The sequence below is a fragment of the Streptomyces sp. NPDC030799 genome, assembly GCF_055572255.1.
This window is the reverse complement of the sequence record NZ_JBVIDS010000021.1, coordinates 23,458-78,143: the sequence shown is the minus strand read 5'-3', so window position 1 is coordinate 78,143 and position 54,686 is coordinate 23,458. Positions and strand designations below refer to the sequence as shown.

55 protein-coding genes (1 of these 55 running past the window's edge) are annotated in these 54,686 nt (G+C 71.9%); 25 read left to right on the top strand and 30 right to left on the bottom strand.

Features of this window, described 5'->3' with window-relative positions; all coding sequences use genetic code 11:
• From ACZ41I_RS39355 to ACZ41I_RS39340, 4 genes are all read right to left on the bottom strand, one after another.
• A protein-coding gene (locus ACZ41I_RS39355) for a serine/threonine-protein kinase (protein WP_399775691.1) crosses the window boundary here: on the bottom strand, window positions 1–1,580 show its 5' portion. Its footprint begins 46 nt before the window's first position; only the first 1,580 of its 1,626 coding nucleotides appear in the window; its start codon is at window positions 1,578–1,580; the stop codon falls past the left edge of the window.
• 39 nt (window positions 1,581–1,619) lie between these two features.
• A complete protein-coding gene (locus ACZ41I_RS39350) occupies window positions 1,620–3,152 on the bottom strand; it encodes a HoxN/HupN/NixA family nickel/cobalt transporter (protein WP_468516431.1) in 1,533 nt (510 codons plus the stop codon).
• Window positions 3,153–3,166: 14 nt separating this feature from the next.
• Complete coding sequence (locus tag ACZ41I_RS39345) at window positions 3,167–4,684, bottom strand: tetratricopeptide repeat protein (RefSeq protein WP_468516394.1); 1,518 nt, start codon at window positions 4,682–4,684, stop codon at window positions 3,167–3,169.
• 97 nt (window positions 4,685–4,781) lie between these two features.
• The gene (locus ACZ41I_RS39340) at window positions 4,782–6,326 is read right to left on the bottom strand and encodes a DUF4331 domain-containing protein (RefSeq protein ID WP_399775695.1); all 1,545 of its coding nucleotides are present in this window, start codon (window positions 6,324–6,326) and stop codon (window positions 4,782–4,784) included.
• 210 nt (window positions 6,327–6,536) lie between these two features.
• Here ACZ41I_RS39340 and ACZ41I_RS39335 point away from each other — a divergent pair, with 210 nt between their 5' ends.
• The 3 genes from ACZ41I_RS39335 to ACZ41I_RS39325 all read left to right on the top strand — a co-directional run bounded on the left by ACZ41I_RS39335 (window position 6,537) and on the right by ACZ41I_RS39325 (window position 8,290).
• Window positions 6,537–7,079 (top strand): sigma-70 family RNA polymerase sigma factor, encoded by a 543-nt coding sequence (locus ACZ41I_RS39335; protein ID WP_363215002.1) that lies wholly within the window; start codon window positions 6,537–6,539, stop codon window positions 7,077–7,079.
• Window positions 7,076–7,894: an anti-sigma factor gene (locus tag ACZ41I_RS39330; protein WP_468325705.1), complete on the top strand. Its 819-nt coding sequence runs from the start codon at window positions 7,076–7,078 to the stop codon at window positions 7,892–7,894. The genes ACZ41I_RS39335 and ACZ41I_RS39330 overlap by 4 nt, the downstream gene beginning before the upstream one ends.
• Before the next feature lie 126 nt (window positions 7,895–8,020).
• Window positions 8,021–8,290 carry a hypothetical protein gene (locus ACZ41I_RS39325; protein ID WP_363215000.1) on the top strand — a complete coding sequence of 90 codons (270 nt, stop codon included), beginning with the start codon at window positions 8,021–8,023 and terminating at the stop codon, window positions 8,288–8,290.
• 46 nt (window positions 8,291–8,336) lie between these two features.
• On the opposite strand, the gene ACZ41I_RS39320 is transcribed toward ACZ41I_RS39325, so the two are convergent.
• The 3 genes from ACZ41I_RS39320 to ACZ41I_RS39310 form a co-directional block, all read right to left on the bottom strand.
• The gene (locus ACZ41I_RS39320; protein ID WP_468516393.1) at window positions 8,337–9,557 is read right to left on the bottom strand and encodes a CaiB/BaiF CoA transferase family protein; all 1,221 of its coding nucleotides are present in this window, start codon (window positions 9,555–9,557) and stop codon (window positions 8,337–8,339) included.
• Window positions 9,558–9,618: 61 nt separating this feature from the next.
• The gene (locus ACZ41I_RS39315; RefSeq protein WP_363214998.1) at window positions 9,619–10,401 is read right to left on the bottom strand and encodes an ABC transporter permease; all 783 of its coding nucleotides are present in this window, start codon (window positions 10,399–10,401) and stop codon (window positions 9,619–9,621) included.
• A complete protein-coding gene (locus tag ACZ41I_RS39310; RefSeq protein WP_468516392.1) occupies window positions 10,398–11,366 on the bottom strand; it encodes an ATP-binding cassette domain-containing protein in 969 nt (322 codons plus the stop codon). The genes ACZ41I_RS39315 and ACZ41I_RS39310 overlap by 4 nt, the downstream gene beginning before the upstream one ends.
• Window positions 11,367–11,429: 63 nt before the next feature.
• On the opposite strand from ACZ41I_RS39310, the gene ACZ41I_RS39305 reads away from it, so the two are divergent.
• The gene (locus tag ACZ41I_RS39305) at window positions 11,430–12,140 is read left to right on the top strand and encodes a TetR/AcrR family transcriptional regulator (protein ID WP_399775702.1); all 711 of its coding nucleotides are present in this window, start codon (window positions 11,430–11,432) and stop codon (window positions 12,138–12,140) included.
• Window positions 12,141–12,202: 62 nt separating this feature from the next.
• On the opposite strand, the gene ACZ41I_RS39300 is transcribed toward ACZ41I_RS39305, so the two are convergent.
• From ACZ41I_RS39300 to hmgA, 3 genes are read right to left on the bottom strand one after another with little or no spacing between them, the layout of a single operon-like run.
• On the bottom strand, window positions 12,203–13,357 hold the full coding sequence (locus tag ACZ41I_RS39300; RefSeq protein WP_468516391.1) for a type ISP restriction/modification enzyme: 1,155 nt from the start codon (window positions 13,355–13,357) through the stop codon (window positions 12,203–12,205).
• Between the two features lie 25 nt (window positions 13,358–13,382).
• Window positions 13,383–14,132 carry a GntR family transcriptional regulator gene (locus ACZ41I_RS39295; protein WP_468516390.1) on the bottom strand — a complete coding sequence of 250 codons (750 nt, stop codon included), beginning with the start codon at window positions 14,130–14,132 and terminating at the stop codon, window positions 13,383–13,385.
• A gap of 48 nt (window positions 14,133–14,180) precedes the next feature.
• The gene (gene hmgA, locus ACZ41I_RS39290; protein WP_468516389.1) at window positions 14,181–15,515 is read right to left on the bottom strand and encodes a homogentisate 1,2-dioxygenase; all 1,335 of its coding nucleotides are present in this window, start codon (window positions 15,513–15,515) and stop codon (window positions 14,181–14,183) included.
• Between the two features lie 162 nt (window positions 15,516–15,677).
• Here hmgA and ACZ41I_RS39285 point away from each other — a divergent pair, with 162 nt between their 5' ends.
• The 8 genes from ACZ41I_RS39285 to ACZ41I_RS39250 all read left to right on the top strand — a co-directional run bounded on the left by ACZ41I_RS39285 (window position 15,678) and on the right by ACZ41I_RS39250 (window position 23,578).
• A complete protein-coding gene (locus ACZ41I_RS39285) occupies window positions 15,678–16,223 on the top strand; it encodes a hypothetical protein (protein WP_363214992.1) in 546 nt (181 codons plus the stop codon).
• Window positions 16,224–16,287: 64 nt separating this feature from the next.
• The gene (locus tag ACZ41I_RS39280) at window positions 16,288–16,905 is read left to right on the top strand and encodes a TetR/AcrR family transcriptional regulator (RefSeq protein ID WP_363214991.1); all 618 of its coding nucleotides are present in this window, start codon (window positions 16,288–16,290) and stop codon (window positions 16,903–16,905) included.
• A 114-nt stretch (window positions 16,906–17,019) separates the two neighbouring features.
• Complete coding sequence (locus tag ACZ41I_RS39275; protein WP_468516388.1) at window positions 17,020–19,251, top strand: molybdopterin oxidoreductase family protein; 2,232 nt, start codon at window positions 17,020–17,022, stop codon at window positions 19,249–19,251.
• A gap of 7 nt (window positions 19,252–19,258) precedes the next feature.
• Window positions 19,259–19,546: a hypothetical protein gene (locus ACZ41I_RS39270; RefSeq protein WP_468516387.1), complete on the top strand. Its 288-nt coding sequence runs from the start codon at window positions 19,259–19,261 to the stop codon at window positions 19,544–19,546.
• Window positions 19,547–19,564: 18 nt separating this feature from the next.
• Window positions 19,565–20,263, top strand: a complete 699-nt coding sequence (locus ACZ41I_RS39265; RefSeq protein WP_468325721.1) for a hypothetical protein — start codon at window positions 19,565–19,567, stop codon at window positions 20,261–20,263.
• Window positions 20,250–20,936 carry a class F sortase gene (locus ACZ41I_RS39260; protein WP_399775715.1) on the top strand — a complete coding sequence of 229 codons (687 nt, stop codon included), beginning with the start codon at window positions 20,250–20,252 and terminating at the stop codon, window positions 20,934–20,936. Before ACZ41I_RS39265 ends, ACZ41I_RS39260 begins: the two co-directional genes overlap by 14 nt.
• Window positions 20,937–21,091: 155 nt before the next feature.
• A complete protein-coding gene (locus ACZ41I_RS39255) occupies window positions 21,092–22,480 on the top strand; it encodes an aldehyde dehydrogenase family protein (RefSeq protein WP_468516386.1) in 1,389 nt (462 codons plus the stop codon).
• Window positions 22,481–22,495: 15 nt separating this feature from the next.
• Entirely contained in the window at window positions 22,496–23,578 is a 1,083-nt protein-coding gene (locus ACZ41I_RS39250) for a Zn-dependent alcohol dehydrogenase (protein WP_363214985.1), read from the top strand.
• Between the two features lie 57 nt (window positions 23,579–23,635).
• Here ACZ41I_RS39250 and ACZ41I_RS39245 read toward each other — a convergent pair whose 3' ends face one another.
• On the bottom strand, window positions 23,636–24,343 hold the full coding sequence (locus ACZ41I_RS39245) for an ArsR/SmtB family transcription factor (protein WP_363214984.1): 708 nt from the start codon (window positions 24,341–24,343) through the stop codon (window positions 23,636–23,638).
• A 46-nt stretch (window positions 24,344–24,389) separates the two neighbouring features.
• Complete coding sequence (locus ACZ41I_RS39240; RefSeq protein ID WP_363214983.1) at window positions 24,390–25,031, bottom strand: TetR/AcrR family transcriptional regulator; 642 nt, start codon at window positions 25,029–25,031, stop codon at window positions 24,390–24,392.
• Window positions 25,032–25,133: 102 nt separating this feature from the next.
• Between ACZ41I_RS39240 and ACZ41I_RS39235 the strand changes: the two genes are divergently transcribed.
• Window positions 25,134–26,285, top strand: coding sequence for an acyl-CoA dehydrogenase family protein (locus tag ACZ41I_RS39235; protein ID WP_468516430.1), 1,152 nt, complete (start codon window positions 25,134–25,136; stop codon window positions 26,283–26,285).
• Window positions 26,286–26,370: 85 nt separating this feature from the next.
• The gene (locus ACZ41I_RS39230) at window positions 26,371–26,994 is read left to right on the top strand and encodes a TetR/AcrR family transcriptional regulator (protein ID WP_363214982.1); all 624 of its coding nucleotides are present in this window, start codon (window positions 26,371–26,373) and stop codon (window positions 26,992–26,994) included.
• Between the two features lie 12 nt (window positions 26,995–27,006).
• Here ACZ41I_RS39230 and ACZ41I_RS39225 read toward each other — a convergent pair whose 3' ends face one another.
• Window positions 27,007–27,468, bottom strand: coding sequence for a MaoC family dehydratase (locus ACZ41I_RS39225; protein ID WP_468516385.1), 462 nt, complete (start codon window positions 27,466–27,468; stop codon window positions 27,007–27,009).
• Window positions 27,469–27,606: 138 nt separating this feature from the next.
• Here ACZ41I_RS39225 and soxR point away from each other — a divergent pair, with 138 nt between their 5' ends.
• Window positions 27,607–28,065 carry a redox-sensitive transcriptional activator SoxR gene (gene soxR / locus ACZ41I_RS39220; RefSeq protein WP_363214980.1) on the top strand — a complete coding sequence of 153 codons (459 nt, stop codon included), beginning with the start codon at window positions 27,607–27,609 and terminating at the stop codon, window positions 28,063–28,065.
• 38 nt (window positions 28,066–28,103) lie between these two features.
• Here the strand turns inward: soxR and ACZ41I_RS39215 are convergent, their stop codons facing one another.
• The 3 genes from ACZ41I_RS39215 to ACZ41I_RS39205 form a co-directional block, all read right to left on the bottom strand.
• A complete protein-coding gene (locus tag ACZ41I_RS39215) occupies window positions 28,104–29,171 on the bottom strand; it encodes an RNA ligase (ATP) (protein WP_399775800.1) in 1,068 nt (355 codons plus the stop codon).
• Window positions 29,172–29,271: 100 nt separating this feature from the next.
• A complete protein-coding gene (locus tag ACZ41I_RS39210; protein WP_399775725.1) occupies window positions 29,272–30,000 on the bottom strand; it encodes a 3-keto-5-aminohexanoate cleavage protein in 729 nt (242 codons plus the stop codon).
• 105 nt (window positions 30,001–30,105) lie between these two features.
• Window positions 30,106–30,708, bottom strand: a complete 603-nt coding sequence (locus ACZ41I_RS39205) for a hypothetical protein (protein ID WP_363214978.1) — start codon at window positions 30,706–30,708, stop codon at window positions 30,106–30,108.
• Between the two features lie 208 nt (window positions 30,709–30,916).
• Between ACZ41I_RS39205 and ACZ41I_RS39200 the strand changes: the two genes are divergently transcribed.
• Window positions 30,917–33,694, top strand: a complete 2,778-nt coding sequence (locus ACZ41I_RS39200) for a penicillin acylase family protein (RefSeq protein WP_468516384.1) — start codon at window positions 30,917–30,919, stop codon at window positions 33,692–33,694.
• 39 nt (window positions 33,695–33,733) lie between these two features.
• Here the strand turns inward: ACZ41I_RS39200 and ACZ41I_RS39195 are convergent, their stop codons facing one another.
• Window positions 33,734–35,032 (bottom strand): alpha/beta hydrolase family protein, encoded by a 1,299-nt coding sequence (locus tag ACZ41I_RS39195; protein WP_468516383.1) that lies wholly within the window; start codon window positions 35,030–35,032, stop codon window positions 33,734–33,736.
• 83 nt (window positions 35,033–35,115) lie between these two features.
• A complete protein-coding gene (locus ACZ41I_RS39190; RefSeq protein ID WP_399775732.1) occupies window positions 35,116–36,336 on the bottom strand; it encodes an exo-beta-N-acetylmuramidase NamZ family protein in 1,221 nt (406 codons plus the stop codon).
• Between the two features lie 105 nt (window positions 36,337–36,441).
• Between ACZ41I_RS39190 and ACZ41I_RS39185 the strand changes: the two genes are divergently transcribed.
• Genes ACZ41I_RS39185 through ACZ41I_RS39175 form a run of 3 tightly spaced genes read left to right on the top strand, consistent with a single transcriptional unit; the run spans window position 36,442 to window position 39,511 of the window.
• Window positions 36,442–37,215, top strand: coding sequence for an SDR family oxidoreductase (locus tag ACZ41I_RS39185; protein ID WP_399775734.1), 774 nt, complete (start codon window positions 36,442–36,444; stop codon window positions 37,213–37,215).
• Window positions 37,212–38,891 (top strand): class I adenylate-forming enzyme family protein, encoded by a 1,680-nt coding sequence (locus tag ACZ41I_RS39180; protein WP_399775736.1) that lies wholly within the window; start codon window positions 37,212–37,214, stop codon window positions 38,889–38,891. Before ACZ41I_RS39185 ends, ACZ41I_RS39180 begins: the two co-directional genes overlap by 4 nt.
• A 26-nt stretch (window positions 38,892–38,917) precedes the next feature.
• Complete coding sequence (locus ACZ41I_RS39175; RefSeq protein ID WP_363215033.1) at window positions 38,918–39,511, top strand: TetR/AcrR family transcriptional regulator; 594 nt, start codon at window positions 38,918–38,920, stop codon at window positions 39,509–39,511.
• A 54-nt stretch (window positions 39,512–39,565) separates the two neighbouring features.
• Here the strand turns inward: ACZ41I_RS39175 and ACZ41I_RS39170 are convergent, their stop codons facing one another.
• From ACZ41I_RS39170 to ACZ41I_RS39160, 3 genes are all read right to left on the bottom strand, one after another.
• Window positions 39,566–40,780: an acyl-CoA dehydrogenase family protein gene (locus ACZ41I_RS39170; RefSeq protein WP_399775738.1), complete on the bottom strand. Its 1,215-nt coding sequence runs from the start codon at window positions 40,778–40,780 to the stop codon at window positions 39,566–39,568.
• A gap of 6 nt (window positions 40,781–40,786) precedes the next feature.
• Window positions 40,787–41,809 (bottom strand): phosphotransferase family protein, encoded by a 1,023-nt coding sequence (locus ACZ41I_RS39165; RefSeq protein WP_363214971.1) that lies wholly within the window; start codon window positions 41,807–41,809, stop codon window positions 40,787–40,789.
• A gap of 170 nt (window positions 41,810–41,979) precedes the next feature.
• Window positions 41,980–42,279 (bottom strand): hypothetical protein, encoded by a 300-nt coding sequence (locus tag ACZ41I_RS39160; protein ID WP_399775740.1) that lies wholly within the window; start codon window positions 42,277–42,279, stop codon window positions 41,980–41,982.
• A gap of 135 nt (window positions 42,280–42,414) precedes the next feature.
• On the opposite strand from ACZ41I_RS39160, the gene ACZ41I_RS39155 reads away from it, so the two are divergent.
• Window positions 42,415–43,368, top strand: a complete 954-nt coding sequence (locus ACZ41I_RS39155) for an NADP-dependent oxidoreductase (RefSeq protein ID WP_468516382.1) — start codon at window positions 42,415–42,417, stop codon at window positions 43,366–43,368.
• A gap of 95 nt (window positions 43,369–43,463) precedes the next feature.
• On the opposite strand, the gene ACZ41I_RS39150 is transcribed toward ACZ41I_RS39155, so the two are convergent.
• From ACZ41I_RS39150 to ACZ41I_RS39135, 4 genes are read right to left on the bottom strand one after another with little or no spacing between them, the layout of a single operon-like run.
• Window positions 43,464–43,793, bottom strand: a complete 330-nt coding sequence (locus tag ACZ41I_RS39150) for a DUF202 domain-containing protein (protein ID WP_468516381.1) — start codon at window positions 43,791–43,793, stop codon at window positions 43,464–43,466.
• Window positions 43,781–44,173 (bottom strand): YidH family protein, encoded by a 393-nt coding sequence (locus tag ACZ41I_RS39145; protein ID WP_363214967.1) that lies wholly within the window; start codon window positions 44,171–44,173, stop codon window positions 43,781–43,783. The genes ACZ41I_RS39150 and ACZ41I_RS39145 overlap by 13 nt, the downstream gene beginning before the upstream one ends.
• Window positions 44,174–44,194: 21 nt before the next feature.
• Window positions 44,195–44,710: an NUDIX hydrolase gene (locus tag ACZ41I_RS39140; protein ID WP_363214966.1), complete on the bottom strand. Its 516-nt coding sequence runs from the start codon at window positions 44,708–44,710 to the stop codon at window positions 44,195–44,197.
• Between the two features lie 23 nt (window positions 44,711–44,733).
• Complete coding sequence (locus ACZ41I_RS39135; protein ID WP_468516380.1) at window positions 44,734–45,630, bottom strand: DMT family transporter; 897 nt, start codon at window positions 45,628–45,630, stop codon at window positions 44,734–44,736.
• 328 nt (window positions 45,631–45,958) lie between these two features.
• Between ACZ41I_RS39135 and ACZ41I_RS39130 the strand changes: the two genes are divergently transcribed.
• The 3 genes from ACZ41I_RS39130 to ACZ41I_RS39120 all read left to right on the top strand — a co-directional run bounded on the left by ACZ41I_RS39130 (window position 45,959) and on the right by ACZ41I_RS39120 (window position 48,392).
• A complete protein-coding gene (locus tag ACZ41I_RS39130; protein ID WP_399775750.1) occupies window positions 45,959–46,936 on the top strand; it encodes a hypothetical protein in 978 nt (325 codons plus the stop codon).
• 117 nt (window positions 46,937–47,053) lie between these two features.
• Window positions 47,054–47,782, top strand: coding sequence for a molybdopterin-dependent oxidoreductase (locus ACZ41I_RS39125; protein WP_399775752.1), 729 nt, complete (start codon window positions 47,054–47,056; stop codon window positions 47,780–47,782).
• Window positions 47,766–48,392: a cytochrome b/b6 domain-containing protein gene (locus ACZ41I_RS39120; RefSeq protein ID WP_468516379.1), complete on the top strand. Its 627-nt coding sequence runs from the start codon at window positions 47,766–47,768 to the stop codon at window positions 48,390–48,392. Before ACZ41I_RS39125 ends, ACZ41I_RS39120 begins: the two co-directional genes overlap by 17 nt.
• A gap of 52 nt (window positions 48,393–48,444) precedes the next feature.
• Here the strand turns inward: ACZ41I_RS39120 and ACZ41I_RS39115 are convergent, their stop codons facing one another.
• Window positions 48,445–49,842 carry a GntP family permease gene (locus ACZ41I_RS39115; RefSeq protein ID WP_468516378.1) on the bottom strand — a complete coding sequence of 466 codons (1,398 nt, stop codon included), beginning with the start codon at window positions 49,840–49,842 and terminating at the stop codon, window positions 48,445–48,447.
• A 39-nt stretch (window positions 49,843–49,881) separates the two neighbouring features.
• Entirely contained in the window at window positions 49,882–50,400 is a 519-nt protein-coding gene (locus ACZ41I_RS39110; protein ID WP_363214960.1) for a gluconokinase, read from the bottom strand.
• Window positions 50,401–50,540: 140 nt separating this feature from the next.
• On the opposite strand from ACZ41I_RS39110, the gene ACZ41I_RS39105 reads away from it, so the two are divergent.
• Window positions 50,541–51,242 carry a FadR/GntR family transcriptional regulator gene (locus tag ACZ41I_RS39105; RefSeq protein ID WP_363214959.1) on the top strand — a complete coding sequence of 234 codons (702 nt, stop codon included), beginning with the start codon at window positions 50,541–50,543 and terminating at the stop codon, window positions 51,240–51,242.
• Window positions 51,243–51,276: 34 nt separating this feature from the next.
• On the opposite strand, the gene ACZ41I_RS39100 is transcribed toward ACZ41I_RS39105, so the two are convergent.
• A complete protein-coding gene (locus tag ACZ41I_RS39100) occupies window positions 51,277–51,651 on the bottom strand; it encodes a YchJ family protein (protein WP_468516377.1) in 375 nt (124 codons plus the stop codon).
• An 85-nt stretch (window positions 51,652–51,736) separates the two neighbouring features.
• Here ACZ41I_RS39100 and ACZ41I_RS39095 point away from each other — a divergent pair, with 85 nt between their 5' ends.
• Window positions 51,737–52,051, top strand: a complete 315-nt coding sequence (locus tag ACZ41I_RS39095) for a dsRBD fold-containing protein (protein WP_363214957.1) — start codon at window positions 51,737–51,739, stop codon at window positions 52,049–52,051.
• A gap of 6 nt (window positions 52,052–52,057) precedes the next feature.
• On the opposite strand, the gene polX is transcribed toward ACZ41I_RS39095, so the two are convergent.
• Window positions 52,058–53,779, bottom strand: coding sequence for a DNA polymerase/3'-5' exonuclease PolX (gene polX / locus ACZ41I_RS39090; protein WP_468516376.1), 1,722 nt, complete (start codon window positions 53,777–53,779; stop codon window positions 52,058–52,060).
• Window positions 53,780–53,863: 84 nt separating this feature from the next.
• On the bottom strand, window positions 53,864–54,505 hold the full coding sequence (locus ACZ41I_RS39085) for a TetR/AcrR family transcriptional regulator (protein WP_468327302.1): 642 nt from the start codon (window positions 54,503–54,505) through the stop codon (window positions 53,864–53,866).
• Between the last annotated feature and the right edge of the window lie 181 nt (window positions 54,506–54,686).

Genomic DNA, 54,686 nt, shown 5'->3' with positions numbered 1-54,686 from the left:
CCCGACGGGGTCTCCGTCGCCGTAGCCGTCGTACAGGTCACCGAGAACGGGACGGCGTTCGACGTGGTCTGCACGGGAGCGCGCACCTTCACACCGACCTGGTCCGCGGTCGTGCCCGCGCCGGAGTACACCGTCAGGGTCACCCGCACCTGCCGGCTCTTCCCGCCGCCGTCCGCGAACGACAGCGTCCGCCACCCGGGATCCGACACCGACCCGCGCGTCGTCACCCACCGGTACTCCACCTGCGCGGGCACCCGTCCCACCGTGAACGTCGCCGTGAACGAGGGCGTCTGCCCGGCCGGCGGCGGACAGCTCCCGGAGTACGCCGTGTGCGCGCCGGTCACGGTGACGCGCACGGACTGCGCCGGCGGGGTGCTCGACGACGTGCTGCCGCTCGGGGCCGGCGACGCCCTGGTGTGCGAGTCGGTGCTGCTGTGTGCGGTCGGCGCGTGCGCGCTGCTGCTCGCCCGCGCGCCGCTCTCCTTCCCGTGACCGTCGCCGTTGTCGCGGTTCAGCAGTGCGTACGTCAGTCCCGCCAGCGCGAGCACGACCGCGAGGACCCCCGCCACCAGCACCGGACCGGTCCGCCGGGAGCGGACCGGCTCCCCGGACGTCGTGCTGGCCGGCAGGGGCGTCGGCGGAGCGGGGGAGGGCTCGGCGGACGGCTCCTCGTACCGGTCCGCGGCCGTCGGCGCGGTGAACGGCGGCACCGGCATCGGGGCCCTCCAGGGCGTTCCTCCCCCGGAGGGGGCACCCCCAGCCGCGACGAGCCGCAGCTCGTCCTCCGCTCGCTCGGCGGCCGTGCGCTCGGCGGGGTCCTTGCGCAGCAGCCCCTCGATGACTGCGGCGAGCGGCCCGGCCCTGCGCGGCTGCGGCAAGTCGTCCTCCACCACGGCACGCAGGGTGCTCAGCGGGGTGTCGTACCGGAACGGCGAGACACCCTCCACGGCCGCGTACAGCAGCACTCCCAGCGACCACAGATCCGACTCCGGTCCCGGCGTGCGCCCCAGGGCCCGCTCGGGGGCGAGGAATTCGGGCGAGCCGATCACCTCGCCGGTCATGGTCAGCGCGGAGCTGCCCTCGACCGACGCGATCCCGAAGTCGGTCAGCACCACCCGGCCGTCGTTGGCGAGCAGCACGTTGGCCGGTTTCACGTCCCGGTGCAGCACCCCGGCGGCGTGCGCGGCGCGCAGCGCGGCCAGTACCTCCGCGCCGATGTGCGCGGCCCGCTGCGGCGACAGCGGGCCCTCAGCCTCCAGCTGGTCGGCGAGCGACAGCCCGCGCACCAGCTCCATCACGATCCACGGCCGGCCGGCCTCCAGCGCCACGTCGTACACCGTGACCACATTGCGGTGGGCGACCCGTGCCGCCGCCCATGCCTCGCGCTCCAGGCGTGCGTACATCCGCTCCACGTCGGAGGCCGGCAGCCCGGCCGGGGCCCGCACCTCCTTGACGGCCACCTCGCGGTGCAGCACCTCGTCCCGGGCGCGCCACACCGTGCCCATGCCGCCCTCGCCCAGCGGGGACAGCAGACGGTAGCGGCCCGCGATCACACGGTCGCGGCCCGGCTCTTCGGACACGGGCGCCCCCCAAGTCGCGTGATGTGTCACCAAAGTAGCTCAGCCGAGTGCGGATGCGGCCCCCCTCACCACCAATCCCGCGCCCAGGGCCAGGACGACCAGCGCGGACGCGAGCGGCACGGACCGGCGCACCAGGGTGGCCAGCGGATGGGCGGTCCAGCGCGGGCGCCGCTCCAGCACCCGGGTCATCCCCGAGCCCAGCCGGACCACGGCGAACCCGGCGGCCGTGAGTGTCAGCGCGAGCCCGGCACCGTAGGCCACCACGAGCAGCAGCCCGAACCAGGCCTTCCCGAGCGCGGCGGCGCCGACGAGGACGACCACGGCGGACGGACTGGGCACCAGCCCACCGGCGAAGCCGAGCAGGATCGTGCCCCGGAGGGTGGGGGCGGTGGGGTGGGAGTGGGTATGGCCACCGTGCGTGTGGGTGTGCACCCCGTGGGCGTGTTCCCCATGGGTGTGCTCACCATGGTGAGAGTGGTGATGGTGGTGGTCGGAACCGTGGTGTGCGTGCACATGCCCATGGTCGGAACCGTGGTGTGCGTGCGCATGCGCGGGGGCCCGGTTGCGCCACGCCCGCCGTACGAGGTTGGCGCCGGCCGCCAGTACCAGGGCGCCGCTCGCCAGACCCAGCCAGGCGATCACCGAGGGGGTGGCGGCCGAGCCGGCCGTGACGAGCAGGCCCAGGGCGACCACGCCGAGGGTGTGGGTCACCGTGACCGAGGCGGCCAGCGGCAGCACGTCACGCGGGCGGGCCCGGCCACCGCGCGCCGCCGCCGTCGCGGCCATCAGGGTCTTTCCGTGGCCGGGCGCGAGCGCGTGCATCGCGCCGAGGACGACCGCGACGAGCAGCGCGAGCGCGGCGAAACCGACGGTGAGGTCGTGCCGGGCCACGAGGTCGTCCAGCGCGCGGGTCCAGCGGTCGGCACCCCGTGGCAGGACGGCGGCGCCCGGCGCCTGCTGCCGCTCCTCGGCGAGCGCCGGGCCGCCGGGGCGCAGCCGCACGGAGGCGGCGGTGGTGTCGGCCGGGGAGGACAGCAGGTCCTTCGGATACGTGGTCAGTTCGTGTGAGACAGATGTCTTCGGAACGTCCGTCGCGGTGAGCGTCATGCGGTCGCCGCGCGCGGTGATCTCCCGCCAGCCGGGGCCGGACCAGTTCGTCGCGCTGCGGAAGCCGAGGGCGACCGAACCGGTCCGGGGAAGCGACGCGGTCCAACGGCACTCGACCCGCAGCGTGTTCAGACCGGCCTGCCCGGGGCGCAGGCCGGCCCTGCTCTCCCGCACCGTGAGGGGGACCCGGTGCCCGCCCGCCGTCACCTCGCTGCCCCGAGCGGCCTGCGCGCAGCGCTGCCGGGCCCACTGCGTCATGCCCAGCCGCTCGATGTCCGGCTTGGCCTGCGTCGCCGGGATCTCGGCGAGATCCTCCACATGGTCCACGCGCAGCTGCCCGGGGGCGGCAACCAGACCGTCGTAGCGGTTGACGGTGAAGTTCCCGAGCGGGTGTGCGCTCGCCGGGGCGGCCGGCAGCAGCGCGAGTGCGCTCATGGCGAGGAGCAGGAAGGGGAGGCGCAACATCGGGGGACGCAGCTTCACTTCGCGGCCTCCAGCGCCTTGCGGGCCTCGGCCGCGCCGAGCGGGGAGAAACCGGGATTCAGGCGCAGGGCCGAGGTGAGGGAGGCGCGGCCGGCCGTGCGGTGTCCCGTGGCCAGTTCGATCATGCCGCGGTGGTACAGGAAGGCGGCGTTGCGATACCCGGTGGCGGTGGCCCGGCGCGCGTACGGCAGGGCCTCGGCGTCGTGGCCGTTCACATGCAGCGCCCAGGCCAGGGCGTCCGCGGTGTGCACGGTGTGCCGGCGGGCCCACTCGGCGCGGGCCGCGCGCAGGGCGGCCGTCTTGTCGCCGTGGTCGGCGGCGGCCAGCGCGGTGTCGAGATCGGCGTTGACGCCGTTGGCGCGGGCCAGCGCGATCCAGGCGTCCACCAGGGCGTACTGCCGCCGCGCCCGGGCCCGGTCACCGGCGGCACCCCGCGCCTCGTACAGCTCGCCCAGTACGACGAGCGGTCCCGGCAGGGGATAGCGGGACACCACCGTCTCCATCCCCTTGATCGCCGCCGCACGGTCGCCGTCGGCCGCCTGCGCCCTTGCCCGGCCCTCCAGCGCGGGGAGATAGGTGTCATCGGCGGCGAGGGCACGGGCGTAGCAGGTGAGCGCGGTCTTGTAGTCGCCCTGGTTCCAGGCGAGCTGGCCGAGCTGGGCGGCCACGTACGCGACGTCGCCCGCCGACGTCGCTCCGGCCAGTGCCTGCCGGAGGACGCGGCGTGCCGTCGTCACATCGCCGCGCAGCTCGTGCACATACGCGTACCGCGTGAAGACCGGCACGCCCGGCTTGCGGGCGTCGGCCGTCCCGGCCGCCTTCGAGGCCTCGGCGTACCGACCGAGTTCGACCAGGGCGTCGATACGGGAGGACAGCGCGCGTTCGCTGTACGGGTTCTGCCGCAGCGCCTCCTCCGCATAGGCCAGGGCGTGCTTGAAGTCGTGCCGGGCGGCGGCGAGGGCCGCACGGCCGGCCAGCGCCTGGTCGTTGTCCGGCGCGAGTGCGAGGGAGCGCTGCAGCGCCCGCTCCGCCTGCGGGTACCGGGAGGGGTCGCCCTTGGTCCGCGCCTGCTCGACGTAGGCCAGGCCCAGGGTGGCCCAACTGCTGGAGTCCTTGGGCTGGGTGCGCAGATGACTTTGCAGCGCGGAGATGCTCGCGTCGAGGTCACCGCCGCCCAGGACACCGGGGTCCACAGCCGTGGAGGCGGCCGGCACGGTGGTGGGCGTCCCGTCCGCCCCCACGGCGATCGCCCCGCCGGTCAGCGCGATCGCCAACAGGGCGGCACAGCCGACGAGTTGCACGCCGCGCCAGCGCCGCCCGGCGGCCGCGAACCGCCGGAGGGCGACCACACGCCCGTCGGCGCCGGGGGCCGAGGACTCCTCGGAGCCGGGCCTGCCTCCTTCGGTGCCCGTCCCGGAGGCGGCGGAGGCTGCGGCGGGACGTGGCGCTGTCTTGCCCACCTCCGTGTTCACCTGCCGCTCGCCGGCCTCGTCGTCGTTCGTACGCGGAGACATGCCCTCTCCTCGGTCGCCTGCTGCTGGTCGGAACGGGAAGGCGCGGCCCGCGCTGGGGGGAGGGGGATACGGGCCGCGCCGGTCGGGGTGGGTGGGGTCAGTAGGGGCGCCGGATGCGCCGGCGCCACCACCCCACGGCGGTGCCGATCAGCAGGATTCCGGCCGCACCCGAGGCCGCCGAAGCGGCGATCAGCACCGTGTTGCCGGAACCGGAGCCGCCGGAGGACCCGGCGGGCTGGAGGGCGTCGCCCAGCTGGCTGCGCACGTCCGTGCCCGCGGTCGTCCCCTTGGCCAGCGGGCCGCGCGAACCGGAGGTGGGCTCGGCGACGTACGGGAAGTACTTCTCGAAGCCCTTGTCGTTCTTGTCCACCGCGTCACCCAAGTCGTTCTTCGAACCGACCAGTTCACCCTCGACGACCTGCAACGCCTCGTCGATCACGTCGTCGGTGAGCCGCCGCCCGTTCGGGAAGCCCGCGTTGTCGCCGTCCAGGACACCCAGCCGCTTGGGATGCATGCTCGGCTTGATGGAGGTGTTCAGACGCAGCTCCTCCGCAGGGCGTACCTTGGGGGGCTGGTTGAGGCCCTTCACGCCCTTCAGGAACACATCGACCAGGTCGTTGCGGGGCTCGGCCGGCGCCTTGATCTTGTAGATCGACTCGATCAGCTTCGGCAGCTCCGGGTTGGTGACGTTCTTCAGGAACTGGGCGTCGTACGCGGGCTCGGAGGCGTTGAACCTGTCCTTGTCCTTCTGCGGGTTGACCACCTCGTTGACCAGCGGGTTGCCGAGGCGCGAGACCTGGGTGTAGTAGCCCTGCGCGTTGCGGCGCTGGGTGGTGGACCAGATTCCGACGACCGGCTGCCCGGCGGACTCCCGGATCAGGTCGTTCGGCACCTGCAGGGCGATGGTGTTGACGTTGTAGCCCTTCAGGGTGTCCCGGCCGACCTCGCTGAGGTTGCCGCCGTACAGCAGGTCGAAGACGCGCAGATCCGCGAAGAACGGGTCGTCCGCCTGCCCGGCGAAGGTCGTGGTGCCGCCCGCCGCCTTGTAGATGGCCTGGTCGCGCAGCTTGCCGTAGTACGGCATGGAGGCCTTGCCGACGTTCGACGGCGCCACCGGCACATCGTCCGCGACCTTCGTCTTCGACACCGCGTGCCCGTGCTTGAGCCGGAGCAGCTCGATGTCGTACGTCTGCGTGATGTTGAGGTCGGGATCCGCCAGGTTGGTGACCGGCCCCGTGTTGTACAGGAACGTGTTCTTGTTCTTCGTGTGGGTCGTGAAGGTGTAGCGGAACACCAGGTCGTCCTGCGCGTCACCGTTGTTGTCGACGTGCAGGTCGTACTGGGCGTCGTCGGCGAACGTGTAGAAGTTCGGGCCGCCCGCCGGCTCCTCGAACGGGATCCAGTTGGCCACGATCGTCGTGGTGTCGGGCTTGTCCGGGCTGACGAACGCGTACAGGTCGGTGTTGTCGTACTGCGGGGTCCCCGAGATCAGCGGGGCCTCCCGGTGCGAGGAGGCGGAGGCCGCCCCGGGTGCCAGCGCGGCGGCGCCGGCGGCGGTGAGCCCTCCGGCGGCCAACGCACCGCAGATGAGCGTGACCAGCCCGGTGCGTCCCGTGCCGCTCCTGGAGAAGAGAGGTGTCATGCCGTCCGTCCTCAGTGCCGACTTGCCTTTGACGGAGGGGTATACGGAGCCGGAGCGCGGATCGGATGGGTCGGCCGGAGAAAATTTTTTGGGTCCTTCCCGACCCGCGTTTTCCGCCCGGCGATCCGTATCACCCGCCGGAGGTGTGCGTTCGTGCGGATGCGTGGAGTGCGCGGAAGGGCCGGCTGCGGCCACGGAGAGGGGACCCGCATGCAGGCCGACGAGTTGCTGGTGCTCGTCGCGGGCGGCGACCAGCGGGCGTTCGAGGACCTGTACGCACTGGTGTCCGGGCCGGTGTACGGACTCGTACGACGGGTGGTGCGCGACCCCGCCCAGTCCGAGGAGGTCGCCCAGGAGGTACTGCTGGAGACGTGGCGCTCGGCCGCCCGGTACGACCCCGGCCGGGGCAGCGCGCTGTCCTGGATCCTCACCCTCGCCCACCGCCGCGCCGTCGACCGGGTGCGCAGCGCCCGCGCGGCCGGCGAACGCGAGCAGCGGGAGGCCCTGCGCGCCGGGGAGCCGGCCTTCGACCAGGTCGCCGAGGAGGTCGAGGCCGGCATGGAGCGGGAGTGGGTGCGCCGTTGCCTGCGCCGGCTCACGGACCTGCAACGCCAGTCCGTGACCCTCGCCTACTACGACGGCTACACCTACCGTGAGGTGGCCGAGCGGCTCTCGCTGCCGCTCGGCACGGTCAAGACACGGATGCGCGACGGGCTCACCCGGCTCCGCCAGTGCCTGGGAGGCGCCGCATGAGCATCCTCGGCCGACTGCTGCGCCGCGAGGACCTGCACTCCCTCGCCGCGCCCTACGCGCTCGACGCCCTCGACGCGGGCGAGCGGCGCAGATTCGCGAAACACCTGCAGAGCTGCGACCGCTGTGCCGCCGAGGTGCGGGACCTCGCGGAGGACGCCGTACGGCTCGCCTGGTCCACAGCGGCTCCCGCGCCCGCCGGACTGCGCGAGCGGGTGCTGGCCGCCGTGCGCACCACCCCCCAGGAACAGGCCCAGGCGCCGGCCCGGGAGCGCACGCCCCAGCTGCCGCCGCACGTCTGGGGCACCCAGCCCCCGCCGGGGCGCACCCGTACGCCCCGCAGGCGCCCCCTGTTCGTGCCGCTCGCCACGGCGACCGCGGCGGCGGCCCTCGTCGTCGCCTCCCTCTTCGCGGTCCAGGCGCACCGCAGCCAGGACCGGCTGGACGCGGAGCGGTCCCGGGCGCGTGAGATCGCCCACGTTCTGGCCGCACCCGACGCCCGGGCCACCACCAGCGAGGACGCTCAGGGCCGCGGTATCGGAGTGATCGCTTCCGCATCGGAGCGGGAAGCCGTCGTCACCCTCAGCGGATACGGCGCCCCGTCCGGCGGCCGCGTCCACCAGCTCTGGCTCGTGCGCCCCGGCGCAGGACCGCGCTCCCTGGGGCTCTTCGCGGGCGACACGCCCTTGGTCGCCAAGGGTCTCGACACGTCCTCGACGTCACTCGCTGTAACCGTCGAACCTGACGGTGGCTCAGCGCAACCCACGAGTCAGCCCCTTGTCCAACTCACCCTGAAATCGGTCGGATTCGGAGAGTAGTCAGCGAGGGATGGTCAACCGCCTTGCAGGGAAGGTGAATCCTGTGGCCGAGATACACGCGTGCCCCGCTGGGGCGATAGGGTTACCCTGCCCGGGCCGGGTGGACTCGTACGGGTGGGGAGTGACATGGAACAGATAACAGTGCGCAGCAGGGCCAGGGTCCCTGCGATCACCTGCGGGAGCAGCGCGACCAGTTCGCGCCTCGACCGCCATCTGTCGGTACTGGCGGGTCCCGCCATACCGCAGAGGGAGACGGTCGAGGCGACTTCGCTGATGCGCGAGCTGACGGCGCGTGACACGCCGCACCAGCGCAGCGACCGGGGCAAGCGGGTCAGCCGTGTCTCCCTGTTCGCGCCACTGCGCCGGCTGCGTCGCTCGCTGTTCGGCGGACACTGAGCGGCCCCGAGCCGCCCCCTTGAGTCCGCTCGCGGGATGTCGGCGCTCAGGCCGCCACACCGTCCCGGCGCATCGCTGCGATCTCGTCGTCCGTCATCCCCACGGCATGCAGCAGCGCCTCGGTGTGCTGCCCGAGCGCGGGCACCTCACCCATCCGTGCCTCGTCCCCGCCCGGCAGTGTGATGGGAGGCAGCAGCGCCTTCAACGGCCCGACCGGCGATCCCACCTCACGCCACCGCTCCCGGGCCGCCAGCTGCGGATGCTGCGCCAGCTCGTGCACATCCCTGAGCCGGGCACAGGCGATGCCCGCCTGCTCCAGCCGCGCCAGCGCCTCGTCGGCGTCCAGTGTGCTGAGCACCCGCGCCACCAGGTCGTCCGTCTTCTCCCGGTTCGCGGCCCGTGCCGCGTTCGTTGCGTACGCCGGATCCGTTCCTAGTTCCGGGCGTCGTATGACCTGTTCGGCCAGCCGCCGCCACTCGCGGTCGTTCTGCACCGACAGCAGCACCCGTCCGCCGTCCGCCGTCGGATAGGCGTCGTACGGCGCGATGACGGCGTGCGCGAGGCCGGTGCGCGCCGGGGGCTCACCCCCATGCATCGCATGGTGCAGCGGATGCCCCATCCACTCGGCGAGCGCCTCCAGCATCGACACCTCCACCGGCCCGCCCCGCCCGGTCGTCCCCCGCCGTACCAGAGCCGCCAGGACGCCCGAGAACGCGTACATCCCGGCCGCGATGTCCGCCGCCGGGATCCCCGCCTTCACCGGCTGTTCCGGAGTCCCGGTCACCGACACGAGCCCCGCCTCGCACTGCACGAGCATGTCGTACGCCCTCTTGTCCGCGTACGGACCGAGGGAGCCGTACCCGGAGATGTCCACGGCGATCAGCCGTGGATGCGCCGCGCACAGCGTGGGCGCGTCCAGGCCGAGGCGGGCTGCGGCCCCGTGGGCGAGGTTCTGCACGAACACGTCCGCGTCCGCGATCAGCCGCCGTACGGCGTCCAGGCCGCGCGGGTCCTTCAGGTCCAGCGCCAGGGACTCCTTGCCGCGGTTGCACCACACGAAGTGCGAGGCGAGACCGCGGGCCGCCGTGTCGTAACCACGCGCGAAGTCGCCGCCGTCGACCCGCTCCACCTTGATGACCCGGGCGCCCAGGTCGGCGAGCTGCCGGGTCGCGAAGGGCGCGGACACGGCCTGTTCGACGGCGACGACGGTGATGCCCGCAAGGGGCAGGGGCTGCTGGGGCGCGGGCTGGCCCGTGGGCTGTTCCATGGCCGGATCATGGCCTGTGACCGGCGGTTTTGTCAGCAGCCCGACAGCCCTCAGTGCTTCTTCAGCGCTCCCCGTGTGTGTACTGGCGCACCGCGAGCGGCAGGAACACCGCCGTCAGGGCGAGGCTCCAGGCGAGCGACCCGGCGACCGGGTGGGCCACCGGCCAGGCGGAGTCCGGTGGCACGGGTGCGTTGCCGAAGAGGTCCCGCAGGGCGGTCGTCACCGCGCTGATCGGGTTCCACTCGGCGAGCGTGCGCAGCCAGCCCGGCAGGTTGCCGGTCGGGATGTAGGCGTTGGACAGCAGGGGCAGCACGAAGGAGGAGGCGCCGAGCTGCCCGGCGGCGTCCTCGCTGCGGGTGAGCAGCCCGAGGAAGATCCCGGCGCAGGTGCACGCGAACCGGAAGAGCAGCAGCAGCCCCACCGCACCGGCCGCGTCGATCGCCGATCCCTCGATCCGCCATCCCACCGCGAGCCCGACCAGCAGCAGCGGCACGGTCCCCACAAGGGTGACGACGAGGTCGGCGACCGCCTGTCCGAGCGGTACGGCGGCCCGGCTCACCGGCATCGTGCGGAACCGGTCCATCACGCCCCGGTGGGTGTCCTGTGCGGCCTGGAACATGCCGGTCATCAGCCCGCCGGCCGCGGTAGCCACCAGCAGCCCCGGCACCAGGAAGGACCGGTACTCGCGGCCGGGCATCGCCAGCGCGCTGCCGAACACATAGCCGAAGAACAGCAGCATGTTGACGGGCATCATCTGGGTCAGGACCGCCAGGCCCGGATTGTTGCGGACCCGGCGCAGCTGTCGTCCCGTCATCGCCAGGCCGTCGTACGCCAACGTGCTCATGCGGCAAGCTCCTTGCTGTCGTCGGACTCGTCGCCGGACGCCCCGGTGAGCCTCAGGAACACGTCGTCGAGGGTGGGCGGGCGCAGACTCGCGTCCAGCAACGGCACGCCCGCCGCGTCGAGTTCGCGTACCAGGCGCGGCAGGGTGAGCGTCGCGTCGGTGGTGACGGCACCGACGGCGTTGCGCTCGTGATCGAACACCGGTGCGGTGCCGGTCAGTCGATCGAGCACACCCGCGGCCTGCGCCAGCGCACTGCTGTCGGCCACCACGGCCTCCGCATACGACCCGACGAGCGCCTTGAGCTCGGCGGGCGAGCCGGTGTGCGCGACGCGTCCGCGGTCCACCAGGGCGATGTCGTCGGCGAGTTGGTCCGCCTCCTCCAGGTACTGGGTGGTCAGCAGCACGGTCGTACCGTCCGCCTTCAGCTCGCGCACCGCCTGCCAGATGCGGGCGCGGCTGGCGGGGTCGAGTCCGGTGGTCGGCTCGTCCAGGAAGAGCACGCCGGGGTGGCGGATGAGACTGGCCGCGAGGTCCAGCCGGCGCCGCATGCCGCCGGAGTAGGTCGAGGCCTTGCGGCCGGCGGCCTCGGTCAGGCCGAAGCGCTCCAGCAGCTCGTCGGTCCGGGTGGCCGGCCCGCGCACCCGGTGCAGCCTGGCGAACAGCCGCAGGTTCTCCCGGCCGGTGAGGTCGCCGTCGACCGAGGCGTACTGCCCCGTGACGGCGATCCGGCGACGTACGGCCGCCGCCTCGCGGACGAGATCGTGTCCGGCGACCCGCGCCGAACCGGCGTCCGGCCGCAGCAGCGTGGTCAGCAGCCGTACGGCCGTCGTCTTGCCGGCCCCGTTGGGCCCGAGCAGCCCGCACACGGTCCCTTCGGCGACGGCCAGATCCAGGCCCCGCAGGGCGTGCACCTCACCGAAGCGCTTCTCCAGTCCCTCACTAAGTACAGCGTACGTAGTTGTCATGCCGCGACCATACCGCACTACGTACGCTGTACGTAACTAGGATGGTGTCCGAGGTGATGATCGATGGCAGTCCGAGGGGCCGTCCCCGAAGTGATCTGGGCGCGCCCCGAGCGCACCGGCCGGGGTCCGAAGCCGGCGTACACCCGCGACGACATCGCGGCGGCCGCCGTCCGGATCGCCGACGAGCGGGGGCTCGACGCGGTGTCGATGCGGCATGTCGCGGCCGAGCTGGGCTGCGGCACCATGTCGCTGTACAACTACGTCCCCCGCAAGGAGGACCTGTACGAGCTGATGGTGGACGCGGCCAGCGCGGAGCACGTCCGGTGGGAGCCGAGCGGGGACTGGCGGGCGGATCTGCTCCGGATGGCCCGTGAGACGCGCGCGCTGATGCACCGGCACCCCTGGCTGCCGCGGCTGATGTCCCCGGTGTACGGCTTCAGCCCGCATGCGCTGCGCTATCTGGAGCACTGCCTGGCCTGCCTGGATCCGCTGGAGGCGTCGTACGGGACGAAGCTGGAGCTGATCGCGATGCTGAACGGGGTGGTGACCACCTACGTCCGCAACGAGCTCGACACCGCGGAGCGGGTACGCGCCCTGCCGTGGTCCGAGGAGCAGGAGCACGCGGTACGGATCGCCTACCTGGGCAGTCAGATCGCCTCAGGCGCATATCCCAGGATGGCGGCGGCTTTCGCGGAGGATCCGGGGCCGATCGATCTGGAGGCGGTGTTCGAGCGGGCGTTGCAGCGGGTGCTGGACGCGTTCTCGCCGCGCTAGCCGGGGCGGTCCGGCGGGTGCGGACCCGGGGGCGCGCGGCTGCAGGTCGCTGCGCGTCGCCGTCAGATCAGGGCGAACTGGCCCTCCGGGCCCTCCTCGTGGTGGCCCAGGACCGAGGCGGGGCGGCGGGCGGAGGCCGGTACCGGCAGGACGCCCGCCTCGCGCAGCTCGCTCCCGGTGACCGCTGACGTCACCTTCAAGCCGGCCCGCTGCGGGCGGACTTCCGCCAGCAGGGCAAGGACCGTGATCAGTTCGAGGAGTTCCGACGTCCAGGGCTGCGGCCAGGTCGCCGGACGGATCGCGGTGAGGGTGCCGGGATCGGCCGGGGCGGTGCGGGCCGTGAACCAGGACTCCAGGACCCGGACTCCGGCCACCTCGTAGGCCCAGGCCTGCGGCGGGACGGGGGAGATGCGGCCCTCGTCCAGGTGGAGGGTTTCTTCCTCCTCGTCGTAGTGCAGGGTGAGCGGCCGGGCCGGCAGCGGTGCGCGGACGTAGGGGCGGCGGCCCCCCGGCAGCTTGGGACGTTCGCCGTCGCGGCGCATCAGCCACAGCATGCGGTGCCCCAGCTCGACGCCGGCCCGCCACAGACCGGTGTCATGGGTGAGCGGCACGGTGAGGTCCGGACGGATCGTCGCCAGGATCCACGCCAGCACGTCCGGCGCCGTGGGACGGTCGGACAGACGGGAGGAGAGGTGGTCCAGCAGGCCCGGGGCGAGGTTCGGTTCGGCGGCGCCGGGGCGGCGCCAGAGGGGGCGGACGCGGCCGGGGCGGAGAGCGGGCAGCAGCGAGGTGGCCAGCAGCGGTGTGTCCGCGTCGCCCGTCTCCACCGTGAAGACCTGGTGTCCGTCCGCCACCCGCCACAGTTCCGGGCGGGCCGTGTCGATCAGCCGGTGGTCCGGGATCAGCCACTGCTCGTCGAAGGCCGCCGCCAGGACGCGGACCGGCTCAGCGCAGGGACCCTCGGCGCGGGCCAGCCGCTCGGTGCCGGTGGACTGGCCGGGCAGTTGACCCACCGCCGAGTCGAGGGTCCGGGAGCGGGTCGGCCCGAACAGGGTCCGCCGGTGCGGGCCCTCGGCCTTCAGCAGGGCGTCCCAGCGGGCCTTCAGCGAGCCGGCATCCGGTGCCGTCGGCCAGGCGCGGCCCGGCCGCAGCGGTGCGACGGACCACGGCATGAGGTCCGCCAGCAGCGGAGCGTCGTCGTGCGTCACGCAGGGCATCGTACGACCTGACGCAGAAGAGGTGTCAGGTCGCGTCCAGGGTGACGGTGAACGCGAACCGGTCCCCCCGGTAGTGGATGACCGCCACGTCCAGCACCCTGCCCTCGGCGTCGTACGTCACGCCGGTGTAGTGCAGGATCGGGCTGAGCAGCGGGACCTGGAGCAGCCGTGCCGTCTCCGGATCCGCGAGCCGTGCCTCCACCGTGTCAGTGATGCGGCTGATGTCGGCCCCGACCACATCCCGCAGCACCTTGGTCATCGGCCAGCGGATCAGATCGTCCAGGTCGATGGCCGTGGCGAGTTCGGGGCGGATGTGGTTGACGGCGTGGTTGGTCGGCTCGCCCGTCTTCTCGTCGCAGCGCAGGCGGTGGTACGCCGCCACCTCCGCGAGGTCGGGGAAGTACTCGGCGAGACCGGGCGGCACGGGCACCGGGCCGTGGTCCAGCAGCTCCGTCGTCATGCCGGACTGCTGGGCCACGATCGCGTCCACCGAGCCGAGCAGGCGGACCGGTGCGCCCCGCCGGGCGTCCGGCTCGATGAACGTGCCGCGCCGCCGGTGCCGGCTGATCAGCCCCTCGTCCTCCAGCTCCTTCAGCGCCTGCCGCATGGTCAGCACGCTCACGCCGTAGTGCTCCGCCAGCTGCTCCTCCGTGGGCAGCCGCAGCGGGTCCTCGGGGGAGCGGCCGAGTATCGAGGCGCGCAGCGACTGCGAGACCTGGTACCACAGCGGCAGCTTGCGGTTCAGGACGATCGAATCCGGGGCGAAGGAGGTCACGCGGCTATCCGTACCTGTCGATGAGCGTGCGACGCAACACAGGTGGCGTCACGCGCGGAAATGGCGCTCCAGCCCCTGCCACACGTCGTCGTAGCGCTGCTGGAGGTGGTCGGCGTCGGCCGCGTGCGGGGTGAGGGTCACCGGCCAGCGGGTCTCGAACATGAACGCCAGCCCGTCGTCGACCTTCTGCGGCTTCAGCTCGGCCGCGCTCGCCCGGTCGAACGTCTCCCGGTCCGGTCCGTGCGCCGACATCATGTTGTGCAGTGAGCCACCGCCGGGCACGAACCCTTCCGCCTTCGCGTCGTAGGCGCCCTCGATCAGGCCCATGTACTCGCTCATCACGTTCCGGTGGAAGTACGGCGGCCGGAAGGTGTCCTCGCCCACCAGCCAGCGCGGCGCGAACACGACGAAGTCGACGCCCGCCAGGCCGGGGGTGTCCGACGGAGAGGTCAGGACCGTGAAGATGGACGGGTCGGGATGGTCGTAGGAGATGGTGCCGATCACATTGAAACGGCGAAGGTCATAGACGTACGGCACATGGTTGCCGTGCCAGGCGACCACGTCGAGCGGGGAGTGGTCGTAGGTGGCCGTCCAGAGGTTGCCGCAGTACTTGTTCACGACCTCCACCGGGCCGGTCATGTCCTCGTACGCGGCCACCGGCGCCCGGAAGTCCCGGGCGTTGGCGAGGCCGTTGGCACCGATCGGGCCGAGGTCGGGGAGCTGGAACGGCGCTCCGTAGTTCTCGCACACATAGCCGCGCGCCGTCGGGCTCTGCCCGCCGTCCGATGCAGTGTCCAGCAGCTCCACACGGAAGCGCACCCCACGCGGGATCAGCGCCACATGTGCGGGCTCCACATGGAGCCGGCCGAACTCGGTGTGCAGCAGCAGCCCGCCGCGCTCCGGCACGATCAGCAGCTCGCCGTCGGCGTCGGAGAAGACCCGCTCCATCGACGCGTTGGCGTGGTACAGGTGCACGGCCATCCCGGTGCGCTGGGTCGCGTCGCCGTTGCCGCCGAGCGTCCACAGGCCGGCCAGGAAGTCGGTGCCCGCGGGCGGCTCGGGCAGCGGGTTCCAGCGCAGCCGGTTGGGGTCGGGCACGGTCTCGGTGAAGGGGGCCGTGCGGATCGCGCCGTTGTCGGTGCGGGTGAACGCCGGGTGCGCGGCCGAGGGGCGGATGCGGTACAGCCAGGAGCGGCGGTTGTGCGCCCGCGGCTCGGTGAACGCCGTACCGCTCAGCTGCTCCGCGTACAGCCCGAGCGGTGCCCGCTGAGGCGAATTGCGGCCCTCGGGCAGGGCGCCCGGCACCGCCTCCGAGGCGTGTTCATTGCCGAACCCGGTCAGATACGACAGCCCCTCGGCGGTCTTCCGTGCGTCCCCGCTCATGATCGCTCCCTTGCGCTCCCTGATTCCTATGCAACACCGTAGGAATGAGCGCAGGCGGGCGCAAGGGGGCAGGGGTACTACGTCCGAGGGACTCCACGGAGTGGCCGGAACCCGACTTGAGGCGGATTCGGGGCACCGGGGCGTTGTTCTACCCTCCTGGGCATGCTCATGACGTCATGGATCCGCAGAACGCTCGCCGTGCTCGCGGCGTGCGTCCTGCTGCCGCTCGGCGCGGCGGGCTGCACGAGCGGTCACTCCCGGGCCGGCACCATCTCGCCCTCGCCCGTCGGCAAGGTCCTGGACGCCACCGACGGCACCGGCCGGCACCTGCGCGAGGTCGACCCGAAGAACGCGCCCCAGGTCGGTGTCGAAGTGACCCCGCACACGGGCGGCGGCTGGGACGTCCGGCTGACCTTCCACCGGTTCCGCTGCTCCGCGCCCGGTACCCGGCCGGCGGCGGTCACCGGACGCGGGCTCGCCCACCTTTTCGTCGACGGCCGCCGGGTCACCCGGCTGCGCTTCCCCCGGTTCCGTCTCCCCGACCGCCTCGTCCCGCACGGCACCCACCACGTCACCGCGCGCCTGTACGCCGACGACGGCACCGTGTGGGCCGTACACGGCGAACCGGTGCAGAGCACCGCCGACATAACGGTCTCGCAGGCGGCGCCGGTGTCGTCCGGTACGACGACCCCGGCCACCGGGAAATGAGTGCACCGGCCAACCGTGTCCGTACGGGAGGGTGAGGTTCACCCGACCGCGGCGGAGAGGCATCATGAAGTCCGTGCCCCATGCGACATCGCTCCGCCGCGCGCCGGTCCAGCGGCGCAGTGCCGAACGGCTGACCAGGATCCTCGACGCCTGCGCCGAACTCCTCGACGAGGTCGGCTACGACGCCCTGAGCACCCGCGCGGTCGCCCTGCGCGCCGGTGTGCCCATCGGCTCCGTCTACCGGTTCTTCGGCAACAAGCGGCAGATGGCCGACGCCCTCGCCCAGCGCAACCTGGAGTGGTACACCGAGCGCGTCACCGAGCGGCTGAAGAAGGCGCACAAGGGCGACTGGCGGGCCGCGATGGACGCGGTCCTCGACGAGTACCTGGCCATGAAGCGCACCGCGCCCGGCTTCTCCCTGGTCGACTTCGGCAACCAGATACCGGTCGGCGTCCGCCAGGCCGAGCCCAACACCCGCGTCGCCGACCGGCTCACCAAGCTGCTCTCCGGCCATCTGGACCGCACCCCCGACGCCGAGCTGCGCCGGGTCTTCCTGGTCGCCGTGGAGAGCGCGGACACCCTCGTCCAGCTGGCCTTCCGGACCGACCCGGACGGGGACGAGGCGATCATCACGGAGACACGGGAGCTGCTGCGGGCGTACCTGGCGCGCGTGCTCGACTGACCTCCGCCCGAAATCCCCGGACGGGAAGACCTCCCCTCCATGCATACCGGTCGGTATGCTCACCCCGAGCCGTCCGCGCCCACCGGCACCGCCGCCGACCCCCCGGGAGGACCCGTGTCCCGCACCGCCCTGCGCATATGCCCCCTGTGCGAGGCCACCTGCGGCCTGACCCTCAGCATCGAAGGCACCCGCGTCACCGGCGCCCGGGGCGACCGCGAGGACGTCTTCAGCAAGGGGTTCATCTGCCCCAAGGGCGCCTCCTTCGCGGCCGTCGACTCCGACCCCGACCGGTTGCGCACGCCGCTCGTCCGCCGGGACGGCGAACTGCGCGAGGCCACCTGGCAGGAGGCCTTCGACGCGGTCGCCGCCGGTCTGCGCCCGGTCGTGGAGGCGTGCGGCCCGGACTCCGTCGGCGTGGTCCTCGGCAACCCCAACGTGCACACCATGGCCGGTGCCCTCTACCCACCGGTCCTCCTCGCCGGTCTGCGCACCCGCAGCCTGTTCACCGCCTCCACGGTCGACCAGATGCCCAAACACGTCTCCAGCGGGCTCCTCTTCGGCGACGCCAACGCCATCCCCGTACCCGACCTGGACCACACCGACCACCTGCTCCTCATCGGCGCCAACCCCCTGGAGTCCAACGGCAGCCTGTGCACCGCCCCGGACTTCCCCGGCAAGCTGAAGGCGCTCAAGGCCCGCGGCGGTCACCTGACCGTGGTGGACCCGCGCCGCACCCGTACCGCGAAGCTCGCCGACCGGCACCTGGCGATCCGCCCCGGCACCGATGCCCTGCTGCTCGCGGCGATGGCGACCGTGCTGTTCGAGGAGGGGCTGGCCGACCTGGAAGACCTGGGCGCGCATGTCGTCGGCGTCGAGGAACTGCGCGCCGCCCTGCGGGACTTCACCCCCGAAGCCGTCGCCGGGGCCTGTGACCTGGACGCGGACGTCATCCGCACCCTCGCCCGCGAACTGGCCGCCGCCCCCACCGCCGCCGTCTACGCCCGCATCGGCAGCTGCACCGTCCCGCACGGCACCCTGGCCAGCTGGCTGGTGGACGTCCTCAACATCCTCACCGGCAATCTGGACCGCCCCGGCGGCGCCCTCTTCCCGCAGGCCGCCACCGACAGGACGCCCCGGCCGGCGGGTCCGGGCCGCGGCTTCACGCTCGGCCGCTGGCGCTCCCGGGTGCGTCAACTGCCCGAGGTCAAGGGGGAGTTGCCGCTCTCCGCGCTCGCCGAGGAGATCGACACCGCCACCGACGAGGGCGAGCGGGTCCGCGCGCTGATCGTGGTGGCCGCCAACCCGGTGCTGTCCGCACCCGACGGCGACCGCCTCGACAAGGCGCTTCAGTCCCTGGACTTCATGGTCAGCGTCGACCCCTACCTGAACGAGACCTCGCGCCACGCCCACGTCGTACTGCCCCCGCCCCCGCCCTCCCAGAGCCCGCACCACGACTTCGCCTTCAACACCCTCGCCGTACGCAACCAGGTCCGCTACACACGCCCCGCCGTCCCGCTGGAGCCCGGCCGCATGGCCGAGTCCGAGATCCTCGCCCGGCTGATCCTGGCCGCCACCGGCATGCACGGTGCCGACCCGTCCGTCGTCGACGCCATGGTCATCGACCAGACCCTCGGCAAGGCCGTGTCGGAGCAGCACTCACCGGTCCACGGCCGCGACCCGAAGGAACTCGCCGGTCAGCTCACCGGGGAGACCGGCCCCGAGCGGCGGCTCGACCTGATGCTCCGCCTCGGCCCGTACGGCGACGGCTTCGGCGCCCGGGCCGACGGGCTCACCCTGGCGAGGCTCCTCGCGCACCCGCACGGCATCGATCTCGGCCCGCTGCGCCCGCGCCTGCCCCAGCCGCTGAAGACCCGCAGCGGCAAGGTCGAGCTGCTGCCCGACCCGATCGCCGCCGACCTGCCCCGGCTGCGTGCGGCCCTGCGGGAGCGCCCCGAGGGGCTGGTCCTCGTCGGCCGCCGGCACCTCCGCTCCAACAACAGCTGGATGCACAACGTGCCCGCCCTCACCGGCGGCTCCAACCGCTGCACCCTGCACATCCACCCGCAGGACGCGGCCCGGCTCGGCGTCCGGGACGGGGCGGACGTCCGCGTCAAGGGCGCCGGAGGAGAGGTGCTGGCCCCGGCCGAGGTCACCGACGCCGTACGGCCCGGGGTGGTGAGCCTGCCGCACGGCTGGGGTCACGACCGCGCCGGAACCCGGCTGAGCCACGCCGTGAAGGCCCCTGGCGTCAACGTCAACCAGCTCCTCGACGGCAGCCTCCTCGACCCGCTCTCGGGCAACGCTGTCCTGAACGGCATCCCCGTCCATCTCACCGCAAGCCTGTGACCTGCATTTGATCGCGACCTTCCTGGTCCTGATCATGCTGAAGAAGATGTCGCCGATCGCGGCGCTCGTGCTCGTCCCCGCGTGGTCCTCCTCGGCATCGTCCGACGCGGCAGGCGATCGTGGCGCCCGCACGGAGGCCGAGCAGGGCGCCGACGACCGAGGGGGCGGTGCCCCGATGCCCGGTGTTGCGCCGCACGAGCGATATCTGACGGCGCGCCGGGCGTCGATGCCCGGGCGGGCGTCGCGTATGACGGAGAGTTCAGACGAAAGAGCGATTTGTATGAAAATCGTCTGAACTCGCGGAGGATTGCGCATGCCCAGCCTGACACTCCCACGTGCCGTCGGCTCCCGCGCGGGCGCCACAATCGTCCTCACCGCCCTCGCCGTGGCGGGCGCGTCATGGGTAACGGCGCCGAACGCGGTGGCCCAGGGGGCGAACGGCGACATCAGGGTGCACCGCGAGGGCGTGCCCTACGGTGTCTCGAAGGACGACCCGGTGGTCTGCAGGTTCTACCTCGACGCCGTCAACTTCGACATCCTGCCCAACATCGCCTACATCATCCAGGCCCAGCCCCCGCTGCCCTCGGCGTCCACCGTCACCGGCATCATCCAGCTAGCCGAGGGTGCCGGGCACACCGACCCGATCAGCCTGACCGACGGGCAGTACAGGCTCACCTGGGTCGCGGCGGGCGCCGTCAAGGAGAAGCTCTTCCGCGTCAACTGCCACGACGACCACAACGACCCGGCGCACGGTCCCAACGGGCAGATCGAGGACCACCAGGACCATCAGGACCACCAGGATCACCAGGACCACCAGCAGGACGGTCCCGGCTGGGGCCAGGGGGGCGACCACGACCCGCCGAAGGGCGGTGTGCACGCGGGCGGTGGCGGTCTCATCGACACGGCCGCGGGATACTCGCCGCTGGCCGCCGCGGCGGCCGTGGGCCTGGTCGCGGTCAGCGGTGTCGCGTATGTCCGGCTGATCCGCCGGCGGCCCCATGGTGCCGCGTAGGCGCAGACGCAGGCCCTGGTATCGGACCCGTGCCTACCGCCTCGCCAGGACGGCCCTGCTGGTGACCGTCCTCGTGGCGGCGGGGAACCGGTGGTGGGGCGGGCATCCCGGGGCCGGCCGGGCGGACGACCCGGACGCGGTGGCGGCCGCCGGCGCAGGGGGCGCGAGCGGGGAGGAATCCTGCAAGCCCCCCTCCGGGCCCCCGCCCCGACCACTGCCCCGGTCCCGGCCGACGTCCTTCCGCATCCCCTTCCTGGGCGTCGACGCCCCGATCACGGGCCTCGGGCTCGACAGCGAACGGCAGTTGGAGACTCCGCCGGTGGACAGGCCCAAGCTGGTCGGCTGGTACGAGGGCGGCCCCACGCCGGGTGAGTCCGGCACCGCCATCGCCGTCGGCCACCGGGACACCATGACCGGCCCGGCCGTCTTCGCCACGCTCGCCCAGGTCAAACCCTGCAAGCTCATCGAGGTCAAGCGCGCCGACGGCCGCACCGCCGTCTACACCGTGGACCGGATGAAGGTCTTCGACAAGGCGGGCTTCCCGGACAAGGAGGTCTACGGCCCGGTCGGGCGACCGGAGCTGCGCGTGCTGACCTGCGGCGGCCTCTACAGCCGGCGGACCGGCTACACCAGCAACGTGGTGGTCTTCGCCCACCTGAGCGCGACCAAGTGACGCGCCTGGCCGTGATCGGGTGACCCGGCAGGCCGCCGACCCGGTGCGTGAGCGCCGGCCGCCCCGGCGATGATGTCCTGGTACGTCTGGCGCCGAAAAACTAACGCCGCTAGTTTGTGTGCCGGACGACGCACACCCGCCGGGGAGGAAGCAGCATGAAGGCACACGACGGCCTGTACATCGACGGCGCCTGGCGCCCCGCCGAGAGCACCGATGTCATCGAGGTCGTGAACCCGGCCGACGAGCAGGTCGTCGCCCGGGTCCCGGCGGGCGGTGCGCTGGACGTGGACACGGCCGTCCGTGCGGCCCGCGCCGCCCTTCCCGCCTGGGCGGCCACGCCCCCGGCCGAGCGCGCCGCACGCCTGACCGCCCTCCGGGACGTCCTCGTGGCCCGCAAGGACGAGATCGCCGAGACCGTCACCGAAGAGCTGGGCTCCCCGCCGCAGTTCTCCCAGGCCGTGCACGCGGCCGTGCCGATCGCGGTGGCCGGCTCCTACGCCGAGCTGGCCGCCGCCCACTCCTTCGAGGAGAAGGTCGGCAACTCCACCGTCCTGCACGAGCCGATCGGCGTGGTCGGCGCGATCACCCCCTGGAACTATCCCCTCCACCAGATCGTCGCCAAGGTGGCCCCGGCGCTCGCCGCCGGCTGCACGGTCGTCCTCAAGCCCGCCGAGGACACCCCTCTCACCGCCCAGCTGTTCGCCGAGGCCGTCGATGAGGCGGGCGTGCCGGCCGGCGTGTTCAACCTGGTCACCGGCCTCGGCCCGGTCGCCGGCCAGGCCCTCGCCGAGCACCCGGGCGTGGACCTGGTGTCCTTCACCGGCTCCACGGCGGTCGGCAGACAGATCGGCGCGGTGGCGGGCGCGGCCGTCAAGAAGGTGGCCCTCGAACTCGGCGGCAAGTCCGCCAACGTCATCCTGCCGAGCGCCGACCTCGCCAAGGCGGTGAACGTCGGGGTCGCCAACGTGATGTCCAACTCGGGCCAGACGTGCAGCGCCTGGACCCGCATGCTGGTCCACCGCGACCAGTACGACGAGGCCGTCGAGCTGGCCGCGACGGCCGCCGCCAAGTACGCCGACCGGATCGGCCCCGTGGTCAGCGCCAGGCAGCGGGCGCGGGTGCGCGGCTACATCGACAAGGGCATCGCCGAGGGCGCCCGCCTGGTCGCAGGCGGCCCCGCATCCCCGCGCGAGACCGGCTACTTCATCGCTCCGACCGTCTTCGCGGACGTGACGCCCGAGATGACGATCGCCCAGGAGGAGATCTTCGGCCCGGTCCTGTCCGTCCTGCGCTACGAGGACGAGGAGGACGCCCTGCGCATCGCCAACGGCACGGTGTACGGCCTCGCGGGTGCCGTCTGGGCCGGTGACGAGGCCGAGGCGGTGGCCTTCGCCCGCCGTATGGACACCGGTCAGGTCGACATCAACGGCGGCCGGTTCAACCCCCTCGCCCCCTTCGGCGGCTACAAGCAGTCCGGGGTCGGCCGGGAACTCGGCGCGCACGGACTCGCCGAGTACCTGCAGACCAAGTCCCTCCAGTTCTAAGGAAGTACGCGAGTCATGGCCGTACGAGCCGCCGTCCTGCCCGCCGTCGGAGCCGCGCTGGAGATCACCGGCATCGACCTGCCCGACCCGGGCCCCGGACAGGTCCGGGTCCGCCTCGCCGCCGCCGGCGTCTGCCACTCCGACCTGTCCCTGTCCAACGGCACCATGCGGGTGCCGGTCCCGGCCGTCCTCGGCCATGAGGGCGCCGGCACGGTCGTGGCCGTCGGCGAGGGCGTCGCACACATCGCCGAAGGCGACCCTGTCGTCCTGAACTGGGCACCCTCCTGCGGGAGTTGCCACGCCTGTACGCTCGGCGAGGTCTGGCTGTGCGCGAAGGCCCTCAACGGCGCCGCCGAGGTCTACGCCCGTACCACCGACGGCACCGACCTGCACCCCGGCCTCAACGTGGCCGCGTTCGCCGAGGAGACGGTCGTCTCCGCGTCCTGCGTGCTGCCCCTGCCGGCGGGGGTGCCGCTGGTGGACGCCGCCCTCCTCGGCTGCGCCGTCCTCACCGGCTACGGCGCCGTCCACCACTCGGCGCAGGTCCGCCAGGGCGAGACGGTGGCCGTCTTCGGCGTGGGCGGAGTCGGCCTCGCCACCCTCCAGTCGGCCCGCATAGCGGGCGCCTCCCGGATCATCGCGGTCGACGTCTCCCCGGAGAAGGAGGGGCTGGCCCGGGCTGCGGGAGCGACGGACTACGTGCTCGCCACCGAGAACACCCCTCGGGAGATCCGCGCCCTCACCGGCAAGCAGGGCGTGGACGTCTCGGTGGAGTGCGTGGGCCGCGCGGTGTCGATCCGCGCGGCCTGGGACTCCACCCGCCGGGGCGGCCGTACGACGGTCGTGGGCATCGGCGGCAAGGACCAGGAGGTCACCTTCAACGCCCTGGAGATCTTCCACTGGGGCCGCACCCTGTCCGGCTGTGTCTACGGCAACACCGACCCCGCCCGCGACCTGCCCGTGCTCGCCGAGCACGTACGGGAGGGCCGCCTGGACCTCTCCGCGCTCGTCACCGAGCGGATCGCCCTGGAGGGCATCCCGGCCGCCTTCGAGAACATGCTCGCGGGCAAGGGCGGCCGGGCGCTGGTGGTGTTCTGACGCTCAGGTGACGGTGCCTCGGCCGAACCCGGGACCGGGGCACCGCCACGCCGGATCTCACCGCAACGAATCCGGCGAAATACCCAGCAGCAGCGCGAACTCCCGCTCCCCGGACGGAGTCACCTTCACCGCCCGCGCGGAGCCGACCCGCACACACCACCCCGCATCCAGCGCATGCCGGCACAGCGCGGCCCCCGCCGCCCCCGCGAGATGGGGCCGCCGCTCGGTCCAGTCCAGGCAGGCACGGGCCAGCGGGCGCCGGCTCGGAACCTCCAGGGGAATCCCCGCCGCCCGGAACCACTCCACCCCCGCGTCCGTGAGCGCGAACCCGGTGTCCTGCCGCAGCAGCCCCCGGTGGGTCAATGCATCCGTGACCGCGATCCCGAGCCGCCCCGCAAGATGGTCGTAACAGGTGCGTCCCCGCGCCATCGCAGCCCCGGCGCTCGACTCCCGCAGCGAACGCGGCCGTACGGCCGCCGGAGGCATGTGCGCGGCGAGATCCTCGACGAGCCCCGCCACACGCGCGTCGGCCAGCCGTACATACCGGTGCCGCCCCTGCCGCTCCTCCGCGAGCAGGCCGCCGGCCACCAGCTTGCCCAGATGCTCGCTGAGCGTCGACGCGGCGACCCCCGCATGCCGGGCCAGCTCACCGGCGGTCCACGCCCGCCCGTCGAGCAGCGCCAGCAGACACGCGGCCCGGGTCTCGTCGGCGACCAGCGCCGCCAGCGAGGCGAGCCCGGCCGCCCGGGGGTCCCTGGTGGTCATGCGGCCAGCATGCGGCACCGGCGCTTCGGTGCCCACCGAAGTGTTCTCACACGCTCTGCCGTACCTGCTCGTACTGCTGCGCCAGCCCGTCCAGCAGCGCCGTCAGTCCCGTCTCGAAGGCCCGCTCGTCGATCTTCTCCTGCTGCTCGGCGAGCAGATGGGCCTGGCCCAGGTGGGGATAGTCGGCGGGGTCGTACGCGCTCGCGTCGTCCACGAAGCCTCCGGCGAAGGAGCCGAGCGCGGAGCCCATGATGAAGTACCGCATCAGCGCGCCGATGGAGGTCGCCTGGGCCGGGGGCCAGCCCGCGCCGACCATCGCTCCGTACACGGCGTCGGCCAGGCGCAGTGCGGCCGGCCGCCGCCCGGGGCCCCTGGCCAGCACCGGGACGATGTTCGGGTGGTCGCGCAGGGCGGCGCGGTAGGAGACGGCCCAGTCGTGCAGCGCGGTCCGCCACTCGCGGCCGTCCTCGAACATCGACAGGTCCACCAGGCCGCTCACCGAGTCGGCGACCGCCTCCAGGATCTCGTCCTTGGTGCGGAAGTGGTTGTAGAGCGAGGGCCCGCTCACCCCGAGCTCGGCGGCGAGCCGACGGGTGGAGACGGCCGCCAGTCCCTCCCGGTCCACGAGTTCCCGGGCCGTCTCGACGATCCGGTCGGTGCTGAGGAGGGGCTTGCGCGGTCGGGCCATGGCGCACATAGTAGGGCGGGAACAGGAAACTAGCAGTGCTAATTTAAATGTACGGTTTTCAAGATCCTGGATGGATCCCGATCTGTGTGGGGTGATCGCGTGGTGAACCTGGAGCTGAGCGAGGAGCAGGCCGCCGTACGGCAGCTCGCCCGCGACTTCGTGGAGCGCGAGATCGCCCCCCACGTGATCGCCTGGGACCGCGCCGAGGAGGTCGACCGGGGCATCGTGAAGAAGCTCGGCGAGGTCGGTTTCCTCGGACTGACCATCGCCGAGGAGTACGGCGGCTCCGGCGGTGACCACCTCGCGTACTGCCTGGTGACGGAGGAGCTGGGCCGCGGGGACTCCTCCGTCCGCGGCATCGTCTCCGTCTCCCTCGGTCTCGTCGCCAAGACCATCGCCGCCTGGGGCGACGAGGAGCAGAAGCGGCGCTGGCTGCCGGGGCTGACCGCGGGGGAGTACGTCGGCTGCTTCGGCCTCACCGAACCCGGCACCGGCTCCGACGCGGGCAACCTCACCACCCGTGCCGTACGCGACGGGGACGACTACGTCATCAACGGCACCAAGATGTTCATCACCAACGGCACATGGGCGGACGTCGTCCTGCTCTTCGCGCGCTCCACCGACGCCCCCGGCCACAAGGGGGTGTCCGCCTTCCTCGTGCCCACCGACACCCCGGGCCTGACCCGCCGCCCCATCCACGGCAAGCTCGGCCTGCGCGGTCAGGCCACCGCTGAACTGGTCCTTCAGAACGTGCGCGTGCCCGCCTCCGCGATGCTCGGCGAGGCGGGCAAGGGCTTCTCGGTGGCCATGTCCGCGCTGGCCAAGGGGCGGATGTCGGTGGCCGCGGGCTGCGTCGGCATCGCCCGGGCCGCACTGGACGCGGCCGTGCGGTACGCCGGTGAGCGCGAGCAGTTCGGCAAGCCCATCGCCCGTCATCAGCTGGTGCAGGAGCTGATCAGTGACATCGCCGTCGACGTGGACGCCGCCCGGCTGCTCACCTGGCGGGTCGCCGACCTGATCGACCGCGGGCAGCCGTTCGCCGTCGAGTCCTCCAAGGCCAAGCTCTTCGCCTCCGAGGCCGCCGTCCGCGCCGCCAACAACGCCCTGCAGGTCTTCGGCGGCTACGGCTACATCGACGAGTACCCGGCCGGCAAACTCTTGCGCGACGCTCGCGTGATGACCCTCTACGAGGGCACCAGTCAGATCCAGAAGCTGCTGATCGGACGTTCCCTCACCGGCGTTTCGGCGTTCTGAGCACTCCTCCGGGCGGCTGCACTAAGCGCTCGCTCACTGTCGGCGGTATGGTGGTGCCCCTGTCATCGAGAGGGGCGAGCGAGCGATGAGTACGGCGGAGGAGACGACCGGCGGCGAAGTGGAGCCGTGGGAAGAGGTCACCCCAGATGCGGCCCGGCGGCTGCTCGTCGCCGCCGTGGAGGCCTTCGCCGAGCGCGGCTACCACGCGACGACGACCCGCGACATCGCGGGCCGCGCCGGCATGAGCCCGGCCGCGCTCTACATCCACTACAAGACCAAGGAAGAGCTGCTCCACCGGATCAGCCGGATCGGTCACGACAAGGCCCTCGACATCCTGCGCACGGCTTCGCAGCGGGAGGGCACCGCGGCCGAGCGGCTGGCCGACGCGGTCAGCTCCTTCGTCCGCTGGCACGCGGGCCGGCGCACCACCGCGCGGGTCGTGCAGTACGAACTCGACGCCCTCGGCCCCGAGGCGCGCGCCGAGATCGTCGCCCTGCGCCGCCAGGTCGACGCCCAGGTGCGCGGGATCATCGAGGACGGCGTGGCCTCGGGCGAGTTCGACGTGCCGGACGTGCACGGCACCACCCTCGCCGTGCTGTCGCTGTGCATCGACGTGGCCCGCTGGTTCACCGTGAACGGCCCCCGCACCCCGGAGGAGGTCGGCGCGCTCTACGCCGACCTCGTGCTCCGGATGGTCGGGGTGAAGTAGCGGTCCCCGGGCTCAGAGGTAGTACCGGGCCACCGACTCCGCGACGCACACCGGCTTGTCGCCGCCCTCGCGCTCCACGGTGAAGGCGACGGTCACCTGGACGCCGCCGGTGACGTCCTCGACGCCGCTGATCTTCGCGGTGGCGCGCAGCCGGGAGCCGACGGGCACGGGGGAGGGGAAGCGGACCTTGTTCGTGCCGTAGTTCACGCCCATCTTCACGCCCTCGACCCGGATCAGCTGCGGGCCGAAGAGCGGAAGCAGCGAGAGGGTCAGGTAACCGTGCGCGATGGTCGTCCTGAACGGCCCCGCGGCGGCCCTTTCCGGATCCACGTGGATCCACTGGTGGTCGCCGGTGGCCTCGGCGAACAGGTCGATGCGCTTCTGGTCGACCTCAAGCCAGTCGGTGTACCCCAGCTGCTCGCCGACGGCCGCCCGCAGCTCGTCGGGGGAGGTGAAAGTCCTCGGTTCTGCCATCTTCCCGGCCTCTCGCTCGCGTCTCGCTCGCGTCTCACTCGCGTCTCACTCGCGTGTCTAAGCGACTGCTTAGCATGGTCGGGCGAGAGGCGCCTGTCAACGGACCGCGACATGGACCGGGCCGCTAGGCTCTGAGGAGTGCCGCAGATTCCCGAGAATGTCCATGAACTGACCGTAGGCCAGTTGTCCGCGCGCAGCGGTGCCGCCGTCTCCGCGTTGCACTTCTACGAGTCCAAGGGCCTGATCAGCAGCCGCCGCACGTCCGGCAACCAGCGCCGCTACAGCCGGGACACCCTGCGCCGGGTCGCGTTCGTCCGTGCGGCCCAGCGGGTCGGCATCCCGCTGGCCACGATCCGGGACGCCCTGGCGGAGCTTCCCGAGGAACGGACGCCGACCCGGGAGGACTGGACGCGGTTGTCGGAGAAGTGGCGCTCGGAGCTCGACGAACGCATCAAGCAGCTGAACCGTCTGCGCGACCACCTGACCGACTGCATCGGCTGCGGGTGCCTGTCCCTGGAGAACTGCGTCCTGTCCAACCCGGACGACGTGTTCGGCGAACGCCTCACCGGGTCCCGGCTGCTGGCCGAGGGGCGCTGACCACGCGCCCCTCACGGGGCGCTCCCGCGGACGGCGCCTCACTCGAACTCGGTCCCGCCCTTCCGCGTCAGGTACGCAGGGCTCACCGCCTTGGCGATCGCCCGGCCCCCGGTGACCTCGCTGTAGCGCTCGACCGCGGGACGTATCACCACCCCCTCCCGCAGATGCAGCCCCCGCCCGGACACCGTCTCCCGGCCGCTCGCGAACTCCAGGACCCGGTCGATGTCGTACGGCCCCGTGTACAGCCGGGGCACCACCGGCAGCTCGCCCTCCAGCAACGCTGCCGCGTCCAGCCACCGCACGGCGCCGTCCAGCTCCGCCGAGACGTCGAACACCGCGTACCCCAGCGTGTCCCGCCGTCCGTCCGCGCCGTACGACAGGTCCTGCACCCCCGCGCCGTACACCTCGCCGAAGATCCCGACCCGTCGCGCGCCCAGCCGCTCGCACAGCCGCGCCGCGACCTCGGCGACGCCGTGCCCGCGCACCGCCCGCCAGTACAGGTTCCGCGGATCCTCCTTCAGGGCGAGGGACTTGGCGCCGAAGCCCTTGGAGGACACGTACACCCGTCCCTCGCCGGCGACATACGTCAGCAGGCACGCCGAACCGTGCAGTTTCTCCGTCAGGACGACCGGCTCGCCCGGCGTGAAGACGTCCGGGTAGCGCTGGACGTTCTCGATGTCGACCCAGGGCAGCAGGTCCGGTGCCGACTCCACCTCGCCGTTCATGGTCGGCGGGATCGGCGGCACCCACTTGGTGACACCCAGCCGCTCGGCGAAGTCCGTCCCCTCGGCCGCCGCCCGCGCCAGGTCGATGTCCGCCAGCGCCCTCGGCCGGCACACGATGCCCTGCGACAGCTCGCCGCGCAGCCGAACCGCCTTGACCCGGTTGGCCTCGCCGCCCGCCAGCCGCCCGGTCAGGCCCAGCTCCTCGATCAGCCCGGGCGGGAGCACGGACTGCTCGGGGATGTACACGGCGGCCTCACCGGTGCGGTACGCGCCCTTGGCGACGACGGCCCGGTACAGGCCCACCTGGGCCAGTTCGAGCGCATCGGCGTTCGGGTGCTCGTGGACGGTCAGCACTTCGGCGGTGACCCGCAGGGTGGACATGGGACTCCCCGTGTTCATCGGTTCGGTTTCCTCGCCTCCACTGTCCACACGGGAATCGGCTGGAGCGAGCGGATTCGGGGCTGGTAGCGTCGGCCCCTTCCTACGGCGAACGCTGGAACGACCCGTACTGGACCAGCCCCTGGGCGACCAGTTGGGCATTGGACGCCGCGCGCCCGCCGTCCGGCAGGAACAGGGTGTCCTCCAGCCCGATCCGGGTGGCGAGGCCCAGCCGTCCGGCCAGCCGCAGCACCGGCCAGGTGCCGCCCTCCTCGCCGTGCAGGAGCACCGGCCGGCCGTGGGCGGTGCCCAGCTCGGCCAGCAGGGCCCGCGCCGATGCCCCGGCGGTCGCCGGGTCCGGGTCGGTCACCTCGGCCAGTACCCGCAGCACGCGCGGCCCGAGCGGCGAGGCGGCGAACCTGGCCGCAGCGTCCGTGCCGGACCGGATGCCCGCCTCCACGCCCACGCCCAGCGCGAGCAGCTGCCCGGCGACCGCTTCGGCGCCCGGCTCATGCCAGTTGACCGAGGCGAAGTCGGGCAGCACGGACCAGCTGCGCACCCGGGCGAGCCGTGCCATCGGGTCGGGCTCGGCCCAGGCGCCGGTCGTCACCCCGACCGGCACCGACACCCGCGACCGGATCGCCGCCAGGGTGGGCGCGAGGACGCGCGGGGAGAGGCTGTCGTGCCCGCACGGTGTCTTCGGGTGGACATGGACGGAGGTGGCTCCGGCCGCCACGGCGCGAGCCGCGGACTCGGCCAGGTCCTGCGGTGACATCGGCACGCTCACACCGTCCGCCGCGGAACGGCTTCCGTTCAGACACACCTGCACCATGCCTCGATGGTGCCGGGCCACACGGACAACGGCCCCGCCGCCGCACAACAGGGGGCGCGGCATCCCCTACGCACCCCCCGGAACACCCCCCGTTGAGAACACCACTCAGGCCGACATCAGCAGCCGCTCCCGCCGTGCGAACTCCAGTGCCTGCGGGGTGAGCACCGGGCGCGGCACGAGGATGCCGCAGTCCGTGCAGACCGGGCCGGACGACGGCTCGTGGTCCAGGCCGTACCGCCAGACCAGGCGGTCACCGCCGCACACCGGGCAGCCCGTGCCCGGTTCCCGCTCCAGGGCGGCTATCAGCCTGCGCAGTACCTCCGCCAGCGGCTCGACGGGGTGGATCCGCGGGTCGTCGCACCAGGCGACCCCGAAGCCGCCCCAGGTCAGCCGGTGCCAGTCGTCCACGCTGCCCGGCCTGCGCAGCCCGTCGTGCTTCTCCTTCCTGCGCCGCTCGGTGAATTCCGTCTCGTAGGCGAGCCAGACGGACCGTGCCTCCTCCAGTTCCTCCAGTGCGGCCACGAGCCGCGCCGGGTCGGGGGAGCGGTCCTCGGGGCCGAAGCCCGCCCGGGAACACAGATGGTCCCAGGTCGCCCGATGCCCGTAAGGGGCGAACTTCTCAAGGCACTTGCGCAGCGAGTACCGCCGCAGTGCCAGATCGCAGTCCGGATCGCGTACCTGTCTCGCCAGACTCCGGAAACCGGCCATCGCCCTGCACCTCCGTCACACCTGCACCTGTACTTCGGTCACTTCGGCGTCGTCGCACGGACGTCGCCGAATAGACGTATCGACAGGCGATTCGGCTCCATCTCTTCTCGTGATCCTGCTTGTGCACTCCGGAAAGTGACGCATGTTCATCTTTAAAGCTGGGGATACCGGCGGTAACCTTCGGCCACCCCTGTCGCTAGGAGCTGCCATGCCACGGCGAACCCCACGTACCGCCCTCGTCAGACTGAGAACGTCCCGCCGCTTCACCGGGTTCCTGAAGTCCGCGTCGATATGCGTCCTCGTCGCGGGACTTCTCTCCCCCCTCACCCAGACGCCGGCCGCCGCCGCCTCGAACGACTACTGCGGCGGGCGGTGCTCGGACATCCTGCCGCCCGGTGAGAACGGCAACGCGACGCTCGCGCAGATCCTGCTCAACCAGGCCTTCGGCACCCAGCCCCCGCACGCCGAGGACCAACTCGGGCCGTACGCAAACCTCGCGACCGGCTACAAGGGCCTCACGGACGCCACGATCAACAACTTCTTCAACGACTCCTCCTTCGGCGTCCCGTCCGACCAGACCGCCTCCACCGAGAAGCCGGGCGGACGCAGCGATGTGACGATCGTCCGGGACAAGAAGACCGGTGTGCCGCACATCACCGGCACCACCCGGTACGGCACCGAGTACGGTGCGGGCTACGCGGCGGCCGAGGACCGGCTGTGGCTGATGGACGTCTTCCGGCACGTCGGCCGCGGCCGGCTGACCTCCTTCGCCGGCGGCGCGGCCGCCAACCAGGGCCTGGAGCAGGAGTTCTACCGCAACGCGCCCTACACCGAGACCGACCTGCAGGCGCAGATCGACACCGCCGTGGCCAGGAACGGCGCCCGCGGGCAGCAGGCCCTCGCCGACGTCAAGGCCTACCTCGACGGCATCAACGCCTACATCGACGCCTCCGACAGCGGACGTTACTTCCCCGGCGAGTACGACCTGACCGGCCACAAGGACCCGATCACCAACGCCGGCACCATCGAGCACTTCAAGGTCACCGACCTCGTGGCACTGGCCTCCGTGATCGGCTCGCTGTTCGGCTCCGGGGGAGGCGGCGAGGTCAACAACGCCCTCTCGCTGATCGCCGCCCAGTCCAAGTACGGCATCGAGGAGGGCACCAAGGTCTGGGAGTCCTTCCGCGAGCGCAACGACCCCGAGGCGGTCCTGACCGTCCACAACGGCGAGAGCTTCCCGTACGGCGGCAAGCCCGCCGACGCCAAGGGCGAGGCCCTGCCCGACCCCGGTTCGGTCACCCAGGAACCGCTGGTCCACGACCGCACGGGCAGCGCCGCCACCACGGCCGCCAGGAGCACCTCGGCCGGCGCCGCGAAGGCCGCGCTCAGCTCGGCCAAGCGGGGAATGTCCAACGCCCTCGTGGTCAGCGGCAAGTACACCGCGAGCGGCCACCCGGTCGCCGTCTTCGGACCGCAGACCGGCTACTTCGCCCCTCAGCTGCTCATGCTGCAGGAGATCCAGGGCCCGGGCATCAGCGCCCGCGGCGCCTCCTTCGCGGGCCTGAGCATGTACGTCGAGCTCGGCCGCGGCCAGGACTACTCCTGGAGTGCGACCACGTCCGGCCAGGACATCATCGACACCTACGCCGTCGAACTGTGCCAGGACGACCACCACTACCTGTACCACGGCACCTGTACGGCCATGGACCAGGTCGAGCAGAAGAACTCCTGGTCACCGACCACGGCCGACAGTACGCCGGCGGGGTCGTACACGATGCGGGTCTGGCGGACGAAGTACGGCCCCGTGGAGTACCGCGCGACCGTCGGCGGCAAGAAGGTCGCCTACACCTCGCTGCGCTCCTCCTACCTGCACGAGGCCGACTCGATCATCGGCTTCCAGATGCTGAACGACCCCGACTACGTCAAGGGCCCGAAGGACTTCCAGAGCGCGGCCCAGCACATCAACTACACCTTCAACTGGTTCTACGCCGACTCCCAGCACACCGCCTACTACAACAGCGGCGACAACCCCGTCCGGGCCGACGGAGCCGACGCCGACCTCCCGGTCTGGGCGCAGCCGGCGTACGAGTGGCGGAACTGGGACCCGGCCACCAACACGGCCGACTACACCCCGGCCTCGGCCCATCCCAACTCCGTCGACCAGGACTACTACGTCTCCTGGAACAACAAGCAGGCCAAGGACTACACGGCAGCGGGCTGGGCCGACGGCTCCGTGCACCGCGGCAACCTGCTCGACGACCGGGTGAAGAAGCTGGTCGCGGCCGGCGGGGTGACCCGCACCGAACTGGTGCAGGCCATGGCGGACGCGGCCGTCGCCGACCTGCGCGCCGAGGACGTGCTGCCCAAGCTGCTCAAGGTGATCAATTCGTCGCCGGTGACCGACCCCACGGCCGCCGACGCGGTGAGCAAGCTCCAGGCATGGGTGACCGCGGGCGCCAAGCGCACGGAGAGCTCCGCCGGTTCGAAGGCCTACGCCGACGCCGACGCGATCCGCATCCTGGACGCCTGGTGGCCGCTGCTGGTCAAGGCGGAGTTCGAACCGGGCCTCGGCAGCGACCTGTACACCGCCTTCACGGGCAACGCGCCCATCGACGAGACCCCTTCCGCAGGCCACGGCCCGACCGGCTCGCACGCCGGAAGCGCCTTCCAGTACGGCTGGTGGAGCTATGTCGACAAGGACATCCGGGCCGTGCTCGGTGAGAACGTGCGGGGCGGGCTCGCCGAGAAGTACTGCGGCGGCGGCAGCCTCGGCGCCTGCCGGGACATCCTGATCAGCACCCTCAAGCAGGCGGCCGGGACGACTGCCGCCCAGGTCTACCCGGGCGACGACCAGTGCTCGGCCGGCGACCAGTGGTGCGCCGACTCCATCGTCCAGCGCACCCTGGGCGGGATCAAGCACGGCAGGATCAGCTGGCAGAACCGGCCGACGTTCCAGCAGGTGGTGGAGTACACCTCGCACCGGTGAACCGATCGACGGGGCGGGCGCGGTGACACGGGCGGCGGGTCAGGTGATACGGCCCGCCGCCAGCACCAGCCGGGCCAGTTCCGGGTGCACGATGTCGCTGTGCGCCCCGGTCGGCGGGCCCCCGCGCCGGACCACGGCCGCCGCGTCGACGTTCACGCACCCCGACGCCGGCAGCCCTCCGGCCAGGGCCGCCGCGAGATCCAGCCGGGCGGTCCCCGGCACCGCCTGCACCCCGTCATGGCCCATCGCGCCCCACCGCGGGCCCAGCACGGCCGCGATCTCGCTGCCCGCACACGAACGGTCGTCCCCGGCCAGCCGGGAGGCCAGCGGATAGAACGTGCCGAGGGCCGAGTCGAAGTGCGAGTAGCAGCACACCAGCGGGCCGTCGATCAGCCGCTGGCGGCCCTTGAGCGCGCCCGCCCTGCCCGGGTCCTGGGGCAGCCCGTCCGCGAACGCGTAGTGCGAGAAGGCGCCCTGGAGGAGGGTCACGGACTTCACCGCGCGCACCCCGTCGGGCAGCCCGCGCAGCGCGAACGACACCAGCCGCCCGCCGAAGCTGTGCCCGGCCAGATGGACCCGCACCCCGGGTGCCGCGTGCGCCAACTGTCCGAGCACCGGCCCGAGTCCGTGTTCGCCGACCGTTCCGGCACGCCGTTTCATCGTGTAGTACGTCGCCTGCCGCAGCAGTTCCTTGGCGCCCTCCCAGGGGTTCGGGACACTGAACCCGGCCGGTGCGCCGGGCGACTGGACCGCGGTGAGCGCGTCGGCGAACGCGTCGCAGGCGGTCGCCGGGTCCTCGGTGAACACGGCGGGCTCGCCCTCCTCGCCGGTGTCGGCCACCCCGGGCGGCTCCGCGTCCACCAGCAGCCGCACCAGCCGCCCGAACTCCGGCAACCCCCCGGCCCCGCTGGACGGTTCGTCCAGCATCCGGACCAGCTGGTCGATCACGGGCGCGCGGCCCGGGAAGGTCTCCAGCAGTGCGCGCCGGGTGTCCTTGTCCAGCGCCGGGCCCGGTGCAGTCTCCGCCGCCACGGCCGCCACCGGCTTCGGGAAGTCCGGGATCGGCTCGTCGCTGAACCGCATCGACGGCCAGATCACACCCACGTAGCCGAGGCGGGCCCGTGGGGCGAGCGCCGGGACCGGTGCGTAGAAACGGCGGTACAGCGCGGTCGCGCCCGAGCGGTCGTTGTTCCAGCCGTGCGCGAAGACGATCAGGTCACGGACGCCGTGCTCCGTGACCTGCGCCAGCAGCCGATCACGTTCGGGGCCCTCCACGTCCCCGTCCGCGTCGAAGGTCAGCTCCCAGTAGGGAGTCACGCTCATCCCAGGATCCGCCATGTCAGGCTCCCTCGTCCCCCCTGAAACGATGCGTCGCTGACGTATCGTCCTGCTCCGGGGCAGAGTTGGCCATACACCGCGCCTCACCTGTAGAGGAGATATTCCTGTCGGACCCGCCGGAACGCGGCCAGCTCCTCCTGCCAGGCACCGGCCACCTCGTCGGCGCCCGCCCCCGCGTCGATCATCGTGCGCACCCGCGCGGAGCCCGTGAGCTTGTCGATCCAGTTGTCCGGGCGCCACGCGAAGCCGGCCCAGACCTTCCTGACGGTCACCAGCAGCGCGACTCCGGTGCGCACGGGGTCGTAGGCGGCCCGGTCGTGGACATGGATCTGCACGCCGCCGACCGTCCTGCCCTGGAACTTGGAGAAGGTGGGCGTGAAGTACGCCTCCCTGAACCGCACCCCGGGCAGCCCGAGTGCGTTCGCGGCGGCGGCCCAGCGGCCGTCGATGCCCTCGGCGCCGAGCAGTTCGAAGGGCCTGGTCGTGCCCCGGCCCTCCGAGACGTTGGTGCCCTCGAACATGCAGGTGCCGGAGTAGACGAGAGCCGTGTCCGGGGTCGGCATGTTCGGGCTCGGCGGGACCCAGGGCAGTCCGGACGCGTCGTAGAACTGCGTCCGTTTCCAGCCCGTCATCAGTACGGTGTCCAGCGCGACCGGCTTGCTCAGGAACTGCCCGTTGAAAAGCCGTGCCAGCTCCGCGACGGTCATCCCGTGCGCCTGCGCGATCGGCTGCCGCCCGACGAAGGTGGCGAACTCCTTGTGCAGGACCGGGCCTTGGGCCTCGCGGCCGGTCACCGGGTTGGGCCGGTCGAGGACGACGAACCGCTTGCCCGCGAGCTGGGCGGCCTCCATGCAGTCGTAGAGCGTCCAGATGTAGGTGTAGAAGCGGGCGCCGACGTCCTGGATGTCGAAGACGATCGTGTCGACATTGGCGGTGGTGAAGATGTCGGCGAGGGGCTTGCCGCTCTTGAGGTAGGTGTCGTACACGGGCAGGCCCGTCGCCGGGTCGTTGTAGCGGCCCTCGGATCCGCCCGCCTGCGCGGTGCCGCGGAAGCCGTGCTCCGGGCCGAAGACCGCCGTCAGCCTGACGCGGGGGTCCTTGTGCATGACGTCGACGAGGTGGGCGGCGTCTCTGGTGACGCCGGTGGGATTGGTGACGATGCCGACGCGCCGGCCCTTCAGCAGGGAGTAACCGTCGGCCGCGATTCTTTCGAACCCGGTGTGCAGTTCTGCACGGTGTGCGGGGGTGGGTGGGAGGGCTGCCATGGTTGCCGATGCAAGCAGGTTCCGTCGGGACAGACGCATGGCTAGAGGTTGGTGCAATGACCCTTCCTTCACACATACCGACCGGTTAGTCTGAACCGGTAAGGAGCCGATGCGCGCCGCGCGAAGTCGTGTCGAAGGAGACCGATGGTGGAAGCCGTGCAGGATGCGGGAGTGGTCGTCACCGGGGCCGGCGGTGGGATCGGGGCCGCGCTGGCCCGGCGGTTCGCCGCCGAAGGGGCCCGGGTGGTCGTGAACGACCTGGATGGCGACAGGGCCAAGGCGGTGGCCGAGGAGATCGGCGGTATCGCCGTGCCGGGCGACGCCTCCGCGGTCGTCGGCGACGCCCGGGACGCGCTCGGCGGCACCGTCGACGTCTACTGCGCGAACGCCGGTGTGGCCTTCGAGGACAGCGGCACGGGCGGGCCGCTCGACGAGCGGTCCTGGGCGGTGTCCTGGGACGTGAACGTCATGGCACATGTCCGCGCGGCGCACGAGCTGCTGCCCGGATGGCTGGAGCGGGGCGCCGGGCGGTTCGTGTCCACCGTGTCGGCCGCCGGGCTCCTCACCATGATCGGCGCCCCCTCCTACAGCGTCACCAAGCACGGCGCCTACGCCTTCGCCGAGTGGCTGTCGCTGACGTACCGCCACCGGGGTCTGAAGGTGCACGCGATCTGTCCGCAGGGCGTGCGCACGGACATGCTGGCCGCCACCGGCAGCGCCGGGGACCTGGTGCTGCAGCCGACCGCGATCGAACCGGAGGCCGTCGCCGACGCCCTGTTCCGCGGCATCGAGGAGGACCGCTTCCTGATCCTGCCGCATCCCGAGGTGGCCGAGTACTACCAGGCGCGGGCCGCCGAACCGGATCGCTGGCTGAGCGGCATGAACCACCTCCAGCGCAGGTGGGAGGAGGCCCGGTGACCGCCTCCCGGTACGCGGACCGGCCCTGGCTGGCCCTGCTCGACGACGCCCAGCGCGGCCCGGTCGACCCGGCCGACTCGTTGGTGCACGCCCTGCGGGCGGCCGTGGCCGAGGCACCCGAGCGCACCTTCCTCGCCTACTTCGACGCCCGGCTGAGCTACCGCGAGGTGGACGAACTGAGCGACTCCGTCGCCGCCCACCTCGCCGCGCGCGGCCTGGAACGCGGCGACCGGGTGGCCGTGCTGCTGCAGAACTCCCCGCACTTCGTGCTCGCCGTCCTCGGCGCCTGGAAGGCCGGTGCGACCGTCGTCCCGGTCAACCCGATGTACAAGTCGGCCGAGATGGAGCACATCCTGCGGGACGGCGAGGTGACCGCGCTGGTCTGCTCGGACCGCGCCTGGGAGGCGTATCTGCGGCAGACAGCGGCCGGGTCACCGGTACGGATCGTGCTCACCGCGTGCGAGTTGGATTTCCAGACCCGTAACGACGCGCGCGTGCTCGGGTTCGAGCGGCTGCCCCAGGCACCGGACGCCGACGACCTCCTCGCCGTCGCCCGGCAGGGCGGCAAGGCACCCGAGGGCCGTGAGCCACGCCCGGACGGCATCGCACTGATCAGCTACACCTCCGGCACCAGCGGCACCCCCAAGGGCGCCACCAACGCGCACGGCAACATCATGCACAACGCCGAGCGGCAGCGGACCGGGCTCGCGCTGCCCGAGGCGCCCGTCTACTACGCGCTCGCGCCGCTGTTCCACATCACCGGCATGGTCTGCCAGTTCGCCGCCTGCCTGAACAGCGCCGGCACCCTGGTGCTCACCTACCGCTTCGAGCCCGGACTCGTCCTGGAGGCCTTCGCCGAGCACCGCCCGCACTACACGGTCGGTCCGTCCACCGCGTTCATGGCGCTGGCCGCCCACCCGGACGCCACCCGCGAGCACTTCGCCTCCTTCGTGAACATCTCCTCCGGCGGTGCGCCCGTGCCCCCGGCCCTGGTGGAGAAGTTCCGCGCCCGCTTCGGGCCGTACATCCGCGTCGGCTACGGGCTGACCGAGTGCTCCGGCCCCTGCGCCGCCGTGCCGCCCGGCCTGGAGGCCCCCGTGGACCCGGTCTCCGGGACGCTGTCGGTGGGCGTGCCCGGCGCCGACACGGTCGTCAGGATCGTGGACGAGCAGGGGCAGGAGGTGCCCTTCGGGGAGCAGGGCGAGATCGTCGTACGAGGGCCCCAGGTGGTCCCCGGCTACTGGCGGCGCCCGGACGCCACCGCCGAGTCCTTCCCGGCCGGCGAGCTGCGCACCGGCGACATCGGCTTCATGGACCCACAGGGCTGGCTGTACGTCGTCGACCGCAAGAAGGACATGATCAACGCGTCCGGCTTCAAGGTGTGGCCCCGCGAGGTCGAAGACGTGCTGTACACCCACCCGGCGGTGCGCGAGGCGGCCGTCGTCGGCGTTCCCGACGGCTATCGTGGCGAGACCGTCAAGGCCTATATCAGCCTGCGTCCGGGCGCCGAGGCGGCCCCGGACGAACTCGCGGTGTACTGCAAGGAGAGACTGGCCGCGTACAAATACCCGCGCCAGGTGGAGATCCTGCCCGACCTGCCCAAGACGGCGAGTGGGAAGATCCTCCGTCGGGAACTGCGTTCCCGCGCGCACGACAACAGCAACGCCGGTCAGTAGGCGACGAGGAAAGGCAGGTGGCGGCAGTGCCCAGGACGACGGACGGAGACGGGACGCCCGTTCCGCAGCGGCTGCTGGCCGCCGCCACCCGGCTCTTCGCCGAGCAGGGGTACGACCGTACTTCCGTGCAGGAGATCGTGGAGGCGGCCGGCGTCACCAAGGGGGCGCTGTACCACTACTTCGGCTCCAAGGACGACCTCCTGCACGAGGTGTACGCGCGGGTGCTGCGCGTCCAGCAGGAGCGGCTCGACCACTTCGCCGGCCTGGATGCGCCGGTGGAGGAGCGGCTCAGAGCCGCCGCGGCGGACGTGGTCGTCACGACGATCGACAACCTCGACGACGCGATGATCTTCTTCCGGTCCATGCACCACCTGAGCCCGGAGAAGAACAAGCAGGTCCGCGCGGAGCGCCGGCGCTACCACGAACGGTTCCGCGCGCTCATCGAGGAGGGACAGAAGGCGGGCGTCTTCTCCACGGCGACGCCGGCCGACCTGGTGGTGGACTACCACTTCGGCTCCGTCCACCACCTGTCCACCTGGTACCGCCCCGACGGCTCCCTCACCCCCCAGCAGGTCGCCGACCACCTCGCCGACCTGCTGCTGCGGGCACTGCGTCCCTGAAAGCCACCGTGTAAGGGGCGGTCGCCAAGGCGACCGCCCCTTACACGCGCTTCCTCACAGGTACTGCTTCAGCTCCCGCCGCGCCAGCGACCGCTGGTGGACCTCGTCCGGGCCGTCGGCGAGCATCAGCGTGCGGGCGCTCGCGTACAGCTCGGCCAGCGGGAAGTCCTGGCTCACACCGCCCGCGCCGTGCAGCTGGATGGCCCGGTCGAGGATGCCGACCACCGCGCGCGGAGTGGCGATCTTGATGGCCTGGATCTCGGTGTGGGCGCCCTTGTTGCCGACGGTGTCCATCAGCCAGGCCGTCTTCAGCACCAGCAGCCGCAGCTGCTCGACGGTGACGCGGGCGTCGGCGATCCAGTTCTGGACCACTCCCTGCTGGGCCAGCGCCTTGCCGAAGGCCGTGCGGGAGACAGCCCGGCGGCACATCAGCTCGATCGCCCGCTCGGCCATGCCGATCAGCCGCATGCAGTGGTGGATCCGGCCCGGGCCGAGCCGCGCCTGCGCGATGGCGAAGCCGCCGCCCTCCTCGCCGATGAGGTTCGACACCGGCACGCGCGCGTGGTCGAAGATCACCTCGGCGTGACCGCCGTGCGAGTGGTCCTCGTAGCCGAAGACCTGCATCGCGCGCTTGACGGTGACACCCGGCGTGTCGCGCGGCACCAGGACCATCGACTGCTGACGGCGGATGTCGGCACCGTCCGGGTCCGTCTTGCCCATCACGATGAAGATCTTGCAGTCCGGGTTCATCGCGCCGGAGATGTACCACTTGCGGCCGGTGATGACGTACTCGTCGCCGTCGCGCTCGATGAGCGTGGTGATGTTGGTGGCGTCCGAGGAGGCCACCTCCGGCTCGGTCATCGCGAACGCCGAGCGGATCTCACCGGCGAGCAGCGGCTCCAGCCACTGCTTCTGCTGCTGCTCGTTGCCGAACTGTGCCAGCACCTCCATGTTCCCGGTGTCGGGCGCCGCGCAGTTCGTCGCCGTGGGCGCCAGATGCGGGGAGCGGCCGGTGATCTCGGCGAGCGGCGCGTACTGGAGGTTCGTCAGCCCGGCACCGTGCTCGGCATCGGGGAGGAAGAGGTTCCACAGGCCCTGCCTGCGGGCCTCGGCCTTCAGCTCCCCGACCACGGCCGGGGTGTCCCACGGGGAGGCCAGCGCGGCCCGCTGCTCCTCCGCCACCGCCTCCGCCGGGTACACGTACTCGTCCATGAAGGCCAGGAGCCTGGCCCGGAGTTCCTCGGTGCGTGCGTCGAACGCGAAGTCCATGGCCGGTCAGCCTTCCTGAAGAGTGGTCAGTCCGTGGTCGATGAAGACGGGCACGAGAGCGCCGATCCGGTCGAAGCCGCGGCCGACCGTCTGGCCCAGCGTGTACCGGTAGTGGATGCCCTCCAGGATCACGGCGAGCTTGAACCAGGCGAACGCCGTGTACCAGGAGACGGCCGACACGTCCCGCCCGGAGCGCTCGGCGTACCGTTCGATCAGCTCCTGCGGGGACGGGTGCCCCGGGGCCTCGGCGGTCGTCGAGACGGGGGAGTCGGGCATGTCGAGCGGCCGGCTGTACATCACCAGCAGGCCCAGGTCGGTGAGCGGATCGCCGAGCGTCGACATCTCCCAGTCGAGGATCGCCTTGATCCGGTCGTCGTCCCCGATCAGGACGTTGTCGAGCCGGTAGTCGCCGTGCACGACGGCCGGTGCGGGAGAGACGGGCAGGGAGCGGCCGAGGGTCGCGTGCAGTTCGTCGATGCCGGCCAGCTCACGGTTGCGGGAGGCGTCCAGCTGCTTGCCCCAGCGGCGCAGCTGCCGGTCCAGGAAGCCCTCGGGCCGCCCGAAGTCCTCCAGGCCCACCTCGGCGGGATCCACCGCGTGCAGCTCGACCAGCGTGTCCACCAGGGACAGCACCGCGTTCCGGGTGCGCTCGGCGCCCAGCGGGGCGAGCTGCTCGGCGGTGCGGTACGGGGTGCCCTCGACGAAGTCCATGACGTAGAACGGCGCCCCGAGCACCTCCTCGTCCTCGCACAGCAGCACCGGGCGCGGGACCGGTACGGACGTCGGGTGCAGGGCGCTGATCACGCGGTGCTCGCGCTTCATGTCGTGCGCGGTGGCCAGGACATGGCCGAGCGGGGGCCGGCGGACGACCCACTTCGAGGTGCCGTCGGAGAGCGCGTAGGTGAGGTTCGACCGTCCGCCCTCGATCAGTCGGCCGGTCAGGGGGCCGGTCACCAGACCGGGGTGCTCGCGGTCGAGGAGGCCGCGCAGCCGGTCCAGGTCGAGTCCGGGCGGGTGGTCGGCGCTCATACATCACTCCTACGAACGGATGAACAGGACCCGACTCATGATGCCGACCGGTCGGTATGTCGTCCAGTGCGTCCGCTCAACAGGAGGTCAAACGTGACCGGAGCCACGATAAGGCCGACGGCTCCCCGGCGCGCTGCCCGGGGAGCCGTCGGCCCCTGCTGTGCGTCCGGTCAGTGGTCGTCCCAATGGCCGTCGTGCTCGGCGTGCCGGTGCCCGTCGTGCAGATAGTCGACATGGTCGCCGTGCGGCACCTGGGCGTGCCCGCACTCGTCGTAGTGCACGTGCTCGTGGCCCTCGTGGACGGTGTGCCCGTCCGGCTCGCACTCGTCCCAGTGGCCGTCGTGCTCGCGGTGCAGATGTCCGTCGTGCGCGTAGTCCAGATGGTCGCCGTGCGGCACGGCGTTGTGCCCGCAGCCCGGCCCGTGGCTGTGCGTGCCGTGTTCGGTGTGTTCCTGGTGAAGGATGGTCATGGTGCTCGCCTTCGGAGTGCGCGGCGTCAATTCGGGGGTACGGGGGGTGTGGCGACGGACAGGTTACGCGCGCGAACGGCGCATATCGGTGCATATCGGTTGCGTGGCGCACGAGTACCCCGGAGGGTCTAGGACATGAAGGGCATCAGCTACAGCCACTACGGCGGACCCGAGGTGCTGGAGTACGGCGAGGTGCGCGATCCGAAGGTCGGCCCCGACCAGGTGCTGGTCAAGGTCCGTGCGGCGGCCGTCAATCCGGTCGACTGGAAGTGCCGCGAGGGCCGTCTCGACGCACTCCTCGACGCCGTGTTCCCGGTGACCCCGGGCTGGGACGTCAGCGGGGTGGTCGTCCAGCCCGGCGCCGCGGTGACGGAGTTCGCCGTCGGCGACGAGGTCATCGGCTACTGCCGCGAGGACTTCCTCTCCCGCGGCACTTTCGCCGAGTACGTCGCCGCGCCCGTGCGCACACTGGCCCGCAAGCCGCGCAACCTGTCCTTCGAGGAGGCCGCTGGACTCCCGCTCGCCGGGCTCACCGCCTACCAGGTGCTCGTCAAGGCACTGGAGGTCAAACGCGGTGAGACCGTGCTGGTGCACGCGGCGGCCGGCGGGGTCGGCTCCCTCGCCGTCCAGCTCGCCGCCCACCTCGGCGCCCGCGTCATCGGTACGGCGAGCGAGCCGAACCACGAGTACGTGCGCGGCCTCGGCGGCGAGCCGGTGACCTACGGTCAGGGCCTGGCGGAACGGGTGCGCGGGCTGGTCCCCGAGGGCGTGGACGCGGCCTTCGACACGATCGGCGGCGACACCCTGAAGACCTCGGCCGACCTGCTCGCCCCGGGGGGCCGGCTGGCCTCGATCGCCGACCCGGAGGTGGTCGGCCACGGCGGCCGCTACTGCTTCGTGCGCCCCGACGCCGAGGACCTCACCGAACTGACCCGTCTGGCGGAGGCCGGGGCGGTCTCCGTGCACGTCCAGGAGGCCTTCCCGCTGGAACGCACGGCGGACGCGCACCGGTTGAGCCAGGAGGGCCGTACCCGGGGGAAGATCGTGGTCACGGTGGCCTGGGAGACCGAGGAAGGCGCGGCAGGCTAGGAGGTGTCGTTTGGATCAGGCCGGTCGTGCCAAGCGATGCCGGGATGATCCAAACGACACCCCCTAGGCCTGTACGACCCTAGGCCTGTACGACCCTAGGCCTGTACGACGAGTACGGCGGCGCAGGCCGCCAGTGCCACCGCGTACAGGGCCGCCGCCGTCGCGTGCCGGGGGGCGAGGGCGGGCGGACGGGTTCCGGCGGCCAGGGCGCGGATGCGCAGGTGGGCCACGCGGAGGAAGCCCAGCCACAGGGCGCAGCACACCGCGCACGCGACGACCCGGCCGGCCGAGGGTCCGCCGTGCAGCGCGCTCCGCACGGCGAGCACGGCGGCCACGGCGGCGGACAGGGTCGTACGCCGCCAGGCCAGCCGGGTCCGCTCCGGTTGCAGCCCCGGGTCGCGCCCGGCCGTGCTCACCCCTCCCATCCGACCAGCACCACCACGACCATCGCCACGGCCACCACCGCGACGACCAGGCTCAGCAGCGCCGGGAACCGGGAGGCGGGCAGATCCTCGCCGCGCCGGATCGCCCGCTCGCAGCGCACCCAGTGGTTCACCGCGCGCAGCGAGCACAGCACACCGGCCCCGAGCAGCGCGAGCGCGAGGCCGACCCGCCACCCCCAGCGCAGGTCCGGCAGGAACTGGTCCACCGCGAATCCGCCACCGATCAGTGCGAGCGCCGTGCGCAGCCAGGCCAGGAAGGTGCGCTCGTTGGCCAGCGAGAACCGGTAGTCGGGCGTGCCACCCTCGTCCCGCACCTGTTCCGGCGCGAACCACAGCCGGATGTTCCGTACGAATTCGCTCACGCGGCCGACCCTACCGGGCGGTCATCGGCCCGCCCGGAACGCCTTCAGCCTCTCGTACGCCGCCAGCCCGTCCGGCACCCACTCCCACGCGCCGAGCCGCCGCTCGACCTCCTCCTCGGGCAGGAAGCCGTGCCACTGGACCTCCTCCGCCTGGGGATGCACGGGCAGCTCGCAGCGCACCTCGTACACCGCCGACCACCAGCCGTTCCCGGCCCCGTCCTCGTACAGGAACTTGAAGAGGAAGGCCGGCTGCGGCAGCCCCTGCACGCCCAGCTCCTCCTCCGCCTCCCGCAGCGCCGCCTCGTCGTAGGACTCGCCCGCTCCGACGACCCCGCCGACGAACATGTCGTACAGACCCGGGAAGACCAGCTTGGTGGCCGTGCGCCGGTGCACGAAGAGCCGGCCGGCCGCGTCCCGGGCCTGGATGAACACACAGCGGTGGCGCAGGCCCTTCGCATACGCCTCACCGCGCGGGTACTGGCCGATGACCTGGTCGTTCTCGTCGACGATGTCGAGGATTTCGTCTGCGGGGTTCATGGCCCCATCCAAGCAGGGGCCGTTCAGCGCCGCTGGAGGTCCCGCGCCGACGGCTCCGCCTCCGCCGTGCCGCACGGCATCGCCGGGTGCAGCCCGAGCAGCATGATGCCCGTCACCACCGCCGCGAGCCCGGCCGCCTCCCAGGCCAGCGCCACCGTGTCGGTGCGCAGCCGGTCGCCGAGGAAACCGACGCCGCACAGGATCCCGGCGAGCGGCTCTGCTGCGGTCAGCGCGGGCAGCGACATGCGCAGCGGGGCCGTCTCGAACGCGCTCTGCACCAGGACCAGCCCGGTGACCCCGCACGCCAGCACGCCGTACGGCTGCCAGCCGGTGAACAGCTCGCCGAAGCCGCCCTCGGAGAAGCGGGTGCCGCTCACCCGGGTCAACGCGTCCTGGACGCCGTACAGCAGTCCGGCGGCGGTGGCCAGCAGCACCGGCCCCCAGCTCAGCCGCGAGCGCTTGCCGTACGTCGTGAGCACCAGGGCCGCGCCCACCATCGCGCCGATGATCAGCCAGTGCCGCAGCGGATCGGCGATCGCGCTGCCGCCGCGCGGCTCGCCCGCCATGATGAACGCGCTCACCCCGCCCGCGAGCAGCAGCAGCCCCGCCCAGCCCTGGCGGCCCAGGGGCTGCCTGGTCTGGTGCCGGGAGAGGGCCAGCGCGAACAGCAGGTTGGTCGCGAGCAGCGGTTCGACCAGGGAGATCTCGCCCTTGCCGAGGGCGATCGCGCCGAGCACCATGCCGGCCACCATCAGGCCGAGCCCGCCCAGCCAGCGCGGCACCCGCATCAGGTCGAGCAGCAGCCGGAAGGACAGGAAGTCGCTGAGCGGCGCCTTCTCGGCGGCGTTCTGCTGGAGCACGAATCCGAAGCCCAGACAGCAGGCCGCACTCACGGCGAGAAGGAGAACCAGAACGGACACGCTGCGTACCTCGATCATCCGGCCGGACCACGGGTGCGTAGTGGCCGACTGTAGCGCTCCCGGGACTCCATGCACCCGGAAGTACCCGGAACCGGGCGGTTGACTCGCCATGGTCCGTGGGCGGGCGGCCCCGCGCCATGGCGTACGCCACAGCAATCCGCCCCGCACTCCGCGGTGCAGCGGTCCACCTGCGTGAAGTTCTCCAAATTCCTTGTGATCAAGGGTAGTTGAAGGCAGCAATAGCCTGGTTCCGCTTGACGCAACCCTTGGCTGCGGGTTTGCTGTGCGTGATCGGTCGATGGCAGCCCGAGAAACAGGAAGTCCCGCGGTGCCCCCTCTCCCACCCCTGCTCGGCGCTCGCCGTACCCGCTCGGACCAGGCCGCCGACACCGCCCCGGACGGCTCCGGCGCCTTCGACGGCGCCCTCGCCGACGCCGAGCTGCACACCGCACGCGCCGCCTTGGCCCAGGGCAGACGCCAGGCCGCCCGCTCCCTGCTGCTGCACACCGGTGACGACTGGGACCGCCGCGGCCACCGCCTGACCGTGCTCGCCCAGGAGCCGTACGCCGTGGCCTGGGCCGGCGACTGGCTGCACACCGAGCCCGGTTCCGCCGACGCCGCCACGCTGTACGCCCTCGCACAGGTTCAGCGGGCGCTGCGCGGCAAGGAGGACCCCGACGGGGCCCGCGAGGCCTGCACCGACGCCGCCGCGCTGGCCCCCGCCGATCCCACCCCCTGGCTGGGGTTGCTCCAGTTGGCCCGTACCCTCGGCCCGGAGCACGAGGTGCTCGGTGCCTTCGCCGAGCTGCGCCGCCGCCACCCCGAACACCACCACGCCCACCATCTGCTCCTCGCCCGCCTGGCCGAACGGCCCTCCGGCGGCCGGGCGGCCGAGGACCACGAGGTGTACGAGCTCGCCGAGCTGGCCGCCGCACAGGCCCCGGCCGACTCCCCGCTCGCCGTCCTGCCGGTCGTCGCCCTCGCCGAGCGCTACCGGGTGCTCGTCGGCGCCGGCCCGGCCCCCGCCGACCCCGCCGCCTGCGGACACTGGTCGGGTCCGCGGGCCCGCCGGATCCTGCGCGCCGGCTTCGACTGGTGGCTGGAGTGGGAGCACGACGAACATCCCCGCCGTCACGTCGACCTCAACCACCTCGCCTTCGCGCTGTCCTGCGCCGGCCGCCCGGCCGAGGCGGCGGCCCTCTTCCAGCGCATCGGCCGGCACGCCACCCCGGCCCCCTGGTCCTTCGTGCACAGCGACCCTCTGGCGGCCTTCCGGGCGGCCCGCGCCCGCGCACTGGGGCATTGAGACGTACGGCCTGCCGAGCCGTACAGCCGTACAGCGGTATGCAAGAAGTGGTTACGGAAGTCTGACCACTGCCCACGTTCCCTGGCCCGGCAGGGCCCCGAGTGCTCGAATGAAAACGTGAACCCTGAACAATCCGAGGAACAGCACGGCAAACCCATCGGCCGGCGGGTCTTCCTCGGCACCCTCGGCCTGGGCGCGCTCGGTGTCGTCGCCGCGCCCGGGCTGCAGCGCGGCCTGGAGGGTTTCCTGGGCTCCGTCGCCGGCAAGGACCCCACGGGCCTGACCGGCCTGCTGCCCAACGGCGGCGGCTTCCGCTACTACTCCGTCGCCGCCTCCGTGCCCCACAAGAACGCCGCGGACTACCGGCTGAGGATCGGCGGACTGGTGGACCGCCCCCGCACCTACACCCTCGCCGACCTGCGCGCCCTGCCGCAGACCCGGCTGGTCAAGGACGTCCAGTGCGTCACCGGCTGGCGGGTGCCCGGCACGCCCTTCGAGGGCGTACGCCTCTCCCACCTCCTGGACGCGGCCGGAGTCGGCTCCACCGCGAAGGCGATCCGCTTCACCTGCTTCGACGGCACCTACTCCGAGAGCCTCACCCTCGCCCAGGCCCGCCGCCCCGACATCCTGGTCGCCCTGCGCATGCAGGACAAGGACATCTCCCACGACCACGGCGGCCCGGTCCGCCTCTACGTCGCCCCCATGTACTTCTACAAGTCGGCCAAGTGGCTCTCCGGCATCACCGTCACCGACCGGGTCGAACCCGGCTACTGGGAGAACCTCGGCTACGACGTCGACGCCTGGGTGGGCCGGTCGAACGGACGGACAGATGAGCCTACGAGCTGACACCCCGGCCCCGCCCGACGCCCGCATCCGCCGCTTCGGCCCGGTCCAGCGCTGGGTGCACCGTGCGACGGCCGCGCTGATGGGCGTCTGCGTGGTCACGGCGGCCGTCCTCTACATCCCGCAGCTGGCGGTCATGGTCGGCCGCCGTGAACTGGTCGTCCGCATCCACGAGTGCGCCGGGCTCGCCCTCCCCGGCCCGGTGCTGCTCGGCCTCGCCTCCCGCGCCTTCCGCGCCGACCTGCGCTTCCTCAACCGCTTCGGCCCGCACGACCGGGTCTGGCTGTGGGCGGCGCTGAGCCGGGACAAGCGCCGCTCCTCCCGTCCGGCAGGCAAGTTCAACGCAGGCCAGAAGATCTACGCCGCGTGGATCGCCGGTGCCACGCTGGTCATGCTCGGCACCGGCCTGATGATGTGGTTCACCCACCTCGCGCCCCTGATGTGGCGCACCTCGGCGACCTTCGTGCACGACTGGCTCGCCCTGACCATCGGCGTGGTCCTGGCCGGCCACATCGGCATGGCCCTCGGCGACCCGGAGGCGAGACGGGGCCTGCGGACGGGCACGGTGAGCAGGGAATGGGCGGAACGGGAACACCCCTTGTGGCGTGGGTGACTCCGCAGAACTCCGGCAACACCGTGCGGACCGCCCCGGGCCGGCACAAGGCCTAGATGATCAGTGACAGGAGCAGGACCAGCCCGCCGGCGACCACCGAGATGATCGTCTCCATGACCGACCAGGTCTTGATCGTCTGCCCGACACTCAGCCCGAAGTACTCCTTCACCAGCCAGAAACCGGCGTCGTTGACATGGCTGAAGAAGAGCGAGCCGGCACCGATCGCGAGGACCAGGAGGGCGGCGTGCGTGGTCGACATGTCGGCGGCGAGCGGTGCGACCAGGCCCGCCGCAGAGACCGTCGCCACCGTCGCAGAGCCCGTCGCCAGCCGGATCGCGACCGCGATCAGCCAGGCCAGCAGCAGCGCCGGGATCGACCAGTGTCTGGAGACGTCCAGGATCATCTGGCCCACGCCGGAGTCGATCAGCGTCTGCTTGAAGCCGCCGCCCGCGCCGACGATCAGCAGGATGCCGGCGATCGGCATCAGACCCTTCTCGACGGTCTGCTGGAGTCGCTCCTTGCCGAACCCGGCGGGCCGGCCCAGCGTGAAGAAACCGACGATGACGGCGGCGAGCAGCGCGATCAGCGGCGAGCCGATGACGTCGAAGACCCGCTGGGTCCTGTTCGCCGGGTCGTCGACGACGATGTCCACGAGCGCCTTGGCCAGCATCAGCCCCACCGGCAGCAGCACGGTGGCGAGCGTCGCGCCGAAGCCGGGGCGGCGCTCCAGCTCGTCCGAGGCGCGCTGCGGCAGCATCCGGTCGGGCGCCGGGACGTCCACCCAGCGGGCGGCGACCTTCGAGAACAGCGGACCGGCGATGATCACCGTCGGGACGGCGACCAGGATGCCGAGCGCCAGGGTCACGCCCAGGTTGGCCTTGACCGCGTCGATCGCGACCAGCGGGCCGGGGTGCGGCGGGATCAGGCCGTGCATCACGGACAGACCGGCGAGGGCCGGAACGCCGATGCGCATCAGGGAGTAGTGGCCACGCTTGGCGACCATCAGCACGACCGGGATCAGCAGCACGATGCCGACCTCGAAGAACAGCGGCAGACCGATCACGGAGGCGATCAGCACCATCGCCCACGGCATCGCACGGCCCCCGGCCCTGGCGAGGATCGTGTCGACTATCTGGTCGGCACCACCGGAGTCGGCGAGCAGCTTGCCCAGGATCGCCCCGAGCGCGATCAGGACACCCACGCCGGCGACAGTGGCGCCGAGCCCCGTGGTGAAGCTGGTGATGGCCTTGTCGAGCGGTGCTCCGGCGACCGCCCCGAGCACCAGTGACCCGATGGTCAGCGCCAGGAAGGCGTGGAGCTTGAACTTGGTGATGAGCAGGACGATCACGGCGATGCCCACCAGGACGGCGATGCCCAGCTGGGCGTGTCCGGCGGAGGTGATCGGCGGAGGTGCGTCCGCTGCCAGCATCTCGACGTTGAGTCTGGTCACGGGGGTTCCCTTGCGGTTACGGGGGACGGGGGTGGGGTGTTACTCGGATGCGAGGGGAAGCGCGTCCAGAGCCCGTACGGCGCGCTCGGTGATCTCCTGAGGACTGCCGCTGACGTCCACGGCGACGCCCGCCTCGTCCGGCTCCAGCGGCTGGAGCGTGGCGAACTGGGAGTCCAGCAGCGCGGTCGGCATGAAGTGCCCCCGGCGCTGCGTCATCCGGTCCTCGATCAGCTTCCGGTCGCCCGTGAGGTGCACGAACACGACTCCGGGAGCGGCGGCCCTGAGCCGGTCGCGGTACGACCGCTTCAGCGCCGAGCTGCTGACCACCCCGCCCAGTCCGGCCCGCCCGTGCGCCCAGTGGCCGATGGCGTCCAGCCACGGCCACCGGTCGGCGTCGTCGAGCGGGATACCGGCCGACATCTTGTCGATGCTGGCCTGCGGATGGAAGTCGTCGCCCTCGGCGTACGGGACGCCCAGCCGCGCGGCGAGCAGGGGACCGATCGTGGTCTTGCCCGTCCCCGCGACGCCCATCACGACGACGACCTGGGGGGTTCGCATTACTGCCTCGCTGTCTTCCTCGACATCCGACGCCACGGCGGCGTCGCCACACTGAAACCCATTAGGTACGACGAATTCAAGAGTGTGTGACGTATAAGTCTGACTTTTTAGCTCCGTGATCCACGCCGTACGCTGAGTGCATGACCACACCGGGCCGGGGGCTGCACGGCCATGTACTGGACACCCTCGGCCCCGCGATCACTGCGGGCGAGTACCCGCCGGGCAGCGTGCTGCGCACGGACGAACTCGCACACCACTTCGAGGTGTCACGCTCCGTGATGCGCGAGGCCGTCCGCGTACTGGAGTCCATGCACCTGGTCGAGTCCCGGCGCAGGGTCGGTGTGACCGTCCGTCCGAAGGCCGAGTGGAACGTCTACGACCCGCAGGTCATCCGCTGGCGCCTCGCCGGCGCAGACCGTCCGCACCAGCTGCGCTCGCTCACCGTGCTGCGCTCGGCCGTCGAACCGGTCGCGGCCGGCCTCGCCGCCCGGCACGCCACGGCGGAGCAGTGCGCCGAACTCACCGAGTGCGCGCTCGGCATGGTGGCCAACTCACGCGGCCACCGGCTGGAGCAGTACCTGGTCCACGACATCGCCTTCCACAGGGTCGTCCTCGCCGCCTCGGGCAACGAGATGTTCGCCCGGCTCGGCGACGTCGTCGCGGAGGTCCTGGCCGGACGCACCCACCACGAGGTCATGTTCGAGGACCCCGACCCGGCGGCCGTCACCCTGCACGTGCAGGTGGCCGAGGCGGTCCGCGCGGGCGACGCCACCCGCGCCGAACAGCTGACCAGGGAGATCACCGTGGGCGCCCTCCAGGAACTGGACATCCTCGCGCCCTAGTTCCCGCCCGCCTGGGAAAGCGCAGCCGGCAGCCTCAGTCCAGGAAGTCCCCGTCCACGTACACCCACGCCCCGTCGACCCGCTCGAACCGGCTCCGCTCGTGCAGCGAACCGCCCCGGTAGGACGCCCGGAAGGTCACCATGCCCGTGGTGTGGAAGGCCGACCCGTCGGTGGCGTCCAGGATCTCCAGGCCCGTCCACTTCATCCGGGGGTCCAGGTCCAGCCGCCCGGGCCGGGTCCGCGGATGCCAGGTACGCAGCAGATACCCCGCGTCTCCCTCGACGAACGCGCAGTACCGGGAGCGCATGAGCAACTCGGCGGTCGGCGCGGCCGCGGCCCCCGCATGGAAACGGCCACAGCAGGCGTCGTAGGGCTGGGGGAGTCCGCAGGGGCAGGTGCGCGAGGTCATGGGGCACATTCTGCCCGTACCAGGGAGGCGTCGGCGTGCGGCCGGGTGCACAGTGGAAGGGCAGCGCAGCCCAGGGAGGCGCATGATGACCCGACCCAGGACCAGCCATCCCCCGGCCATCAAGGAATGGCGGCTGAACCTGTACCTCTCCGAGCACGACCCGGACACCACCGCCCGGATCATCCTGGACACCGGCGACAACGTCCTGGAGAGCCACGCGGAGGCCCGCAGGAACCCGTACGACCCGGATGTGCCGGACATCGGCGACGAACTCGCCGCCGGCCGGGCGCTCATCGCCATGGGCCGGATGCTGCTGCGCGCCGCCGACGGGGACATCAAGGCGGTGGGAGCGGCCGATACGGAGGAGGACCTGTCACCCCTGTGGCTGGACCGGGAATGACACCCCTCACCGCCCCTTGCGCAGGAAGCGGCGCAGTCTCGTCAGCGGCCAGGCGTTGATCACGTCGTCCCGGGTGAGCCAGCCGCGCTGCGCGGTGCCCACCCCGTAGCGCAGCTGCGCCAGGTGCGGGATGGAGTGCGCGTCGGTGTTCACCGCGAACTTCACCCCGTGCTCCTTGGCGCGCAGGATGTCCTCGTCGCGCAGGTCGAGACGGTCCGGCTGCGCGTTGACCTCCAGCGCGGTGCCGGTGCGCGCGCATGCCGCGAACACCTCGTCCCAGTCGGCGTCGACGCCCGGCCGCTTGCCGATCAGCCGGGTCGTCGGGTGCCCGATGACGTTGACGTACGGGTTCTCGCAGGCCCGCACCAGCCGCCGGGTCATCGCCTTACGGTCCAGGTCGAAGTGCGAGTGCAGCGAGGCCACGCACAGGTCGAAGCCGGCCAGGAACTCCCTGGGCCAGTCCACCCCGCCGTCCGGGTCGATGTTGAGTTCCGTGCCGTGCAGCAGCCGCATCCGGTGGTGGGCGCCGTCCAGCTCCCGCAGCCGTTCCCGCTGGGCGAGGATCTTCTCGTCGGTCATGCGCTGCATGTACAGGTTGGGCGCATGGTCGGTCACGGCGCAGTACGCGTAACCGCGCTCGGCGGCGGCCGCCACCATCTCCTCCAGCGGGGCCAGGCTGTCCGTGAGGTCGGTGTGGGTGTGCAGGTCGCCGCGGATGTCCTTCTCGGTCACCACCTCGGGCAGCTCGCCGTGCACGGCCGCCTCGATCTCCCCGCGGTCCTCCCGCAGCGTCGGCACGATCCACGGCAGCCCGAGCCGGGCGTACACCTCCTCCTCGGTGCGCGAGGCCAGCGAGTCCCCGCTCTCCGCGTCGAACAGGCCGTACTCGGAGAGCTTCAGTCCCTGGTGCACGGCGAGGGTGCGGGTGCGGATGTTGTGCGCCTTGGAGCCGGTGAAGTACTGCATCGCGGCACCCCACGACTGCGGCGGCACCACCCGCAGATCCACCTGGAGCCCCTTGCCCGTGCGCACCGAGGTCTTCTTCGAGCCCCGTGCGACGACCTCCGCGGTGGCCGGCAGCTCGCACAGCGCCGCCATGAACGGCTCCGACCGCTCGGCCGCGACCAGGACGTCCAGATCACCGACGGTCTCCCGCATCCGGCGCAGCGAACCGGCGTAACCGCAGCGCCTGCAGCCGGTCACCCCGGACAGCTCGGCGACGATCTGCTCGGCGGTGTCCAGGGCCAGCGACAGCGGCACCCGGGAGCCCGCCCGCTGCAGCAGCTCGATGCCGTGCCGGATGTTCTCCTGCGTCTTCTCGCCGAAGCCCTTCAGATCGGCCAGCGCATCCGCCTCGATCGCCGCGGCCAGCTCGCTCACCGACGAGATGTGCAGGTCCTCATAGAGGCGCAGCGCCTTCTTGGGGCCCAGGGTGGGGATCGTGATCAGCTCCCGGACCCCGGCGGGGATCTTCGCCCGGCGCTCCTCGACCACCGCCATCTTCCCCGTGCGCAGATACTCGATCACCTTGTCGGCGATCGACCGGCCCACGTTCGGGATCTCCCTCAGCCCGCTCTCGTCCAGCTTCGCGACATCGGCCGGATACCCGCCGATGGCACGCGCCGCCTTCTCGTAGGCGCGCGCCTTGAAGGCGTCGCCTCCCGTGATCGCGATGAGGTCCGCGTACTCCTGAAGGAGCGCCTCGACCTCCTCATTGGGCCGGGCCACCCCTCAAGTCTAGGGAGTCGCCCGGAGCACCGGCAGCGGCGGCAGACAAGCCGCCCACACGTACAGGGACACCCAGGGCGGCGGTCAGGGCGTTTTCAGGAGGTCCCCGACGGTACGGCGGACCTTGGCGACCACGTCCTCGTCGCCCAGGCGCAGTGCCGTGTTGGCCGCGCAGAGGGCGGAATCGATCTGGAAGACCGCGAGGTCGATGTCGAGTTCCGCGATTTCGCGGGCGTCGACGGCGTTGCGCAGCTCCTTCTCGATGGTGCCGAGCCATTCCTGCTGATCGCGGAAGAGGGCGTCCCGGATCGCTCCCGGCTTGCTGTCGAAACGGGCGATGTTGGCGACTCGGAAGCAGCCGCCTTCGAACAGCGGGGCCGTGGCGTACTCGATCCAGTGCTCGACCAGGGAACGCAGCCGTTCGACTCCGGGGGCCGCCGCCCATGCCGGGCGGACGACCGCGTCGACGAACATGTCGCGCGCCTGGTCGATGGTCCCGAGCTGGAGCACTTCCTTGGACTTGAAGAGCGTCTGGATGCCCGCCTTGCTCATGCCCGTATCGGTCGCGAGACGGCCGAAACTCACGTCGTCCAGCCCGTCGAGAGAGGCGATGTCGACGGCGCGCCGCAGGACGATCTCACGCGCCCGCGCACCTCTGAGCAGGCGCTTGTCAGTGATCGACATCTTCTCCGTACGCGGGGCGAAGATGCGCTCCTCAGTGCCCATACGGTCGATCGTACCTCTTGTGGATCTCCTTCGGGCCTGTCCGCCACGTCCAGACGTACGAATACGCAGCGGGGGGGGGGGGGGGGGAGAGGGGGGGGGAGGGGGGGGGAAGGGGGGGGGGGGGGGGGGGGGGGGCACCACGACGAAAAAAAGAAAAAAAACAACACAAAAAAGCGGGCGT

Excerpts from the sequence above, each read along its gene's own strand:
- ACZ41I_RS39350 (WP_468516431.1), bottom strand. The coding sequence starts at position 3,152 with ATGTTGCGCCTCCCCTTCCTGCTCCTCGCCATGAGCGCACTCGCGCTG.
- ACZ41I_RS39345 (WP_468516394.1), bottom strand. The coding sequence starts at position 4,684 with ATGTCTCCGCGTACGAACGACGACGAGGCCGGCGAGCGGCAGGTGAAC.
- ACZ41I_RS39340 (WP_399775695.1), bottom strand. The coding sequence starts at position 6,326 with ATGACACCTCTCTTCTCCAGGAGCGGCACGGGACGCACCGGGCTGGTC.
- ACZ41I_RS39335 (WP_363215002.1), top strand. The coding sequence starts at position 6,537 with ATGCAGGCCGACGAGTTGCTGGTGCTCGTCGCGGGCGGCGACCAGCGG.
- ACZ41I_RS39330 (WP_468325705.1), top strand. The coding sequence starts at position 7,076 with ATGAGCATCCTCGGCCGACTGCTGCGCCGCGAGGACCTGCACTCCCTC.
- ACZ41I_RS39325 (WP_363215000.1), top strand. The coding sequence starts at position 8,021 with ATGGAACAGATAACAGTGCGCAGCAGGGCCAGGGTCCCTGCGATCACC.
- ACZ41I_RS39320 (WP_468516393.1), bottom strand. The coding sequence starts at position 9,557 with ATGGAACAGCCCACGGGCCAGCCCGCGCCCCAGCAGCCCCTGCCCCTT.
- ACZ41I_RS39315 (WP_363214998.1), bottom strand. The coding sequence starts at position 10,401 with ATGAGCACGTTGGCGTACGACGGCCTGGCGATGACGGGACGACAGCTG.
- ACZ41I_RS39310 (WP_468516392.1), bottom strand. The coding sequence starts at position 11,366 with ATGACAACTACGTACGCTGTACTTAGTGAGGGACTGGAGAAGCGCTTC.
- ACZ41I_RS39305 (WP_399775702.1), top strand. The coding sequence starts at position 11,430 with ATGGCAGTCCGAGGGGCCGTCCCCGAAGTGATCTGGGCGCGCCCCGAG.
- ACZ41I_RS39300 (WP_468516391.1), bottom strand. The coding sequence starts at position 13,357 with ATGCCCTGCGTGACGCACGACGACGCTCCGCTGCTGGCGGACCTCATG.
- hmgA (WP_468516389.1), bottom strand. The coding sequence starts at position 15,515 with ATGAGCGGGGACGCACGGAAGACCGCCGAGGGGCTGTCGTATCTGACC.
- ACZ41I_RS39285 (WP_363214992.1), top strand. The coding sequence starts at position 15,678 with ATGCTCATGACGTCATGGATCCGCAGAACGCTCGCCGTGCTCGCGGCG.
- ACZ41I_RS39280 (WP_363214991.1), top strand. The coding sequence starts at position 16,288 with ATGAAGTCCGTGCCCCATGCGACATCGCTCCGCCGCGCGCCGGTCCAG.
- ACZ41I_RS39265 (WP_468325721.1), top strand. The coding sequence starts at position 19,565 with ATGCCCAGCCTGACACTCCCACGTGCCGTCGGCTCCCGCGCGGGCGCC.
- ACZ41I_RS39260 (WP_399775715.1), top strand. The coding sequence starts at position 20,250 with ATGGTGCCGCGTAGGCGCAGACGCAGGCCCTGGTATCGGACCCGTGCC.
- ACZ41I_RS39255 (WP_468516386.1), top strand. The coding sequence starts at position 21,092 with ATGAAGGCACACGACGGCCTGTACATCGACGGCGCCTGGCGCCCCGCC.
- ACZ41I_RS39250 (WP_363214985.1), top strand. The coding sequence starts at position 22,496 with ATGGCCGTACGAGCCGCCGTCCTGCCCGCCGTCGGAGCCGCGCTGGAG.
- ACZ41I_RS39245 (WP_363214984.1), bottom strand. The coding sequence starts at position 24,343 with ATGACCACCAGGGACCCCCGGGCGGCCGGGCTCGCCTCGCTGGCGGCG.
- ACZ41I_RS39240 (WP_363214983.1), bottom strand. The coding sequence starts at position 25,031 with ATGGCCCGACCGCGCAAGCCCCTCCTCAGCACCGACCGGATCGTCGAG.
- ACZ41I_RS39230 (WP_363214982.1), top strand. The coding sequence starts at position 26,371 with ATGAGTACGGCGGAGGAGACGACCGGCGGCGAAGTGGAGCCGTGGGAA.
- ACZ41I_RS39225 (WP_468516385.1), bottom strand. The coding sequence starts at position 27,468 with ATGGCAGAACCGAGGACTTTCACCTCCCCCGACGAGCTGCGGGCGGCC.
- ACZ41I_RS39215 (WP_399775800.1), bottom strand. The coding sequence starts at position 29,171 with ATGTCCACCCTGCGGGTCACCGCCGAAGTGCTGACCGTCCACGAGCAC.
- ACZ41I_RS39210 (WP_399775725.1), bottom strand. The coding sequence starts at position 30,000 with ATGGTGCAGGTGTGTCTGAACGGAAGCCGTTCCGCGGCGGACGGTGTG.
- ACZ41I_RS39205 (WP_363214978.1), bottom strand. The coding sequence starts at position 30,708 with ATGGCCGGTTTCCGGAGTCTGGCGAGACAGGTACGCGATCCGGACTGC.
- ACZ41I_RS39200 (WP_468516384.1), top strand. The coding sequence starts at position 30,917 with ATGCCACGGCGAACCCCACGTACCGCCCTCGTCAGACTGAGAACGTCC.
- ACZ41I_RS39195 (WP_468516383.1), bottom strand. The coding sequence starts at position 35,032 with ATGGCGGATCCTGGGATGAGCGTGACTCCCTACTGGGAGCTGACCTTC.
- ACZ41I_RS39190 (WP_399775732.1), bottom strand. The coding sequence starts at position 36,336 with ATGCGTCTGTCCCGACGGAACCTGCTTGCATCGGCAACCATGGCAGCC.
- ACZ41I_RS39185 (WP_399775734.1), top strand. The coding sequence starts at position 36,442 with ATGGTGGAAGCCGTGCAGGATGCGGGAGTGGTCGTCACCGGGGCCGGC.
- ACZ41I_RS39170 (WP_399775738.1), bottom strand. The coding sequence starts at position 40,780 with ATGGACTTCGCGTTCGACGCACGCACCGAGGAACTCCGGGCCAGGCTC.
- ACZ41I_RS39165 (WP_363214971.1), bottom strand. The coding sequence starts at position 41,809 with ATGAGCGCCGACCACCCGCCCGGACTCGACCTGGACCGGCTGCGCGGC.
- ACZ41I_RS39160 (WP_399775740.1), bottom strand. The coding sequence starts at position 42,279 with ATGACCATCCTTCACCAGGAACACACCGAACACGGCACGCACAGCCAC.
- ACZ41I_RS39155 (WP_468516382.1), top strand. The coding sequence starts at position 42,415 with ATGAAGGGCATCAGCTACAGCCACTACGGCGGACCCGAGGTGCTGGAG.
- ACZ41I_RS39150 (WP_468516381.1), bottom strand. The coding sequence starts at position 43,793 with ATGGGAGGGGTGAGCACGGCCGGGCGCGACCCGGGGCTGCAACCGGAG.
- ACZ41I_RS39140 (WP_363214966.1), bottom strand. The coding sequence starts at position 44,710 with ATGAACCCCGCAGACGAAATCCTCGACATCGTCGACGAGAACGACCAG.
- ACZ41I_RS39120 (WP_468516379.1), top strand. The coding sequence starts at position 47,766 with ATGAGCCTACGAGCTGACACCCCGGCCCCGCCCGACGCCCGCATCCGC.
- ACZ41I_RS39110 (WP_363214960.1), bottom strand. The coding sequence starts at position 50,400 with ATGCGAACCCCCCAGGTCGTCGTCGTGATGGGCGTCGCGGGGACGGGC.
- ACZ41I_RS39105 (WP_363214959.1), top strand. The coding sequence starts at position 50,541 with ATGACCACACCGGGCCGGGGGCTGCACGGCCATGTACTGGACACCCTC.
- ACZ41I_RS39100 (WP_468516377.1), bottom strand. The coding sequence starts at position 51,651 with ATGACCTCGCGCACCTGCCCCTGCGGACTCCCCCAGCCCTACGACGCC.
- ACZ41I_RS39095 (WP_363214957.1), top strand. The coding sequence starts at position 51,737 with ATGACCCGACCCAGGACCAGCCATCCCCCGGCCATCAAGGAATGGCGG.
- ACZ41I_RS39085 (WP_468327302.1), bottom strand. The coding sequence starts at position 54,505 with ATGGGCACTGAGGAGCGCATCTTCGCCCCGCGTACGGAGAAGATGTCG.